Source organism: Cytobacillus sp. NCCP-133 (assembly GCF_026011715.1).
In the GTDB taxonomy this organism is placed as follows: Bacteria; Bacillota; Bacilli; order Bacillales; family Cytobacillaceae; genus Cytobacillus.
On record NZ_BRVM01000004.1, the window covers coordinates 139,056 to 196,726 of the forward strand.

The 57,671-nt window shown below is 41.7% G+C and carries 50 protein-coding genes (1 of these 50 only partly in view); 2 read left to right on the plus strand and 48 right to left on the minus strand.

What is annotated here, in order from left to right; all coding sequences use genetic code 11:
* Window positions 1–264: 264 nt before the first annotated feature.
* From topA to NCCP133_RS07855, 25 genes are all read right to left on the minus strand, one after another.
* On the minus strand, window positions 265–2,340 hold the full coding sequence (topA, locus tag NCCP133_RS07735; RefSeq protein ID WP_264804353.1) for a type I DNA topoisomerase: 2,076 nt from the start codon (window positions 2,338–2,340) through the stop codon (window positions 265–267).
* Window positions 2,341–3,085: 745 nt separating this feature from the next.
* A complete protein-coding gene (gene dprA / locus NCCP133_RS07740; RefSeq protein WP_264804354.1) occupies window positions 3,086–3,961 on the minus strand; it encodes a DNA-processing protein DprA in 876 nt (291 codons plus the stop codon).
* Window positions 3,962–4,093: 132 nt separating this feature from the next.
* The gene (sucD, locus tag NCCP133_RS07745; protein WP_264804355.1) at window positions 4,094–4,996 is read right to left on the minus strand and encodes a succinate--CoA ligase subunit alpha; all 903 of its coding nucleotides are present in this window, start codon (window positions 4,994–4,996) and stop codon (window positions 4,094–4,096) included.
* A gap of 138 nt (window positions 4,997–5,134) precedes the next feature.
* Window positions 5,135–6,295: an ADP-forming succinate--CoA ligase subunit beta gene (gene sucC, locus NCCP133_RS07750; protein WP_264804356.1), complete on the minus strand. Its 1,161-nt coding sequence runs from the start codon at window positions 6,293–6,295 to the stop codon at window positions 5,135–5,137.
* A 310-nt stretch (window positions 6,296–6,605) separates the two neighbouring features.
* Window positions 6,606–6,902 (minus strand): EscU/YscU/HrcU family type III secretion system export apparatus switch protein, encoded by a 297-nt coding sequence (locus NCCP133_RS07755; RefSeq protein ID WP_264804357.1) that lies wholly within the window; start codon window positions 6,900–6,902, stop codon window positions 6,606–6,608.
* A complete protein-coding gene (locus NCCP133_RS07760; RefSeq protein ID WP_264804358.1) occupies window positions 6,899–8,803 on the minus strand; it encodes a hypothetical protein in 1,905 nt (634 codons plus the stop codon). The genes NCCP133_RS07755 and NCCP133_RS07760 overlap by 4 nt, the downstream gene beginning before the upstream one ends.
* Window positions 8,804–8,807: 4 nt before the next feature.
* Window positions 8,808–9,593, minus strand: a complete 786-nt coding sequence (locus NCCP133_RS07765) for a ribonuclease HII (protein ID WP_264804359.1) — start codon at window positions 9,591–9,593, stop codon at window positions 8,808–8,810.
* Window positions 9,594–9,680: 87 nt separating this feature from the next.
* On the minus strand, window positions 9,681–10,553 hold the full coding sequence (gene ylqF / locus NCCP133_RS07770) for a ribosome biogenesis GTPase YlqF (protein ID WP_264804360.1): 873 nt from the start codon (window positions 10,551–10,553) through the stop codon (window positions 9,681–9,683).
* Window positions 10,554–10,617: 64 nt separating this feature from the next.
* Entirely contained in the window at window positions 10,618–11,169 is a 552-nt protein-coding gene (gene lepB, locus NCCP133_RS07775; protein WP_264804361.1) for a signal peptidase I, read from the minus strand.
* A gap of 399 nt (window positions 11,170–11,568) precedes the next feature.
* Window positions 11,569–11,913, minus strand: coding sequence for a 50S ribosomal protein L19 (gene rplS / locus NCCP133_RS07780; protein ID WP_264804362.1), 345 nt, complete (start codon window positions 11,911–11,913; stop codon window positions 11,569–11,571).
* A 136-nt stretch (window positions 11,914–12,049) separates the two neighbouring features.
* Window positions 12,050–12,787: a tRNA (guanosine(37)-N1)-methyltransferase TrmD gene (trmD, locus tag NCCP133_RS07785; protein WP_264804409.1), complete on the minus strand. Its 738-nt coding sequence runs from the start codon at window positions 12,785–12,787 to the stop codon at window positions 12,050–12,052.
* The gene (gene rimM, locus NCCP133_RS07790) at window positions 12,787–13,308 is read right to left on the minus strand and encodes a ribosome maturation factor RimM (protein ID WP_264804363.1); all 522 of its coding nucleotides are present in this window, start codon (window positions 13,306–13,308) and stop codon (window positions 12,787–12,789) included. Before rimM ends, trmD begins: the two co-directional genes overlap by 1 nt.
* 14 nt (window positions 13,309–13,322) lie before the next feature.
* Window positions 13,323–13,709, minus strand: a complete 387-nt coding sequence (locus NCCP133_RS07795; protein ID WP_264804364.1) for a YlqD family protein — start codon at window positions 13,707–13,709, stop codon at window positions 13,323–13,325.
* Between the two features lie 168 nt (window positions 13,710–13,877).
* Window positions 13,878–14,108, minus strand: coding sequence for a KH domain-containing protein (locus NCCP133_RS07800; RefSeq protein ID WP_264804365.1), 231 nt, complete (start codon window positions 14,106–14,108; stop codon window positions 13,878–13,880).
* Window positions 14,109–14,119: 11 nt separating this feature from the next.
* Complete coding sequence (rpsP, locus tag NCCP133_RS07805) at window positions 14,120–14,392, minus strand: 30S ribosomal protein S16 (protein ID WP_009330784.1); 273 nt, start codon at window positions 14,390–14,392, stop codon at window positions 14,120–14,122.
* A gap of 109 nt (window positions 14,393–14,501) precedes the next feature.
* Complete coding sequence (gene ffh, locus NCCP133_RS07810) at window positions 14,502–15,854, minus strand: signal recognition particle protein (protein ID WP_264804366.1); 1,353 nt, start codon at window positions 15,852–15,854, stop codon at window positions 14,502–14,504.
* Window positions 15,855–15,866: 12 nt separating this feature from the next.
* Window positions 15,867–16,199 (minus strand): putative DNA-binding protein, encoded by a 333-nt coding sequence (locus NCCP133_RS07815; protein ID WP_264804367.1) that lies wholly within the window; start codon window positions 16,197–16,199, stop codon window positions 15,867–15,869.
* 252 nt (window positions 16,200–16,451) lie between these two features.
* Entirely contained in the window at window positions 16,452–19,214 is a 2,763-nt protein-coding gene (locus NCCP133_RS07820) for a VWA domain-containing protein (protein WP_264804368.1), read from the minus strand.
* On the minus strand, window positions 19,198–20,970 hold the full coding sequence (locus NCCP133_RS07825) for a vWA domain-containing protein (RefSeq protein ID WP_264804369.1): 1,773 nt from the start codon (window positions 20,968–20,970) through the stop codon (window positions 19,198–19,200). The genes NCCP133_RS07820 and NCCP133_RS07825 overlap by 17 nt, the downstream gene beginning before the upstream one ends.
* Before the next feature lie 7 nt (window positions 20,971–20,977).
* The gene (locus NCCP133_RS07830) at window positions 20,978–21,844 is read right to left on the minus strand and encodes a DUF58 domain-containing protein (RefSeq protein ID WP_264804370.1); all 867 of its coding nucleotides are present in this window, start codon (window positions 21,842–21,844) and stop codon (window positions 20,978–20,980) included.
* Window positions 21,844–22,848: an AAA family ATPase gene (locus NCCP133_RS07835; RefSeq protein WP_264804371.1), complete on the minus strand. Its 1,005-nt coding sequence runs from the start codon at window positions 22,846–22,848 to the stop codon at window positions 21,844–21,846. The genes NCCP133_RS07830 and NCCP133_RS07835 overlap by 1 nt, the downstream gene beginning before the upstream one ends.
* 5 nt (window positions 22,849–22,853) lie before the next feature.
* Window positions 22,854–24,404, minus strand: coding sequence for a hypothetical protein (locus NCCP133_RS07840; RefSeq protein WP_264804372.1), 1,551 nt, complete (start codon window positions 24,402–24,404; stop codon window positions 22,854–22,856).
* An 80-nt stretch (window positions 24,405–24,484) separates the two neighbouring features.
* Window positions 24,485–25,336, minus strand: a complete 852-nt coding sequence (locus NCCP133_RS07845; protein WP_264804373.1) for an ABC transporter permease — start codon at window positions 25,334–25,336, stop codon at window positions 24,485–24,487.
* The gene (locus NCCP133_RS07850) at window positions 25,333–26,268 is read right to left on the minus strand and encodes an ABC transporter ATP-binding protein (protein WP_264804374.1); all 936 of its coding nucleotides are present in this window, start codon (window positions 26,266–26,268) and stop codon (window positions 25,333–25,335) included. Before NCCP133_RS07850 ends, NCCP133_RS07845 begins: the two co-directional genes overlap by 4 nt.
* Window positions 26,265–28,646, minus strand: coding sequence for a hypothetical protein (locus tag NCCP133_RS07855; RefSeq protein WP_264804375.1), 2,382 nt, complete (start codon window positions 28,644–28,646; stop codon window positions 26,265–26,267). Before NCCP133_RS07855 ends, NCCP133_RS07850 begins: the two co-directional genes overlap by 4 nt.
* Window positions 28,647–29,115: 469 nt before the next feature.
* Here NCCP133_RS07855 and NCCP133_RS07860 point away from each other — a divergent pair, with 469 nt between their 5' ends.
* A complete protein-coding gene (locus tag NCCP133_RS07860) occupies window positions 29,116–30,624 on the plus strand; it encodes an NCS2 family permease (protein ID WP_264804376.1) in 1,509 nt (502 codons plus the stop codon).
* Between the two features lie 158 nt (window positions 30,625–30,782).
* Here the strand turns inward: NCCP133_RS07860 and ftsY are convergent, their stop codons facing one another.
* The 11 genes from ftsY to NCCP133_RS07915 all read right to left on the minus strand — a co-directional run bounded on the left by ftsY (window position 30,783) and on the right by NCCP133_RS07915 (window position 45,055).
* Window positions 30,783–31,787 (minus strand): signal recognition particle-docking protein FtsY, encoded by a 1,005-nt coding sequence (ftsY, locus tag NCCP133_RS07865; protein ID WP_264804377.1) that lies wholly within the window; start codon window positions 31,785–31,787, stop codon window positions 30,783–30,785.
* A gap of 76 nt (window positions 31,788–31,863) precedes the next feature.
* Entirely contained in the window at window positions 31,864–35,430 is a 3,567-nt protein-coding gene (gene smc, locus NCCP133_RS07870) for a chromosome segregation protein SMC (protein WP_264804378.1), read from the minus strand.
* Between the two features lie 248 nt (window positions 35,431–35,678).
* Window positions 35,679–36,422: a ribonuclease III gene (gene rnc / locus NCCP133_RS07875; protein ID WP_264804379.1), complete on the minus strand. Its 744-nt coding sequence runs from the start codon at window positions 36,420–36,422 to the stop codon at window positions 35,679–35,681.
* 361 nt (window positions 36,423–36,783) lie between these two features.
* A complete protein-coding gene (locus NCCP133_RS07880) occupies window positions 36,784–37,017 on the minus strand; it encodes an acyl carrier protein (RefSeq protein WP_009330799.1) in 234 nt (77 codons plus the stop codon).
* Between the two features lie 91 nt (window positions 37,018–37,108).
* Window positions 37,109–37,852 carry a 3-oxoacyl-[acyl-carrier-protein] reductase gene (fabG, locus tag NCCP133_RS07885; RefSeq protein ID WP_264804380.1) on the minus strand — a complete coding sequence of 248 codons (744 nt, stop codon included), beginning with the start codon at window positions 37,850–37,852 and terminating at the stop codon, window positions 37,109–37,111.
* On the minus strand, window positions 37,849–38,796 hold the full coding sequence (gene fabD / locus NCCP133_RS07890; protein ID WP_264804381.1) for an ACP S-malonyltransferase: 948 nt from the start codon (window positions 38,794–38,796) through the stop codon (window positions 37,849–37,851). Before fabD ends, fabG begins: the two co-directional genes overlap by 4 nt.
* Window positions 38,797–38,825: 29 nt before the next feature.
* Window positions 38,826–39,830, minus strand: coding sequence for a phosphate acyltransferase PlsX (gene plsX / locus NCCP133_RS07895; protein WP_264804382.1), 1,005 nt, complete (start codon window positions 39,828–39,830; stop codon window positions 38,826–38,828).
* A 20-nt stretch (window positions 39,831–39,850) separates the two neighbouring features.
* On the minus strand, window positions 39,851–40,411 hold the full coding sequence (gene fapR, locus NCCP133_RS07900) for a transcription factor FapR (RefSeq protein ID WP_264804383.1): 561 nt from the start codon (window positions 40,409–40,411) through the stop codon (window positions 39,851–39,853).
* Window positions 40,412–40,737: 326 nt separating this feature from the next.
* Window positions 40,738–42,786: an ATP-dependent DNA helicase RecG gene (gene recG, locus NCCP133_RS07905; RefSeq protein WP_264804384.1), complete on the minus strand. Its 2,049-nt coding sequence runs from the start codon at window positions 42,784–42,786 to the stop codon at window positions 40,738–40,740.
* Window positions 42,787–42,999: 213 nt separating this feature from the next.
* Window positions 43,000–44,676: a DAK2 domain-containing protein gene (locus NCCP133_RS07910; protein ID WP_264804385.1), complete on the minus strand. Its 1,677-nt coding sequence runs from the start codon at window positions 44,674–44,676 to the stop codon at window positions 43,000–43,002.
* A 16-nt stretch (window positions 44,677–44,692) separates the two neighbouring features.
* Window positions 44,693–45,055 (minus strand): Asp23/Gls24 family envelope stress response protein, encoded by a 363-nt coding sequence (locus tag NCCP133_RS07915; protein WP_264804386.1) that lies wholly within the window; start codon window positions 45,053–45,055, stop codon window positions 44,693–44,695.
* Window positions 45,056–45,479: 424 nt separating this feature from the next.
* On the opposite strand from NCCP133_RS07915, the gene rpmB reads away from it, so the two are divergent.
* Window positions 45,480–45,668 (plus strand): 50S ribosomal protein L28, encoded by a 189-nt coding sequence (gene rpmB, locus NCCP133_RS07920; RefSeq protein WP_019381740.1) that lies wholly within the window; start codon window positions 45,480–45,482, stop codon window positions 45,666–45,668.
* A 145-nt stretch (window positions 45,669–45,813) separates the two neighbouring features.
* Here the strand turns inward: rpmB and spoVM are convergent, their stop codons facing one another.
* The 12 genes from spoVM to coaBC form a co-directional block, all read right to left on the minus strand.
* Window positions 45,814–45,894, minus strand: a complete 81-nt coding sequence (spoVM, locus tag NCCP133_RS07925; protein ID WP_019381739.1) for a stage V sporulation protein SpoVM — start codon at window positions 45,892–45,894, stop codon at window positions 45,814–45,816.
* A gap of 158 nt (window positions 45,895–46,052) precedes the next feature.
* Window positions 46,053–46,697 carry a thiamine diphosphokinase gene (locus NCCP133_RS07930; protein ID WP_264804387.1) on the minus strand — a complete coding sequence of 215 codons (645 nt, stop codon included), beginning with the start codon at window positions 46,695–46,697 and terminating at the stop codon, window positions 46,053–46,055.
* 79 nt (window positions 46,698–46,776) lie between these two features.
* Window positions 46,777–47,421 (minus strand): ribulose-phosphate 3-epimerase, encoded by a 645-nt coding sequence (rpe, locus tag NCCP133_RS07935; protein ID WP_264804388.1) that lies wholly within the window; start codon window positions 47,419–47,421, stop codon window positions 46,777–46,779.
* Between the two features lie 3 nt (window positions 47,422–47,424).
* Complete coding sequence (rsgA, locus tag NCCP133_RS07940; protein WP_264804389.1) at window positions 47,425–48,306, minus strand: ribosome small subunit-dependent GTPase A; 882 nt, start codon at window positions 48,304–48,306, stop codon at window positions 47,425–47,427.
* An 18-nt stretch (window positions 48,307–48,324) separates the two neighbouring features.
* On the minus strand, window positions 48,325–50,313 hold the full coding sequence (gene pknB, locus NCCP133_RS07945) for a Stk1 family PASTA domain-containing Ser/Thr kinase (RefSeq protein ID WP_264804390.1): 1,989 nt from the start codon (window positions 50,311–50,313) through the stop codon (window positions 48,325–48,327).
* 6 nt (window positions 50,314–50,319) lie between these two features.
* Window positions 50,320–51,069, minus strand: a complete 750-nt coding sequence (locus NCCP133_RS07950; protein WP_264804391.1) for a Stp1/IreP family PP2C-type Ser/Thr phosphatase — start codon at window positions 51,067–51,069, stop codon at window positions 50,320–50,322.
* Window positions 51,070–51,073: 4 nt separating this feature from the next.
* The gene (rlmN, locus tag NCCP133_RS07955; RefSeq protein WP_264804392.1) at window positions 51,074–52,159 is read right to left on the minus strand and encodes a 23S rRNA (adenine(2503)-C(2))-methyltransferase RlmN; all 1,086 of its coding nucleotides are present in this window, start codon (window positions 52,157–52,159) and stop codon (window positions 51,074–51,076) included.
* Complete coding sequence (gene rsmB, locus NCCP133_RS07960; RefSeq protein WP_264804393.1) at window positions 52,160–53,515, minus strand: 16S rRNA (cytosine(967)-C(5))-methyltransferase RsmB; 1,356 nt, start codon at window positions 53,513–53,515, stop codon at window positions 52,160–52,162.
* Window positions 53,512–54,462: a methionyl-tRNA formyltransferase gene (gene fmt / locus NCCP133_RS07965; RefSeq protein WP_264804394.1), complete on the minus strand. Its 951-nt coding sequence runs from the start codon at window positions 54,460–54,462 to the stop codon at window positions 53,512–53,514. The genes rsmB and fmt overlap by 4 nt, the downstream gene beginning before the upstream one ends.
* Entirely contained in the window at window positions 54,459–54,944 is a 486-nt protein-coding gene (def, locus tag NCCP133_RS07970; protein WP_264804395.1) for a peptide deformylase, read from the minus strand. The genes fmt and def overlap by 4 nt, the downstream gene beginning before the upstream one ends.
* Window positions 54,945–55,021: 77 nt before the next feature.
* Complete coding sequence (gene priA, locus NCCP133_RS07975; protein ID WP_264804396.1) at window positions 55,022–57,436, minus strand: primosomal protein N'; 2,415 nt, start codon at window positions 57,434–57,436, stop codon at window positions 55,022–55,024.
* Window positions 57,433–57,671 carry the 3' end of a bifunctional phosphopantothenoylcysteine decarboxylase/phosphopantothenate--cysteine ligase CoaBC gene (gene coaBC, locus NCCP133_RS07980; RefSeq protein WP_264804397.1) on the minus strand. 970 nt of this gene lie beyond the right edge of the window, so only the last 239 of its 1,209 coding nucleotides appear in the window; the start codon falls outside the window, past its right edge; it ends in the stop codon at window positions 57,433–57,435. The genes priA and coaBC overlap by 4 nt, the downstream gene beginning before the upstream one ends.

Below are 57,671 nucleotides of genomic sequence, written 5' to 3' on the forward strand. Positions count from 1 at the left end.
ACCCTGTTCTTATTCATTCTGCCATTTTACAATACGAATTAAAAATAAAAAAGTTTCATGCATTATAGAAAAGCGGAAGCGCCTTGAATCAATGAACTTAAATTAAATACAGCCACCTCCTGTGGTTTACGTTAACGTCAGCACATCCTGCACCCGAGGGGCTAGGCGCTGAAGCTGGACAATACAGAAAAGCAGAAGATGCTAAATGGAAAGAAACTGGATGCTGCATCAGCAATAGAAAAGAGTGAGCATTTAAGCCCACCCTTAACTTTGCTTTTCTTCTTTGTAATCGCATTCTACGCACTGAACCTGGACACCTTTTTTGAGCTTTTTCTCAACAAGAAGGTTTTCGCATTTCGGACAGCTCCTTGCCAGCGGTTTATCCCATGAAATAAAATCGCATTCAGGAAATCTGTCACAGCCATAAAAGATCCGGCGTTTTTTGCTTTTTCTTTCTATTATATTTCCTTCTTTGCATTTCGGACACTTGACACCAATTTCTTTCACAATCGGCTTTGTATTCCGGCAGTCAGGGAAATTGCTGCAGGCCATAAACTTTCCGTAGCGTCCCATTTTGAAAACCATCGGACTTCCGCATTGTTCGCAATCTTCCCCAGCAGGTTCATCTTTGATTTCAACTTCCTGCATTTCTTTCTCCGCCTTCTCAAGGCGCTTTTCAAAATCGCTGTAGAATTCATCAATGATTTGTACCCAATTCACTTTGCCTTCTTCCACATAATCCAGGTCTTTTTCCATTTTAGCGGTGAATTCTATATCCAGGATTTCCGGAAAAAATTCAATCATCAGCTCATGAACTATCTCACCAAGCTCGGTCGGAACAAAACGTTTGTTGTCTAAAGCAACGTATCCACGTTTTTGGATGGTATCCAAAGTCGGAGCAAAAGTCGACGGACGGCCAATTCCCTGTTCTTCCAGAGTTTTAACAAGTCTTGCCTCTGTATACCTTGGAGGAGGCTGGGTAAAGTGCTGCTTGGGTTCAATATCCTTCTTAAGAACCTCGTCTCCTTCTTTTAGGTCAGGAAGCATATTATCCTTTTCTTCTGACTGATCATCTGTTCCCTCAACATAAACCTTCATAAAACCAGAAAATTTCACTTTGGAGCCTGTAGCCCTGAAAATAACTTCACCGTTTTTAAGGTCAACACTCATTGTATCCATCACTGCAGGCGCCATCTGGCTTGCGACGAAACGCTCCCAAATAAGTCTATAGAGCCTTAGCTGGTCTCGAGATAAATATTCTTTTAAACTCGCTGGTGCTTTTAACGTACTTGTAGGACGAATGGCTTCATGGGCATCCTGGGCATTGCTGTTTTTCTTTTCATTTTTCTTTTCACTCTGCAAAAACTCTTTGCCGTAGGTGTTCTGTATATAATCAGCTGCTTCATTTTGAGCGATTTCCGATATTCGTGTTGAATCAGTTCTCATATAGGTAATCAAACCTACTGTACCTTCTTTGCCAAGATCTATACCTTCATAAAGCTGCTGGGCGAGCATCATTGTTTTCTTAGCACGGAAATTCAGTTTTCTGGCTGCTTCCTGCTGGAGTGATGAAGTCGTAAATGGTGCAGCCGGGTTGCGCTTGCGTTCTTTCTTAATAACTGAAGCAACTTTAAATTTATTGCCCTTCATTTTACTTAATATATCCTGTACATCACTTTCAGATTTCAATTCAATCTTTTCATTATCCAACCCATAGAATATTGCATCGAACGCTGTTTTTCCTTCCAAGAACTCCCCATCGATGGACCAGTATTCCTCGGGTATAAAGCTCTTAATTTCTTTCTCACGGTCAATTATTAATCGGACTGCAACAGACTGCACACGTCCTGCACTTAAGCCTTTTTTTACTTTCTTCCATAATAAAGGACTAATATTATAGCCTACCAGCCGATCAAGAAGCCTCCTTGCCTGCTGTGCATCTACCAGATCCATATTAATTGGCCTCGGATGTTTAAAAGATTCCTTTATCGCATCCTTTGTTATTTCATTAAACACTACTCGGCAATCAGATTTAATATCCATATCCAAGCTATGTGCCAAATGCCAGGCAATCGCCTCTCCTTCTCGATCAGGGTCAGCCGCGAGGTAAATTTTCTTGGCTTTTTTGGCTGCCGTTTTGAGCTCTTTTAACACAGGGCCCTTTCCGCGAATGGTTATGTACTTCGGCTCATAGTTATTCTCCACATCTATGCCTGTTTGACTCTTCGGCAAGTCCCGCACATGCCCCATGGAAGCTTTTACTTTATATTTTTTTCCTAGATAACGTTCAATCGTTTTCGCCTTTGCAGGTGACTCAACAATTACAAGAAACTCTGACATCAATAGTCCTCCTTGAGAGGGAATTTTAACATTCAAGCAAAATCAATTTTGAAGGACTGCTGCTCACCTTATTACTAGATTGATCTTTGCATCAATGGACTGAATGCAATGAATATATCCTCATGTTCGGCAGGCATTTTAATACGCGCCGGATTTCATCATCATTATTTTAATTGGTCATTTATATGCCAGCTGCTCTTAAAACAGCTATGCAGCACTTCTTCTTGAAATATTCATTATTATTCTACATTCTAATCAAGTTTGTCAAACATAAACGGCATTTTTTCGAAACTGTCCTCAGCGTTTCGGCAAAATTCCGAACATCTAAAGGTCCGTTACTCATACTGATACCTGTTGCAAAATGTATAACAGTTTTAATAGAATTTCAACCTTTTTGTAAAAAATCCTTTAAATAAGCAAATAAAAAAGATTTTTTATAGCTAGACTTAGACTCCAATATATCAAGTTAAAACGCTGATTATGCGTTGATAATATTGGCTCTTTTCCAAAGATTGTAGTATTGCTAATAAATTTTGCCCATTAATAACCGCTGCAGGCTCTCAGCGAATCCGCGGGGAGGAATGAAAACCTTCTCGGCTTCGCCTGTGGGTACGCTTCCTTGAATAGCAGCACAGCACAAAGAAAATGCGGTAGCATTTTTCGAGGCTCAAGTGCCCTCTGCTACTATCAGCCAGAGGGTAAATTTATTTAGCTTCACGAAAGCAACAAACCTTTCGAAAAGAGCTTAATAATTAAACTCAGCCAGTATGTCTTCAGCTGTTTTCACAAGCTTTGCCCCATGCTGAATCAATTCATTAGTACCTGCTGAATAGGCACTGAAAATATTTCCTGGAACAGCGAAAACATCCCTGCCTTCTTGCACTGCATAGTTAGCTGTTATAAGAGATCCGCTTTTGCTTTTTGCCTGTATGATTAAGGTCCCTCTGCTAATACCGCTTATTATGCGGTTCCTCATGGGGAACTGCCATCTGGAAGGCCGTGTATTAGGAGGGTATTCAGAGATGACGAGGTGATTTTTCATCATTTCATAAGCGAGTTTTTGATTAGCCTGAGGATAGATGTGAAATAGACCTCCTGCAATGACTCCAATTGTTTTTCCGCCATTTTTAATTGCTTCTCTATGCGCAATGGCATCTATTCCTGCTGCCAGCCCGCTAACGATGATTAATCCGCTTTCAATCAGTTTAGGAAAAAGGAATTCAATGACTTTCTCTCCATATTCTGTCGCCTGCCTTGAACCGACAACGGCAAGATGGGGTTCTATTTTTAACAGGCTAACATCTCCCTTTGCATAAATTATCCAAGGCGGCTGATATGTCTCTTTAAGCAAGGCTGGATAATCATCGTCAAATATAGTGATCATTCTAATGCCATTAGGGGAGTATTGGCGGATTTGTTCATGTATTTGTTCTGAATGAAGGTCTCGGAGAGCATCTGAAAGGGACACTTGATTATTAAACATTGGGGAGCCGGAATGATAAAACGTAGTATTGTAAAGGGATTTCAATTGAGGATCTTTTTTAAGGATATATAATATCATTTTCCAGCTCACGCCCCTGCAATGGTGCAAATGAGCAAGCTTCATATTGAATTCTTCCATGGGGAACCTCCTAGGTTAATTGTGGATGAAAGGTAAACAGAAGGGGTGTTTTGGGGAATTAAAAATGTAGAAATAGCCCCCCATAACAGGGGGACTATTCCTCTAGCTGCGATTAGCTTATTTTCTATAAGATTAATGAGTTTTACACTTATCGTAAAGGCCTTTTTCTTTTAAAACTTTGATTAAAGTTTCACCCATAACGGATGGAGTATCTGCTACTTGAATTCCGCACTCATTCATTACACGGATCTTTTCATCAGCAGTTCCTTTTCCTCCTGAGATGATTGCGCCAGCATGGCCCATGCGCTTTCCTGGAGGTGCAGTGCGTCCTCCAATAAACCCTACAACAGGCTTAGTCATGTTAGCTTTAACCCACTCTGCAGCTTCTTCCTCAGCTGTTCCGCCGATTTCTCCGATCATGATTACAGCATATGTTTCAGGATCTTCGTTAAACGCTTTTAGTACATCGATGAAGTTTGTTCCGTTAACTGGGTCTCCACCAATTCCAACTGCAGTAGTCTGGCCGATTCCAGCATGTGATAACTGGTGTACCGCTTCATAAGTTAAAGTTCCGGAGCGGGAAACAACCCCAACATGCCCTTTAGTATGGATGTATCCAGGCATAATGCCGATTTTGCATTCTTCAGGAGTAATTACACCTGGGCAGTTCGGACCTATAAGGCGAGTTTTCTTGCCTTCCATATATCGCTTAACTTTCACCATATCCAATACCGGAATATGTTCTGTGATACAGATTGCAAGATCTAGCTCAGCATCTACTGCTTCAAGAATCGCATCTGCAGCAAATGGAGCCGGAACGTAGATAACAGAAGCGTTAGCACCTGTTGCTTTAACTGCTTCCTCCACAGTATTGAAAACCGGAACACCTTCTACTTCCGTACCGCCTTTTCCTGGAGTTACACCGCCGACAATTTGCGTTCCGTATTCAAGCATTTGCTTTGTATGAAAAAGGGCAGTCGAACCTGTAATCCCTTGAACAATAACTTTTGTATCTTTATTAATAAATACGCTCACGTTAATTCTCCTTTCTGGTCTAAAGAGTGCCATTCCAAGGGTCGCCAAGAGGTAAGCCCGTCAAATAGCAGGATAATTTTAACCTGCTGGAATCCTGCTTAATATTGGCGCACCTGAACGGCCGCTCAATTTTTAGTTTTAGCCTACTAATGAAACGATCTTTTGCGCGCCGTCAGCCATTGATTCAGCAGCGATGATGTCAATATCAGATTCAGCAAGGATTTTCTTGCCCAGCTCTACATTTGTACCTTCCAATCGTACAACTAAAGGCACACTTAAGCCTACTTGCTTCGCTGCTTCAACTACACCAGTAGCAATGACGTCACATTTCATGATTCCGCCAAAGATATTAACAAAAATACCTTTTACGTTTTTATCAGAAAGGATGATTTTGAAAGCCTCTGTTACTTTCTCAGCTGTAGCCCCGCCCCCAACATCAAGGAAGTTAGCCGGATCTCCGCCATAATGCTTAACGATATCCATCGTAGCCATCGCCAAACCTGCTCCATTAACCATGCAGCCGATATTTCCATCAAGGGAGATGTAGCTTAAGTCGTATTTTGAGGCTTCGATTTCTTTTGCATCTTCCTCTTCAAGATCACGAAGAGCAAGGATATCCTTTTGGCGATATAGTGAGTTTGAATCGAAGTTCAATTTCGCGTCCAATGCCATAACCTTCCCGTCTCCAGTTACAACTAGCGGATTGATTTCTGCAATGGAGCAATCCTTGTCGATGTATGCTCTGTATAATCCCATCATAAATTTGACAGCCTGGCCGACAAGCTCACTTGGAATATTGATATTGAAAGCAATTCGGCGGGCCTGGAATGCAGTCAAACCAAGAACTGGGTCAATTTCTTCTTTAAAGATTTTTTCAGGCGTTTGTTCTGCCACTTCTTCAATTTCTGTTCCGCCCTCTTCAGAAGCCATTAAAACAACACGTGATGATGCACGGTCCAATACTAAACCAATATAGTATTCTTTTTTAATGTCACAGCCTTCTTCAATAAGCAAGCGTTTTACTTCTTTACCTTCCGGGCCAGTTTGGTGCGTCACAAGTGTTTTTCCTAAGATCTCACTTGCATATGTACGTACTTCTTCTGGATTTTTGGCAACTTTTACACCGCCAGCCTTTCCTCGCCCTCCAGCATGGATTTGAGCTTTAACAACACAAACCTCTGTGCCTAGTTCCTTGGCTGCTTCAACAGCTTCCTCAACTGTAAATGCCACTTTTCCGTTTGGAACGGCTACCCCGTATTTTCTGAGGACTTCTTTACCTTGATACTCATGTATATTCATTTCCCATCCTCCTATCTAACTGTTCAAAAAATATACTGCGCTTTCATTTTATTAAATGACACTACCCTTGTCCACCATTTACTCTAAAATATAATATTTCTTTAAAAATTTTAAATATTAAAATGGCTGAAAAACCCCTGAAATTACAGTTGTTTTACTCGTTTAATCCCACAAAATTATTTTATTAAAATAAAAAGATCGCCTGAAAGAACAGATTTTATTTACCAGTATTAGACATAAACCGACACGCCTGCAGTGAATGCATTATCAAGGTGTTTCTGTTTTTTCGTTAAAGGCATAGGAGAATAAATCATTTCTCCCTATGTTTATTTCCCGCTTCTTGATCGGCCCTATAGATAAATGCAAACACCTCAGCAACCGCCTGAAACAGTTCTTCAGGTATTCTCTCATTTATTTCAAGTTTTCCCAGCAGTTCCACCAGCGTCCGGTCCTCTTGAACTGGGATATTGTGTTCCCTGGCTTTTGTGAGAATGTTTTCGGCAACCAAACCTTTCCCCTTTGCCGAAACTCTTGGGGAAGATTCTGATTCGAAATCATATGTTAGTGCTACCGCTTCTTTGCTTAAGCGAGTATTCTCTCTTTTCATACTTTTAAATCCACTCCGGTAGTTTGGCTTGACTGCACAAAAGCAGGAAGTTGCTTTCCGATCCCCGCAGGACTGTTATTTGAATCGGGCTTTTGAAAGGATATCGATGACATTTTATAGCTCAGTTTATCTAAATTTTCTTTTAAACTCGCTATATAAGGAGCACTTTGAACTTTTAGAGTCTCAGATTCATTAATAATGGTTATATTTATAACCCTGTTTTGCACATGTAAATCAACTACTGTTTCATTTAAATGCTCTAAGTTTAGATAAAAAAGCACACGGCAATAGCTTGGATCAATCTGCCCCTTATCTGTTTTCCTTCCGCTCCACTGCATTGTCAAATCAGTTACTTTCCCCCATAATGCAATAGGCAGCTGGAAGACAAGGTGCTGCTGCGGTCCTGATTCCTGTGAGAGAGCCTGGAAGCCTGTTATTTTATGCAGAAGCTTTTCGGCAGCATCTATTGATGACTGCGGTATTTCTTCGTTTAAAAGACCTATCAGCAGCGGCTTAAGTGTGTTTAATCTTCCTAATACATCACCCTCTGGCTGTTTAAGCAACATAGTCAGTTCATGTTCATATGATAATCCCAATGCATGAATAAGACTTTTCAATTGGCTTTTTATGCTTTGCTGATCATTCAGGTAGCGGCTATCAGCTCGCCCGCTGTTTTTTACATCATCCAATAAAGCTCTTTCTTGCGATTGGAGCTCCTCATCCCAGGAAGTGTTTTCACCTGCCATAAAGGTGCCTAGCATTCTTGAGGACTGCTTGAGTGCAGTTTCGCCGAAAATCAATGAATGTCGCAGCCCTTGTTCACCTTCAATAGAAATTCTATTCAAAAGCAATGTTCTTTTTATGATAGACTGGATTCTTTTCTCTTCTGCCGGAAATGAGTTTTGACCTATTCGGGTTTCAAGCATCATTCTTTGAATCTCGTTAATCAGTCGCATTCCGCTGGCTGGTGCTTGATTCCTTCCAATCAAGCTGCTCAGTTTCGCCATATTTAAAATAAAATCTTTCCTGTTCCCGGTAGAATTTGATTGTAGAAGTTCCTTTACCGTTTCAATTACCGGTGGTTTGTTCAGGCTACCGTTATTTGACAAAAGGCCATTCATTGCCTTCAGCAAAGCTGCTGATTCACTTGCATCACCTGGCACTAATTTAAGTGCTTTCAGGATATTGAAAGCTGCATGCGAATGGGCATCACTTTTTGGAAACAGCCATTCTGCGACCAGTTTTACTGCTGCTGATTCACCGGATTTTTCTTGGGCTGGCTTTGTTAATTCACATAATAAGTTGCTTACTTTTTGGCCTCTTGGCGAAAGGTCAATTTGTTTTAGCTGCTGCAGCAGTTTTTCCATCAGAACTGAAAGCGAATCGCCCTTAATAGCGGAAGATACAGATGAAAAAATCTCTTTTGTTAAAGGCAATTGCCTGACGATTAACTCTTTCACTGAATCAAGCCCTTCCTCATACGATTCACTATCCTTAAGCCAGCTGGAAACAAGCTGCAGGATTTCGCCTGTAATAGGCAGCTGCTCCTTAAGAAAAAATAAAACAAGCCCTTTATTTTCTTTCGATTGAGGGAGTGAAAGCTGGCTAAGAAGGTTATCGATAGACGAAGGAATATCCGTTTTGGCTTCTGACCCTATTACCTTAAGGCGCAGCATTCCTTCACCGGGCTGTACTTTAAACCAGTACCTGCTATTGGCTGATAGAGGAGTTTCAAGCTGCGCAATCACTTTGTGAGAGCCCAATTGGACCTCTGCCGTCTGATTAGGAAATAGCTTTGTTATTTTTCCGTGAACAATTTGGCCAGGCCTAAGGGATATCGACTTACCTGAATGGTTCAGGCCTTTCGTTATTAATGTTTGGATCATTTCAGACGGCTTCATGCTTTCACCTTCTATTCGCTTTCTGCATGTAATCTTTGACCGGAGCAAAACTTTTCCGGTGATGCGGAGTTATGCCATGTGTTTTAATGGCTTTCAGATGCTCTTTTGTCCCATAACCCATATTTTGTGCAAACCCATATTGCGGGCAGCTTGAGGCAATTTCAGCCATCATGCGGTCCCTAGTGACTTTTGCTATAATGGATGCTGCCGCAATCGATATACTTTTGGCATCTCCCTTTATTATCGCTTCCAACGGGAAAGGCGTCACAAGTTTAATCGCGTCCACCATTAGAAAGTCGGGCTTGAGATTCAACCCGCTAATGGCTGACAGCATCGCTTTTTTTGTCGCCTCATAAATATTGATGCGGTCAATTTCCTCCGGATCAATTACGCCAATGCCAATCGCTTCAGCTTTAGCCTGAATTTCTTCGTAAAATTTATTTCTTTTTTGTTCCGAGATCTTTTTTGAATCATCAAGGCCCGGCAAAAAAAAAGATTTCGGCAAAATGACTGCTGCGGCAACGACCGGCCCCGCAAGCGGGCCTCTGCCCACTTCATCAATACCTGCAATAAACCGAAAACCTTGAGACCTGTATCTGTTTTCATATTGTGTCATCTCAATATGCTTCTCGTAAACCTTTTTCTGCAGCAGCTGCCGGGAATGCCACTTATTTAAAAGCTTCTGCACCCCTTTTCTGTCATCTTTTTGTATAGAAAGAACAAAAGGATCGTCCTGTATGTCGATCGTATTAAGTTTTTCATCAATCTGGCGAATCGTTAACCTTTCCATTTCTTGCTCCTTCTTCTATTTAATGTATGTATCGGCATTTCTTCAAAAAAATAAAGGCCTTCCACTTTTAGAAGACCCCATTCAAGCTTATTCGGCTTCACTTTTCTCAGCCATTTCCTGAGGATGCTCTAATGTGATTGGCCCCAGTTTCTCTGAACGGAACTCTCTGATTACCAATTCCGTTACTTTATCATAATTTATCTCTCCGCCGCCCATCAGACAGCCGCGAAGCTTTCCTATTTTATCAAACAGTTCTACAATATCTTCCGGGATTTCTTCAAGCTGATACCGCTCTTTCATCTTTTCTGGATACCTTTTTTCAAGAAAACGCAAAGCATATACGGCAACATCCTGAAGATTCAAAATGGTATCTTTGATTGCACCAGTCAATGCAAGTTTTAGCCCAACTTCCTGGTCCTCAAATTTAGGCCAGAGAATGCCTGGGGTGTCCAGCAGTTCCAAATCCTTGCCTACTTTTATCCACTGCTGAGCTTTGGTAACACCGGGAGTATTCCCTGTCTTGGCGATATTCTTTTTGGCAAGCCGATTAATTAAGGTCGATTTGCCGGCATTAGGAATACCAACAATCATGGCACGAATAGCCCGCGGTTTGACACCCTTTGCTTTCATGCGGTCAAATTTCTCCTGGAGGATTTCCTGTGAGGCAGAAACAATTTCCTTCATGCCGTGTCCCGCCTGCGAATTAATCGCAAGCGCTTTGATGCCCTGTTCTTCAAAGTGTCTAATCCACTGCTTTGTAGCTTCCCGATCAGCCATATCGGCTTTATTCAGCAGAACAAGCCGCGGCTTATGCTGGACAATTTCATCAATCATCGGATTTCTGGAAGAATATGGAATTCTCGCATCGACTAATTCAAAGATAATATCTATCAGCTTCAGCTTTTCTGTAACCTGCCTGCGGGCTTTTGCCATATGGCCTGGAAACCATTGGATGGTCAAGGCTGGCACCTCCCTGTTAAATGTTCTGTTTTAAAAACCAGGGTGCCCCCTGGTTTTTTACTTGTTAATTAACAATGCGAATATCTTCTATTGGCCAATATATAACGCCAGCATCTCCTAGCACTTCTTCAATGGCAACCGGCCCAATATGGCGGCTGTCCTTACTGAATCGGCGGTTATCGCCCATAACAAACAGATGGCCCTCAGGAACTGTCTCCTGCCCAATCTTCTCTTTAAGGCTAAACGGTTCGGTTAACGGTCCATCTATAACCTGTTTCTTATACTCATCTAAATAAGGCTCTTCATATGCCTTGCCGTTCACATAAAGCGTATCATTCTTGTATTCAATCTTATCCCCGGGGAGTCCTATTATCCTTTTAATATAATCCTTGTTTTCAGGCGCATGAAAAACAATTATATCAAATCGTTCAGGTTCTCCAACTTTATAGCTGAATTTGTTCACAATCATTCTGTCCTGATCATGCAAAGTAGGCATCATGGACAAGCCGTCAACCACAATCGGCGCAAATAAAAAATATCTTATAACTGCCGCTAGCAGGACTGCGATCACAAGCGCCTTTGTCCATTCCCACAATTCATTCTTCTTTTTTGCCATCCAATTCCCCACCATTCTTCAGTCAAAAATTATCCTTATAGGCTGCCTGTCCCACAGGAAGTGTTTTCTATTTTTTATTTTACAAAAATTTATCTTAATAAACACGATGGGAATCTTATTTATATATTATTTAACATTTATGTAATATTATTAGCCAGATTTATAAGAAAAGCGCAAGGCGCCTTGACCACGAAGGAACGCAGACTAAAAGCGTCACGTCCTGTGGCAACGTCTGCATGACCCGCATTCTCCCAAAAGCTGCCGCTTTTAGGAGGAGCGATGATGAAACTGTCGAAGCGTTCCTTGTGGAGCTAGTCAGTTATCTTAGTTCCAAATATATACTCTAATCTTTTCAAAGAAAAAGGAGCTTGAAAATCAAGCTCCTTCTTTTGTCTCTTATTAGCGGATTTCTTTGATACGAGCTTTTTTACCGCGTAGGTTACGCAGGTAGTAAAGTTTCGCACGGCGTACTTTACCGCGGCGGATCACTTCAAGCTTCGCAATCTTTGGTGTATGGACAGGGAATGTACGCTCAACGCCTACACCGTATGAAATCTTACGAACTGTGAAAGTTTCGCTGATTCCACCACCACGACGCTTAATCACAACTCCTTCGTATACCTGGACACGCTCACGAGTTCCCTCAACAATACTTACGTGTACACGTACAGTATCACCAGGACGGAAAGACGGTAGATCCGTACGAAGCTGTTCTTGTGTGATTTCTTGAATTAATTTTTGCATCGTTTTCAACTCCTCTCAACAGACGCTCTTGCACAACCTTTTGTTTGCAGCGGAACATCTTTATCAGACGCAAACTGAACAAAGTCAGCCTTAGTCACAAAAAGTATCATACCATACCCGAACGGCAACTTCAATGTTATTTATATTCTTTTTTTATTTCTTCAAGCCATTTTTTCTGTTCTTTTGTTAGTTCCGCTTCTTCAAGAAGATCCGGCCGCCTCAAATAGGTTCTTCTTAACGATTCCTTGGCTCTCCATTCTTCAATTAAGCGATGGTTCCCTGACATGAGAACATTCGGCACTTCAATACCCCTAAAGTCAGCAGGTCGGGTATAATGAGGGTGCTCAAGGAAGCCAGTGCTGAACGAGTCCTTCATATGGGATTCTTTATTGCCCAGGACGCCTGGAAGCAAACGCACAATGCTATCAATTACGACCATCGCTCCCAGCTCGCCGCCTGTAAGAACGAAATCCCCAATCGATATCTCGTCAGTTGCCACATGCTCCCGAATTCTTTCATCGTACCCTTCATAATGTCCGCAAACAAAAATAAGGTGGTCCAGTTTTGCCAGTTCTTCCGCTTTCTTTTGGGAATAACGCTCACCCTGAGGGCAAAGCAAAATTACTCTCGGCTTGGTTTCTCCCTCGCCACGAAGATGATCAACCGCATCAAAAATAGGCTGGGGCTTTAAAACCATACCCGCTCCCCCGCCATAGGGGTAATCATCCACCGTTTTGTGCTTGTTGTCGGCGTAGTCCCTGAAGTTTAAAACATTATATTCCACTGCTTTGTACTCAGCTGCTTTTTTTAAAATGGAATGGCCAAAAACCCCATCAAACATTTCCGGAAAAAGAGTAAGAACATCGATTTTCATCATGAAAGCAACCCTTCGATCGCATTGATTACTACTTTTTTTTCTTTCACATCTACTTCTTTAACAACATCTTCAATATAAGGAATCAGAATTTCTTTGCCGCCTTTTCCTTTAATGACCCATACATCATTGGCTCCAGGTGAAAGAATTTCTTTGATTTCGCCCACTTCTTCGCCTTCAAGCGTTTCCACTATACATCCGATGATTTCATGGTAATAGAACTCATCTTCCTTAAGTGTTCCCAGCTGTTCTTCGGATACTTTTAAAATACCGCCCTTCATCTTTTCGATCTGGTTTATATTTTCGTACCCTTCAAAGGTCAGCAAATCAAATGACTTATGAGTCCGATGGGTCTTCACCGTCAGTTCCAGCGGTTCACCTTTTGAGTCTGGCATAATTAAATACAGCTTGCTTCCAGGCTTATATCTCTCCTCAGCAAAGTCTGTTTTCGAGATTACTCTTGCCTCACCTTTAATGCCATGGGTGTTTACAATCTTCCCTACGTTGAACCATTTCTGCATGTTTTCGATCACCTCTAGCGGATTTCATCAACAATACCATCTCTTATGATAATTGTTTTCCCTTTTTCTATGTCTTCCCAGCAATCACCTTTTTCAACCTCGATAATCGCCTGCAATTCTTTTTCTTTCAATTCGCTTCCTAGTGGTAGCATATGTAATTGTTCTATTTGAAAATCGAGCAGTTTGACTTTTTCCTGCCTCATTTGAATTTCTTTTTCAAAATGCTTTAGTAAACTGGCTGGATGAATTTTCTTTGTTTTTTCCTGCTTTTTCAATTCAAACCTTAGCTGGTCGCTTTCTTTTTGCAGCTGCTGTTTTTTGGCCCCGTATCCCGCCAGCAAATCTTTTTTGCTTTTCTCTGTCAACACCTGTTTGACTGTTACGGATTGAATAATTTTCATATACAGCGCCTCCTAAACGCATTAGCCGAAGGAAACCCGGCCTCTTTGACAATCATGTCGATTCTAGTTGGCGGTATGTTTATATTCTAGAATTGTAAAAAAAGGAGGGGAAACCCCTCCTTTTCTTGGCAATATACAGAGTTGGCATTGAAGGCCAATCCTGTAAAGCTATTCAATGATCTCTAAAAAGATCTTCTTTTGCTCTGATGACCCAGCTGCATACACAACGGTCCGTATTGCTTTCGCAACGCGACCTTGCTTCCCAATTACTTTCCCCATGTCATTCTTGTTGACAGAAAGCTGATAGGTTACTCGGCTATCCTCTTCTTGGACATTCACTTGAACATCTTCCGGAAAATCAACAAGGGGCTTAACAATCGTTTCGATAAGCTCTTTCATCTTATAATGAATTACTTACCGTTTTTAGCGTTATGGAATTTCTCCATAATGCCTTGCTTAGAGAAAAGGTTGCGTACTGTATCAGATGGCTTAGCACCAGTCTGTAGCCATTTAAGAGCCAGCTCTTCATTGATTTCAACGATCGCTGGTTGAGCAACCGGATTGTAAGTTCCTACTGTTTCAATGAAACGTCCGTCACGAGGAGAACGAGAATCAGCTACAACGATACGATAGAAAGGGTTTTTGTGAGCACCCATACGTTTTAAACGAATTTTTACTGCCATTTTATAATGCACCTCCGAATAGTTTCACACAAGATAGTATAATATCAGATAGTTAATTAGTTTGTAAAGGTTTTTTTCTTTACATCTTAAGAAAAAGCTTATTGACGGCTTAAAAAGGATTAAAAGGAAGCTTGAATCCGCCTTTTTTCTTGCCCTTTTGCTGCATGCCAGTCATCTGCTTCATCATCTTTTTCATATCTTCAAATTGCTTCAGCAGACGGTTTACTTCAGGAACGGTTCTCCCGCTACCCTTGGCAATCCGTTTGCGGCGGCTTGAATTGATGATTTCCGGATGAGTTTTCTCTTCCTTGGTCATCGCTTTAATAATCGCTTCAACATGCGTGATTTGCTTTTCGTCGATTTGAATATTGTTCAATCCTTTAATTTTGTTCGCACCAGGCATCATTTTCAGAAGCTCATCCAGCGGCCCCATATTGCGAACCTGTCCAAGCTGATCCAAAAAGTCATCAAAAGTGAAGGAAGCAGTGCGCATCTTTTGCTCAAGCTCTTTCGCTTTTTCTTCATCCACATTGGCCTGTGCTTTTTCGATTAAGGATAAAACGTCTCCCATGCCTAAAATACGCGACGCCATCCGTTCTGGATGGAACGCTTCAAGCGCATCCAGTTTTTCACCAAGACCGACGAATTTAATTGGCATGTTTGTTACGGATCTAATGGATAGAGCCGCACCGCCTCGGGTATCGCCATCCAGCTTTGTCAGTACAACCCCTGTCAGACCAAGCAGATCATTGAAGCTTTGCGCTACATTGACTGCATCTTGACCCGTCATGGCATCCACAACAAGGAAGATTTCATCTGGATTTGAAAGCTCTTTGATTTGCTTAAGCTCATCCATAAGAGCCTCATCCACATGCAGTCTTCCCGCTGTATCAATCAGAACATAATCATTATGTTCTTCCTTGGCCTTTGCGATGGCCTGCTTTGCAATTTCAACAGGGCTGACCTGATCGCCAAGGGAAAAGACCGGCATATTCAGTTGTTTGCCCAATGTTTCAAGCTGCTTAATTGCAGCAGGGCGGTAAATATCTGCCGCTACCAGCATCGGATTGCGGTTGTACTTCTTGCGAAGCAGGTTCGCAAGTTTCCCGGTTGTTGTTGTTTTACCGGCACCCTGAAGACCAACCATCATAATGACAGTCGGAGGACGATTGGAAACAGCAATCTTGCTCTGCTCTCCGCCCATCAGTTCCGTTAATTCCTCTTTAACAACCTTAATAACCTGCTGGCCCGGCGTCAGGCTCTTCAGAACTTCCTGGCCGACAGCGCGTTCGCTTACTTTTTTGACAAACTCTTTGACGACTTTGAAATTAACGTCCGCTTCCAAAAGGGCGAGACGGACTTCGCGCATCATTTCTTTTACATCCGCTTCATTGATTTTGCCTTTTCCGCGGATCTTCTGAATTGTATTTTGCAGTCGGTCGGCTAATCCTTCAAATGCCATATATGCCGCCTCCTAATCTAATTTCTCAAGCTCTGCCACTGCTTCTTTCAATGCCTCAGCTGAAGGGGAGCCTTCTTTCAGCATTTCTTTCATGTTTGCAATCAGCTTGATGCGCTCTTGAAATTTATGAAATAATAACAGCTTTTCTTCGTACTCTTCAAGCATTACTTCTGTACGTTTTATGTTGTCGTAAACCGCTTGTCGGCTAACTTCATATTCCTCGGCAATCTCTCCAAGCGAAAAATCATCCAGGTAGTACAGGGACATATAGCTTCTTTGCTTAGGAGTTAACAACGATTGATAAAAATCATAGAGGTAATTCATCCTCGTTGTCTTTTCGAGCATCCCTATTCCCCCTTGTTAAGTGAAAAGCCTTTACAAAGTAAGTTTACATAGAAGTGTTTGGCATGTCAAGAAAATATCTTTACATAATGGGAATAGGTCCAAATTCATTGTTTGGTTGATCGATTTGAAATTTCGTTGATATATTCCATTTTCTCGCTGATCAATGCCCGTTAAAGGGACTAAAAACCATTTCACAACACATTATTTTGTCCAACGGCATACAAAGGCAGCGCGTTCCCGCCCTGCCTTTGCTTATTTTTTTCTGTTTTTTGCCTCCAGCAGCCTTCTCATGCGCTCTTCCCGCTCTGTGGGTGTAAGTGATTCCTGTTGTTTTGAAGGCTTTTTCTTTTCTCGTCTTACTCTTGGTGTTTCTTTTACAGGGTCAATTTCCTGTACTTGAAGCGGAGTTTGCTTCGGCTTAACCTGCTTAGATCTGGCAGAGTTTAGATTTTCAATTTCCCTTTGAGATTGAACTTTTTTCTTTTTCTTAAGTGCTTCATCTATAATTCCAATCAACCCAAACCGCCTAACAGCTATTTCCATAAAAAAGAGCAGAAATGCAGCAAGGATTAGCCATTCACTGATCGACTGTTTTGTATTGGCAGAATTTCTAAGCGGACGAAAGCTTTCCTTTTCACCTTTAAGTCCTTTCCCTCCTGTAAGCTTAGACAGTTTCTCCAAATGTTCCTTATTGGCACCCTTTTGCAGATACTCCTCTGAGTAAGGAATCGTGAAACCAGTCTGATGGATTTGCACACCCCCATTGTGGTCAGTCTGTTTAATATTGAGAAAGTACATTCCGGCATCTTCAGGCATGACCGCTTCATATTTCCCTGGGGCGATCAGCCTTGTATTTGCCTCTATCTGTTCACCGGTTTCCGAGACAATGGATGTTCCTATAGGCAGCGACTTGCTATTTGCTGATTCTAGTCTAAGGACCGTATTTCCAGCTCTCTTCTCAACTGAAACTCTATATGGTTCACTTTCATACTGAGGCAAGGTTTTCGTGACAAGCTGATTAATAAAAAACGGCCATTTTTCCCAGAGGGCCCAGTCCCCTGACCATTTACCAGCGGAATCTGATGTGAAAGCAATCGTTCTTCCCATGCCGTATTGCCATTCAGCAAGGACAGGGTCATCTTTTTCACTCATTACCGGTACCTGGGATCGCGCCTTTGCCGTTGTAGAAATATAGGCATTCATTTGCGGGACACCTTTATCAAATAATGCCGACCAGTCAGGATATGGCTGTATGCTTGGATAGAATGGTTTATCTTCAATATAAGTTCTTGTAGCCATCACAGTTTCCCGTGATAATATGCTCGGAATAATGGATGAGTCAGTTACATCGTAAAATCGTCCTGCTCCCATGTCCGCAAGGTCTTCAAGAAGCCCTCTGTCAGCATCCTGCCCAAGTGCAACAGTTGAAAGTGTAATATTCTTCTCTTTTCCGCTTTCAATTAACAGCTCATAGTCTCCATCTGCAGCTGACTGTCCATCTGTCAGCAAAATAATATGCTTCCTCTGAAGCTTCAAATCTTCCAGTTCCCTATAGGCCTGCTCAAGAGATGTAAAGATTTCAGTACCTCCCCCGGGGGTTATGGACTTAATTTTATCAATCGCCTTCTCTTTATCTTTCAAAGGTTTGGTCTCAAGAATTTCCCAAGGTCTGTCATCAAATGCGATGAATCCAAGCGTGTCTTCTTCACGAAGCAGCTCCACTGAACGTGCAGCGGCCTCTTTTGCCAGTTCAATTTTGTTTCCTGCCATGCTTCCGGATCGGTCCATAACTAGCACAAGGCCTAATGAAGGCATTTCTTTCTTTCCCTTAATATCCATGTCCACCGGAAGCAATTTTTCGATAGGTGTTTTAAAATATCCCCCTAATCCGAAGCTTTCTTCGCCGCCTAACATGATAAAGCCTGTTCCGAATTCCTTTACTGCTTTCTCCAATAGATTCATCTGATTCTCGGAGATAACGGTAGCTGGGACATTATTAAAAATGATCGATTGATAGTGCAAATACCCCGATAGCGCGGTCGGAAGCTTTTCAGGAGGTACAGCATCTGCCTCTATGCCCGATTCTGCCAAAAGGGTCTCAATATTCCCGGATTCCTTTCCCTGTACAATCAGCACTTTTGGAGTCCCTTTTACGTTTACAACCGAATTCAGTGTATTGTTTTCGGAAAAAGTATCATGATTTGCTGCGATTTCTGCCTTATATACTGTTAACCCCGCAGTATCTGCCTTATGGGTGAAGGTATAGACATTCTTCCCTTCATTAACTTGTACGGATTTCTTTAGTACTTCTTTATGATTGATTGAAAGCCTGATTTCAGCTTTTTTACTAGTATTGCTTGCCACTTCAATTATAATCGGAGCCTTTTCCCCCAGATAAAGCGAGGCTGGCACCGATAAATCAGAAATAGAAACGTCTTCCCCTGAAGCTGACTTCAATAACACATGGTCAATTTCAATATTTCGGTTTTTCAAAACAGAAGCAGTCTCCATGCTATTGCCTGCAGTTTCATTGCCATCCGACAAAAGGACAATTCTTCCTGCAGAATCCCTGGGTACCAGAGACGCTGCAAACTGCAGGCCTGCTTCCAGGTTGGTTTGAGCAATATCTACCTCCCCATTAAATTGGGAAACAGCATCGGGATTCATCCCAAGACTCTGTTCGAGAATTACATTTTCACCAAATGCTGCAACTGCATATTGATCCTCATTTTTCCTATAACTGACACTATTTTCTATCCAGGCAAGAGATTCCTCATGTTCACCGATGCTCGCAGAACGGTCGGCAAGGAATATCACGGTCTCCCCTTTGACAGACAGAAGGATCTGCGGAACAGTCAGTGCAAAGATCAGCAAGGTGAAACTGGCCAGCCGGAGACCGGCAATCCAATACTTTTCATACCCTTTCGCACGGTGAGTCCGTATATACAAAAATACCAGTATTGCGGCCGGAAGAAACAGCAAAAACAGGAAGGGATATTTAACCTCTATTCCCACGGCGATATACCTCCCATTCAAAAGCAATTAATAGCAAAGCAAATAAAGTCAGCCAAAACCATAAAGTCTCATTTGGCCTTTGGGTCATACTTTCTTTTTCTGAAGACTTTTCATTCATTATAAAAGAGTCTTCAGCATCTGCATTTTTTTCCCGTTCATCGAGAAGGACAGAAAAATAATAGATTTGGTTTTCTGATACAGCCTGGTAGGTCCCCGGTACAGCAGGAACTTTGAAATTTTCATTTTTTAAATCTAGCGTATATAAGTTTTCATCTTTATTATTAAAAACCTCCCATGTGCCATTGCCCTCTCCGATATTAATCCATCTCTCTTCCCCCGAACTAAAGTACCCCAGGAAATCTGTCTGATGAGATAACCATTGGTAAGTATTATATAAAAAGATGGGGAAACTGGGCTGCAGCGGCCAATCTGTATCAGCCAGGTCAAAGTTCACAATAACAATCGGCTGTCCATTCAGCATTCCTTTTTGTATCAAAGGGGTTTTTCCGCTTTTCAAAACGGTTTCCCATTCTCCCTCTGGAGAAACGGCTGCGGACCCTATAAACACTTTGTCAATATCTACATATTGAAGGAGGGCATCATCTGTACCAGTAAGCTTCTCCTCGAGCTTTACTTTTTCTTTGCTGCTATTTAAAAAAAGGAGAGGCTGTTGAGGGAGTTCAGATGTTGCTTTTCCTTCAATCAGAACAACTCCCTTTATATTAAAACCGCTGATGGCATCAGGTGATGTCTGGAGCAGCTCTGCTCCTAAATTTTGAAATCCTTTCACTGCAAAGGGGTTAACGGAGCCCATGGCATAAACCTTAGGTTTTTGGTCTGTAAAGATTGAAGCGGCTGAATTATCAGCACTATAGCCATCTTTAATAGAAATAGCTGCTTCATAATACGGTTTTTCAGGAAGGTTCGGAATGTGAACGGTTGTCTGCTCATTTGCTTGCAATGATAGTTTTTGTTCAAACAAGACTTCATCTCCTTTATGCACTTTGAAGCTTGTATCTATATTTGTGGCAGACTGGTTTTCGATCACTGCAACAGCTGAAATGTTTTCGCCAATTGCCGCAGTTCCAAAGGATTGCAATGATATGTTTCCTTTGTCCTCTCCAACGTTATGTACAACAGTGTATAAATCATCCACTTTCTCTTTTACCTTTTCAGGAGTAACAGCATCTGAAAAAAGATGGATCGCTGTATCTTTGCCCGAAGATAATGAAACAGCCAGGCGCAATGCCTTGTCCATATTTTCATGTTCATAAGTCAGCTCCAAATTTTTAATGGCTTCCCGGATCTCCTTTGGGTCTTCCTCCCTGCTGAGCAGGATCTCATTTTTATCTCCTGCTTTAATGAGCGTGATTTCCTGGCCGCTGAGTTTGCCAGCTAAATCAAGCATTTCCTGCTTGGCTTTTTCAAACCGTGTGCCTTCTCTTTCCTCAGCTGACATAGAGGCAGAAGGATCAGCAATGATGATTAGATGTTCGCCCTTCAGTGCATCTTCAAGCCAAAACGGCTGTACAAGTGCCAGCATTAATAACAGGAGCGCCAAAATTTGCAGCCAGAATAAGAGATTCTGCTGAAGTTTTTTTAGCCATGGAGATGCCTGCCATTCGTTCAGCACCTGCTCCCATAGCATGTTGGATGAAACGGTCATTTCCGAATACTGTTTACGAAAAAAGTAAAATAAAACAACGGCCCCTATAAAAATAGATAAACTAAAATAGATAGGATTTAAGAATTGCATGCGATCGTCACCTAACCAGTCCCTTCGCAAAGAGATCCCTAAAAAGCACTGTCTGAAGACCCCTTGAATCCGGGGCAAAAATATACTGGCCGCCATACCGTTTGCATAGAGCCTCAAGCTGCTTGTTATGATCCCTCAGCCTCTTTTCATAATCAGCTAGAATAGAAGGACTCATCGTGACGTTTACAGCCGTACCAGATTCACTGTCTATTAACTTCATGTCCCCTGAGTAAGATGGTGCCAGTTCCTCTTTTGCTTGCACCTGGAACAGCCAAAACTCCTGTTTTAGCCCTTTCAGTTTCCTGAAGAGGCTTTCCCATTCCTTAAGCGGCTCAAATCCATCAGCTATTAGTATTGCAAGCTGCTGTTTTTTGGATAAAGCATCACGCAAAAAGCCAAGAAAGTTTTGGGAAAGCATACCAGACTCAAGGTTTTGGATTTCCAAATATGTACGCCTGCTATAAATGGAGCCCTTTCTCTTAACCGGGTGGACAACAGCAGAAGATACCGCTGTAAACAAAAGCCGGTCTTCGGAAGAAAGCACCATAAAACTGAGTGCAGCAGCAAGCCCTTTGGCGTACTCCCACTTCGATTGGATCTTTCTCATTGAAGAAGTCGCATCAAGATAAACAGCAATGGAAAGTTCCTGCTCATCCAAAAACCGTTTAATATAATGCTTTTGAGTTCTTCCATAAACATTCCAATCAATTTGGCGAATGTCATCACCTGGCTGATATGCCCTAAAATCGGAGAATTCCATGGAAGAACCAAATTTATTGGACTGGCGTGAACCAGCATAAAAACCCCTTTTCTTTGTTTTTACAACTAACCTTCTTTTCTGAAGCCTTCCAAGGAGAATTTGTTGACTGTTCATCACCCTTTTGCTCCCCGTCCCAAATCACTTAATAATTCTTCAATGATCGAGTCTGCTGTAATATCAGCGGCCTCCCCTTCAAAGTTTAGGATTAGGCGGTGCCGCAATACTGGTTTTGCAACGTTTTTAATATCTCCGATTGATGCATGAAACCGTCCGGAGCACAATGCCCTTGCTTTAGCCATATTAATTAGGCTTTGAAGGCCGCGCGGGCCGCTTCCATGCTGGACAAATTCCCTTACTAATTCAGGTGCTTCCTCTGAGTCTGGATGGGTTGCCGTAATCAGCCAAACTGCATAATCAAGAACTTCATTTGAGATAAGGATCTCCCTAGCCAGTACCTGAAGGGAAATCACATCATCCAGCCCCGCAGTTTTTTTCAGATGTGTGACCTGTGCACCTGTTGTTCTTAAAGCAATTTGCTTCAGCTCTTCCTTCGTAGGATATTTAACATTTACCTTGCAAAGGAATCGGTCCGTTTGAGCTTCTGGCAAAGGATAAGTGCCTTCCATATCAATCGGATTTTGAGTGGCTAAAACGAAAAACGGCTGTTCCATTTTCTTTGTTTCACCCATAATGGTTACCGTTTTTTCACCCATTGCTTCCAACAGTGCACTCTGTGTCTTGGGTGTCGCCCTGTTAATTTCATCTGCAAGTATAATGTTTGCAAATAATGGACCACGGTGAAAACTAAACGTTTGCCTTCCTGCGTCGTCGGGCTGCAGCAGCATGGTTCCGGTGATATCAGATGGCATAATATCAGGTGTGAACTGAATGCGGGAAAATTTAAGATCCAGAACTTCTGAGATTGTTTTTATCAGCATGGTTTTTCCAAGTCCTGGAAAGCCCTCCAGCAGTACATGGCCTCCTGCAAATATACTCCACAATACCTGTTCAACCACTTCTTCCTGGCCGACTATAAATGATTGGATTTCGTCTTTCACCTTTGCGATGATGTCAGCAGCTTGTGCAAATTCCTGTTCTTTTTCCTCTATTACAGACATTGAAGTCACTCCTTGTCAGGATCTATACTTGTAAAATAATTTTTAACGATTTCTTCTAAATCAGCTGGAAGTTTATATCGATCCGTACTTTGCCTGTATGCTTCTTCATAATTTCCAAAAACTTCACTGTATGGCCTGATATTCCCTTTTAGAATAGGACCTTCTCCATCAAACTGCTGGCCTGATTGACCTTCACCAAGTATGCCATTATCATTTTCAATATTTTGCTGTCCTTCCATATTGGTTGGAATAGTCAAAAAGTCTCTTGATCCCTGTCCAAGACCTGCCCCGCCTCCCTGTCCGCTGCCCGAGCCACTTCCTGTTCCTGTTCCAGCTCCGGCAGCTGAGCCTGATCCGCTGCCTGTACCCGATCCTGATCCGCTGCCTGTACCATTTGCGGAATTATTGCCAGTCTGATTTTGATTTTTTTGCTGTCCGGAATTACTTCGCTGCTGTGTATTTGAACTGGCCCCCTGACTCCCGGGCTGGCCAGGCGGAGCAAATGCCAGCTGACCGGGAGGCATCCCATTTGCAGCCATCTGCTTTTGGAGGGACAGCCCTGAACTCTGAAGCGCCTGCTGGGCTGCAGCAAGCTGTTTTAAAAGTTCTTCTGATTGCAATGCATCTTCTAGCTCAGCCAGCAGCTTTGAAAGCTCTTCTTCTGTTAAAGGTTCATCACTGCCTGTAAGCTTACTCAATGCTTTTCTTTGTTCTTCACTTAATTTTTCTTTCTGTTTTTCAAGCTTTGACAATTCTTTTTCAAAGGAAGCCAGATCCTTTTGATCAAGAAGACGGCTTAATTGATCCAGACCATTTTTATCCAAGTTGGATTTCAAATTTTCCAGCGCAATTGATTTTTCTTTTTCTTTAAGTGCGTTAAATTCCAGGCTCTTCTTTTGTTTTGCCAGCTCTTTTAATGCTTCTTCGGCCGATTTTTTTTCGGCAATTTTTTCTTGTGCTTCTTTTAAAGCCTTTTTCACCTCAGGATTTTTTTCCTTCTTTTCTTTTTTCTCTAGTTCCTTTTTTGCTCCTTCTACCAGCTCAATTTCCTTCTCTTGTCTTTGCGCCAATTCCATTTTCTCGCTTGGAATCATATATAACAGCACTGACAAAGCAAGAAAAGTAAAAAATGCTGTAAGGGGCTTAGGATATATGAAAACTTTCTTCCTGCCTAAAACGTGATGATGGACTTTTTTCATATGCTTTAGTGCATCAGCAAGCTGCAATTTAGCTACTATTCCATCATCCGTTAGAAAAGAATGCGCTGTTAGTACCCTGTCTTCTGCTACAAACCTGTTATACACCGCTGCAGCATCAAGCATGTCTGGCCATTGATTCCAAATCCGGTAAGCAGCTGAGGCCGCAGATAAACATACAATTAGAAAAAAATAGTAACCAAGAAAGGGGATTGCTACAAATCGGGCAACAGCAATCAACAGAAATGACAAGAATGCCGCTGACAAAAGGAATACCTGGAACTCCATAACAATCAGCTGAAATAGCATCTGTCTCTTAATCGGTTTTATTAATCTTAAAAATTGAATGCGGTCTTCCATCCATTTCATTCCCTTATTAAAAATTGCGGGCAATCCCGAGTCTCAAAGAGGCATATTCGAGATTTGCCCGAACAAGTCCGCTATTTAACCTTTTTCATATTGGGACGAAGCTTCTTGATGCTAAGCAGCACAGCTCCAATGAAAATCACTGTATACGAAATTAAATATGAAACCCATAAAGGAAACTCAATGCCTGTTGACCTTGAAATTTCATTTGTGATCTCCGGCTCAAACGTGCTGATCAAAATAATAACTGGGTTAAGCATGGCCGGAAAATAAGCCAAAGGATTTGTAGGCTGTGTAGCTGTATATCCATATGCATTAGTTAGCTGCATAAAAATTAAAGCCAGAAATGCCGTTCCCCCTGCTAAAAAAAGAGTAACACCATAGGTGGTAACCATTGATACAATTGTTTTCCGAATGAGCGTTGAAAATAGGACCCCGAGACTCCCGAAGGCAAGGATTGTGAATAAATAAAAGCCCATTGTCGTAAGCAATTGCCCAGGCGATATTCCGCCAAATAAAAATACAAAGCTATAAAGCGGCAGACTAGCCGCAATTAGCAGAATCAAATATGAAATAGAAGAAATAAGCTTGCTCAATATAATGCTTGCAGAGCTTTGGGTTGTAGTCAGCATAATATTCAGCGTTTGCCTCTCCCTTTCACTGCTGATCACCCCTGCAGTTAAACCAGGAGTAATAAAAAGAATTAAGGCAAGCTGCAAAACAGAAAGGACCATAAACATTGTCCGGCTCTGATCCGGCTTAAAGAAGCCCTGCATATTATTTGACAATGATTCAATAAAGATAAAACCAACTATGATCAGGCCAAGTGCCAAGAGGTAAAAAAGAACCCCCAAGTAGCTTTTAAAATTTCGGAAGCGGAGCTTAAATTCCTTGTTCAGCACTGGATTTACGACTAAATTCTTCATGTCAGCTCAACTCCCTTTGTAATTTCCATAAAGACATCCTCAAGATCAGTTTCCACTTCAGCGAAGCTGGTGATGGCTAAATTATTCAATATGGCTTTTTTTAGCATTTCTGTTTGTTCTTCAGGAGTTCCCTTATAGATAAATTGGAAGGAAAAACCATCCTCCAGTATAGCCATTTTGGATACATGAGGATCATCTTCAAAATAGGAGGCCGCTTTTTCTGCCCCTGCATGGACTTTTACAATGATCAGCCTTTCCCCTCTTAGCTGAGCCAGAATATCTGCCACTGCCCCTTGTGCCACTAACTTCCCTTCATCAATAATGCCGATTGTATCACACATTTCTGCCAGCTCCGGCAAAATATGGGATGAAATTAATATCGTTTTCCCCATGCTTTTCAATTCTTTTAATATTTCCCTCATTTCCACCCTTGCACGCGGATCAAGTCCTGAAGCAGGTTCATCGAGGATCAGCACTTCCGGATCGTGAATCAGGCATCTTGCCAGACAAAGACGCTGTTTCATCCCCCTTGATAAAAGATCAACATAGGAATCTCTTTTATGGAACAAATTGACAAGGTCGAGGAGCTGCGGAATTAGCTTCTCCCTTTCAGCAAATGGAATACCATAGCTCGCACCGTAGAAATGAAGATATTCATCTGCCTTTAATTGATCGTAAACCCCAAAGAAGTCTGGCATATAACCAATCTGCTTTCTTACAAGCTTAGGCTCCTTTTGCACATCGTAGCCATTTACATAAGCAGACCCTGAAGTTGGAGCCAGTAAGGTTGCCAAAATCGAAAAGGTGGTGGTTTTTCCTGCACCGTTCTGCCCCACAAAACCAAACACACTTCCTTTTTCGATATTTAAATTTAATGATTCAAGTGCTGTAATCTTCCCGTATCTTTTTGTTAAATCAATAATCTCGATCATTTTGCCACCTCCCCTTTAATCGTAATAGCGGGCAATTGCACATAAGGATCGCCCTGTGACGATTTGTTAAGCTTTAACATTAATTTCCCTTCTTTTGAAATATACTGGCTAATGTCATCTTTACTGGTCAGCTTGAACCTGCGCTGATCCGGTTCGATCGTCAGCCACTCGTCTTTTTTATGATTTTTTACTGCATATTGAACTCCCTGGCTATTGATTCTAATAGAAATTTCTTCAAGTTTATATGATTTCTCTGCAAGCTGTTTTGGCAGATTTAGCCTATATTCATATTCTCCGTCTTCCAGCATGATTTCTGAATGGGAGCCGCCCATTCCCTTTTCATATATCTGGCCTTGTATCACATTCCAATCTGCAGCCATCATTCCTTCTTTCAGAGTAAATGAACCAGAAAACACATTTATAGCCTCAAATGGCTGGAGAATAAGATTTGTATTATTTTGCTTTTCTTTTTTTCCTTTGATTGTCACATCGATCACAGCTTCTTTTGTGGTTCCGGCAAGAACCGGCTGTGTAACATCCCCAAGCATAAATGTTGAAGAAGCAAATTCGAGTCTTTCTTTTCTTAATTGATCAATATCATTTTGCCTATTAACAGGGTATGCTCCATTAAAAGTTCCTAAATAGGGCCTTGTAAGCAGGAATTGCTTTGTTGCTTTATCCACTTGTATGGTTTCGCTTTTCTTTAGCGGCCCCAAGTTTATTGCTTCATTACCTGACCATATCGTTACTTCTTCAAAATCATAATCAAATCCATTTGTAACGGTCCCTGTTAGCCGTTTGTCTTTAAGAGTCAGTTCGGCTGTAAATTTATCTGTTATTTCTGTCTGAGCCTTTCCGTAAATTGTTTTGGATGACCAATACTCAACGACAGGAAAAATAACTTCCTTGTTTTTTACTTTCTCAGCCATAACCCCGCCTCTTAGTGGGTCAAACGTGGAAGAATTATTTGAATGCACTACCGCGTTAAATTTACCTTTTGGCATTGAGAGAGTATACTCCCCGCTCTTATTGGATAATAGGGTTGAAGCCTGATAACCGGTCAATAAACCATTATTCACTTTGAAAATCCCCATCTGATTATGCTGCGGCTGTGATAACCGATCTTTTGCTCCCATTCCAAAGACAGCAGCTGCCATTAAGAATGCAAGCGAAGGGATGATCCACCAGGAATGCTCCCTTTTATCAAGCTTTCTTAGTACAAAATATAGTACAGGTACGATCAAAATAATATAACCCGCAAACAGCCCAATTAACTGCCCCATCGAGAAATTGGATGCAGGAAAGAATTCATTTGCTTCTGCAAATTCCCAATAAAGCTGGTCCAGGTAATCATCTGCATAGGGATTGGATCCTGTATTTGCACTGGATGCATGCTTTAAAAAACTTGAAAACCAGGTGCTGTAACCTTTCCAAGAAGATAACGGCTCATCCCCTAAGGAAAAAGCAGTCTGGAGAATCGTACCGCTTCCAAATTCCTTTTTTAATGCCGCGGGAAGATCTCCGCTTTTCATAATAATAATAGATTCATTTTCCAGCGGACCTGTAAAAAAGTTCAGCTCTTTAAATCCGGGTTCATCACTTTTAGTACCTTGCAGAAAATCAGCTGCTGCGGTTGTTTCTTTTTCATATTTCATAGGAAGCAGTGAATATAGCTCCCCATACGATTGACTTGCATTAGGCGCTGCCCCGGCAATTAAAACTCCGCCGTTGTATACCCAATCTCCAATTGCTTTTTGTTGCTGCTTTGTCAGCTGAGATAGTTGATATTCATCTATCAGAATATAATCCAGTGTTTCCAGTCCTGTTGACTCATTCGGCAAACCTTCTTTTGCCAGCTCAATCATCTGAATAGACATGGAAGGAAGCGTTCTGAGTTCTTTTAAACGGTCATATTTATCGCTCAAGACACCAATAACGTTGGAACCCATATCTATAAATTTTGGCTTTAAAGTATCTTCCCCTTTGAAGCCAACTTTTTTCCCGTTTTTCCAATTTCCTTCATATAGAGTGAGTGAAGGAATGTTTTGATACATAGATGGATGATCCTCAGTTATACCAGGTATGGAAACCAGGTATTCTTTGGTGGTCCCTGCAGGAAGCTCGACATCCACTGTCAGAGCACCACCGGTATTATATGAAGGATGGTAGCTTACCAACAAATCGCCGCTAAATGATTCACCGGCGTTTTCCAGCTTAATCAGCAGAGGAAAGCCTTCTCCCCTTTTGACTTTCCCATCAAAACCTTCATCAAGAGTAACTTTGATTTCTGTGCTGGCAGCTCCTGCTGATTGAAAAGGAATAACCAATAGCCCAAAACATAACAAAGCCGCAAACACCAACTTTAATTTTGTATACAACCCAATCTCCCCCATATAAAAATATAAAACATCTGCTTTAACCCTGGAAAAAATTTATCTTTTTATTCTCCAAGGGGGATGAAACACCTTTTGCACCTAACAGTTATTTAATAAGCGTAAATAAAAACGATGTTTCTTTCATAAATAAAGACGGAGAGAAAAACCAAAAAGTTCCTGCAAACGCTAAAAGTTTTAATTTTTCGCGAAAATAACGGGACAATGCAATTACAGAAAAATTATTTAACATAAACTTACCAACATGTAATAATTAGTGTAATTTTACACTTAAAATTTTATTTGTCAATAATAAGAGCATTTGATAATTATAAATAATAAAGTATTCAGAATATTCATCCAATATCTAAAATAAAATTTATTGTACAACCACTAATAATAACAAGAGGAGGTTAAGTTGATGTTCCAGTCGATTTGCCTGAGTAACTAAACAACTTAGAAAGGGGGAATAAAATTGAAGAATAATAGAGTACATTATCCATGGTATAAAAAAGAGGATACTGACGCTTTCTTTGCTTTGTTCCAAAATAACCTTGCCAATTTTGTCGTCATTGCTGTCAGTATGCTGGGAATGGGGTTCCCTGCAGAGATTGTTTTTGGAAAAGTTATACCTGGTGCAGCGATCGCTGTTCTTGTTGGAAATCTATATTATGCTTATTCAGCCAATCGATTAGCGCAAAAAGAAGGCAGGACGGATGTAACTGCGCTTTCATATGGAATTAGTACACCTGTCATGTTTATTTTTCTCTTCGGAGTTTTGCTGCCTGCAAAAGAATTAACGAATGATCCAGAATTAGCATGGAAAATCGGGTTGGCAGCTTGCTTAATCAGCGGACTTATTGAAGTTCTAGTGAGCGTTTCAGGTAATTGGATAAGAAACAACCTTCCACGAGCATCCATGCTCGGTGCCCTTGCCGGAGTGGCTCTTACTTTCATTGCAGGGGAAATGTTATTTAAAACTTTTGAGCTTCCTGTGGTTGGATTGCTTGTACTTGCTATAATTATTGTTGGCATTATTGGGAAAATCAGCATGCCTTTTAAAATTCCTTCTTCCTTATTCGCAATAATTCTTGGAACTGTATTAGCCTATATTCTTGGCCAGGCGGACACAACCAAAATTACAGAAGGCCTATCTCATGTAGGCTTTTATCCTATTCTCCCTACTTTGGCCTCCTTTGAAGGAATGTCCTATCTTTTCGGTCCACTTATAGCCCTTTTCGCAGTAGTACTTCCAATTACCATTTACAATGCAATCGAAACCATGAATAACGTTGAAGCGATGTCTGCCGCAGGTGATAGCTATGATGTTCGTGAATGCCAGGCTGTCGATGGCGTAGGCACAATGATTGGTGCCTTTTTTGGAGGAGCTTTCCCTACTACGGTCTATATCGCTTCTGTCGGTTCCAAATGGATGAATGCTGGACGGGGCTACAGTATCCTTAATTCAATTGTTTATATAGGGGCAGCGATGTTTGGACTAATAGCTGCTATGTCCGCTATAATTCCTGTAGCCGTTATTGCGCCTATTCTAGTATTTGTTGGAATCTCCATGGTTGCAACTGCTTTCCAGTCAAATGAAGTAAAATATTTTCCTGCTATTGCGCTTGCTATGCTTCCTTATTTTGCTAACTATACAATGACACGTTTTAATGGGAAGGCTGCAGAGGTTGTAGAAGGTATATCTTCCGGAATTGTGCCTCTCGGGCAAGGAGCAATGTTTACCGGTATTATCCTTGGAGCAATCGCTGTTTCGATCATTGATCGAAATTATCAAAAGGCTTGTATCTTTTCATTCATCGGCGCATTATTTTCCTTCTTCGGACTGATGCACGCACCATCGCTCGCATTTGGAGCAGCAAATGATTTTGCCTTGGGCTATATCATCATGGGACTGTTCTTTGTCTATTATGTCTTTGCAAATGTTAAAGAGGAGAAAAAACAAAACAGCTTTCTTTCAGACTGAGCTGCCAATAATTCTTCAGTATTGAAGTGTGAAGTGTAAGGTACTGGGTTTATTAAGTTTTAGGATGTTCTTTGTAAACCATCACCAGCAATGCATCCAGCCGAAAGGAAAAAACAGCCGGAAAGAAGTCCTCCGGCTGTTTTAAATGTCTTATTTTCTTACTCTTCTTCCTCTTCTTCTGCTTCTTTTTCAACCACGTCAGCAAATAATCCGTAAACGTATTGCTCAGCATTGAATTCCTGCAGATCATCCATTTTTTCGCCAAGACCTACGTATTTAACCGGGATTTCCAGTTCATTTCTGATTGCAAGAACAATACCGCCCTTTGCAGTTCCGTCAAGCTTGGTAAGAACTATGCCGGAAACATCTGTTGCTTCTTTGAAGGTTTTTGCCTGGATCATCGCATTCTGTCCGGTTGTAGCATCCAGCACAAGCAAGACCTCGTGCGGTGCGCCTGGCACTTCCCTTTCAATGACGCGCTTAACTTTTTCCAATTCTTTCATCAGGTTGACTTTGTTTTGAAGACGCCCTGCTGTATCGCAGATCAAGATATCTGCTTTACGTGATTTTGCAGATTGGACAGCATCAAACATGACAGCAGCCGGATCAGAACCTGCTCCCTGTTTAATTACATCAACACCGACACGTTCACCCCATACTTCTAGCTGTTCAATCGCTCCGGCTCGGAACGTATCGCCTGCAGCAAGCAACACGCTTTTTCCTTCCCTTTTGAACTTATGGGCAAGCTTTCCAATAGTAGTGGTTTTCCCAACACCATTCACACCGACAAAAAGAATCACCGTCAGGCCATCTGGCTGAATATTTAATTCGGCAGAAACTTCTCCAGCATTTTCATAAATTTCCACAAGTTTTTCGGAGATAACCGCTTGTACCTCACGCGGATCCTGGATGTTTTTGCGCTTTACTTCCCGTTTTAGTTCTTCCACCAATTCCATAACAGTATCAAAACCAACATCCGCTTGAATTAGGATCTCTTCCAATTCCTCGAAAAACTCTTCATCTACTTTTCGGTATCTGGAAACAAGGTCATTCACTTTATTTGAAAAGTTATCGCGTGTTTTCGTTAATCCATCTTTAAACTTTTCAGTAACGGTATCGGTTTGTTTGGTGATTTTTTCTTTAAATTTTTTAAAGAAACTCATCTTCTCACTTCCTTACTATGAACTTTAGTATGGATCGTTGTGGAACAGCTTTAAAATGCTGCTCCACTTAAAAATGCTATTGCGGAATCAATTCCTTCGTTTCTTCAAGCCTGACTGAAACAAGCTTGGATACTCCGGATTCCTGCATGGTAACACCATAAAGAACATCTGCTTCTTCCATCGTTCCCTTACGGTGAGTAATAACGATGAATTGGGTTTCTTCACTGTATCTCTTTAAGTACTGGCTGAATCTTTGCACATTCGCTTCATCCAGCGCTGCTTCCACTTCATCAAGGATACAAAATGGAACCGGACGGACCTTCAGGATGGAGAAAAGAAGTGCAATGGCTGTTAGAGCCCTTTCTCCCCCTGATAAAAGGCCAAGGTTCTGCAATTTTTTCCCAGGCGGCTGTGCCACAATTTCCACTCCTGTATTTAACAAATCATCAGGCTGCGTTAATCTTAAATCGGCTCTCCCACCGCCGAACAGGGACTGAAAAACGGACTCGAAATGAAATCGAATTCCCTCGAAGGTATCTTGGAATCTCTTTTTCATTTCTACATCCATTTCATCAATGACCTGGAATAAAGTATCCTTGGCTTCCTGAAGGTCTGTTTTTTGTTCCAGCAGGAATTCATATCGTTCAGAAACTCGCTCATACTCATCGATTGCTCCAAGGTTAACAGCACCTAATTCTTCGATAGCAAGCTTAATGAGCTTAACTTTCTTGCGTGCTCCATCTGCTTCTATTGTTAGCGGGTATTCTTCCTTGGCCGCCTCAAACGAAAGCAGGTATTCTTCCCTTAAATGGTTTAGCCTGTTTTCGAGTTCGACATCAAGGCGGTTTTTCTTAACTTCCTCATCTTTTAGCACCTCTACGATCCCTTTATGCTGGCGTTTCAATTCTTTCGTTTCCAGCTCAAGATCTTCTAAAGCAGTTTGAAGCTTTAAGCGTTCATCACGCCTTGAAGCGATTAATTCCAGAGTTTCGGTTTTTTCTTTTAGTTTTTGCTGTGCAGCTTTCTCCAAATGCTGTTCACCTGATGAACTATTCGTCATTTCAGAAGATAAGAGCTCCCAGTCCTCTTTCACAGTTGTAAGCTTTTCTTCATTGAAGATAAGTTCCCTTGTTATCGCTAAAAGCCTATCCTCTGCATGATTCAGCTGTTCACTTTTTGAAGCAAAGCTGATCTTGAAATCATTTATTACAGATACGAGCGTTTCCTTCGAAGTTTGCTGGGTGTTTTTTCTAAGTGTTAATTCTTTAATTTCCTGGTCCAGATTAGCAATTTGTTTTTGCTGTTCTTCCAATAAAGATGAGAGCTCACTCTTTCTTTTTAGAAGCCTTTCTCTGTCTTCAGAAAACTGTGATTTATCCATATCATAAAGAGACAGCCGCTCATTATTGCTTTTCTCTTCAAATTCAACTTCCAGCAGCTCGCCTTTTATAGCTTGCTCTTTTAAACGAAGCTCTTCACCTTTTTTTCTAAGGCTTTCAATTTTGGTTTCTTGTTTAACAATCTCGCTTTTTTGGAGTTTGACCTGCTTCTCCAGAATAGCTGTTTTGGATTCCATGTCGATAATCCGATCTTTAAGCTCTTCAAGCTCGCCTTTACGGGAAAGAATCGAAGAACTTTTTTGCTTCACCGCTCCTCCTGTCATGGATCCGCCCGGGTTGACCACATCTCCATCAACCGTCACAAGCCTTACTCGATACTGAAGCAGCTTTGCCAGCTCATTGGCACCTTTTAAATCGCCGGCAATCACAACATTGCCCAGCAAATTTTCAATGGCAGGCTGATGCTTGTCTTCAAACTGAATAAGTGAAGCCGCTTTTCCAATAAAAGCTGGGTGTCCTTTTACAGACTGCAATTGAACAGGATTTAATTTTTTCCCTTTCATGACGCTTAATGGGAGGAATGTTGCCCGGCCAAATGAGTTTTTTTTCAAATATTGTATGGCATTTCGTCCATCCTGTTCAGCCTGGACGATGATATGCTGCATGGCTCCGCCAAGCGCTGTTTCAATCGCAGTTTCATACTCTTTAGGGACCTGAATCAATTCGGCTACTGCTCCTTGAATTCCCTGCAGCTTATTGCCCCGTGCCTTCAGGATTTCCTTTACACCCTGGAAAAAACCGGAATAGTCTTCTTCCATTTCCTCCAGTATTTCCTGGCGGGATTTTGCCTGCTGCAAATACTGGTAAGCCTGATACAAGGTTTTTTCCTGCTTTTGGTAATTGTTTTTTAGCGATTCAAGCTTACGGTCCTCATTCCGAATAAAATGCACCTGATCTTCTATTTGCTTCTGCAGGTTTTCAAGGGTGAATTGAATCGAATGTTTTTTCTCTTCAATTATCTTTCGTTCGGCAATGAACTTTTCATTGTCCAATTCTAGCTTAGAGTTGCGCAGTCCTTGCTGGCTCAGCTGCTGATCGATATTTTGCAATTCGTTTCGGGAAGCAGCCTGGCTGTTCAGCACTTCAATATAGTCACTCTTAAGAGATTCAATCTTTTCTTCTGTATTTTCACTGAAGAGCTTTAGTTGTTCCTGCTTCTCTTTTAAGGTCTTCTGAAGCTTCACCGCTTCGGCCTTAATCTCTTCCTTATGAGCTGCCTGCTTTTCCTTTTGCCCTTTTAGATCGGCTATTTTTAAGGAAAGCTCTTCCATATTTCTTTGGAGCTGGTCTTTATTTTGATTCGCGTTTTTCTTTCGTTCTTTCAGTACTTCTTTTCTGCCTTCCAGCTTTTCAAGCTCTTCACTGGCATGAAGAAGTACCTCCTGCAAGTCATTTACAGACTCATCGATGGCAGCGAGATGGTCTTTTAATTCCTCTGTTTTCGCTTCTTTATTCTGAATGATTGACGAAAGTTTCATTTCATCTTCAGAATGCTGTTCAAGTTGCCGAGAAAGCTGCTCCCATTTCGAATAAAGGTCTTCTATCTCATAGACAGTTAGTGAAACCTCTATTTTTTCCAGCTCTTCCTTCTGCTGCAAATAATCCTTTGCCATCGATGCCTGAATTTTCAGAGGTTCAACCTGGCTTTCAAGTTCGTATAGGATATCATTAACACGGTTTAAATTGTCCTGCGTTTCGGAAAGCTTGCTTTCCGCTTTCTTCTTTCTCGTTTTATATTTTAATACGCCTGCTGCTTCTTCGAAAATGGTTCGGCGTTCTTCCGCTTTGCTGTTTAGAATTTCTTCCACTCTGCCCTGGCTAATGATTGAAAAGGCTTCTCTCCCAAGTCCCGAATCCATAAATAAATCTACAATGTCTTTAAGTCTGCAAGTTTGCTTGTTGATTAGATATTCGCTGTCGCCTGATCGGTAAACCCTTCTTGTTACACTCACTTCGCTGTAATCAATCGGCAACCCCTGATCGCCGTTATCAAGTGTCAGTGTAACCTCAGCAAAATTCTGCGCCTTGCGAGAATCGCTGCCGGCAAAAATGACATCCTCCATTTTAGCGCCGCGAAGGGATTTCGCCGATTGCTCACCCAGCACCCAGCGGATGGCGTCTATTATATTGCTTTTGCCGCTTCCATTGGGACCTACGACAGCTGTCACTCCAGGAACAAAATCAACTGTTATTCTTTCAGCAAATGACTTAAATCCTACTACATCAAGCCGTTTTAAAAACAACCTTGCTCCCCCTCTGTCTCCTCCGAGTTTAGATTCTTAGCTGTCAGAGTATTTGATTGTTGTCTAACGGACAGTAGAAACCCGATAAGTTCAACTAACTTTTCGAAGGAAGGACACCTTCGAAAAGAAGTTTCACTTTGCCGCGTTTCAACTGTCCGTAATGCTCAATATCATGAAGCTTGACGGACAGTAGAAACCCGATAAGTTCAACTAACTTTTCGAAGGAAGGACACCTTCGAAAAGAAGTTTCACTTTATATGATTCTTCAATACTTCCAGAGCCATTTGGGCAGCATGCTGTTCCGCTTCTTTCTTTGAACGACCAGTGCCTGTCCCAAGCTCCAAGGCATTCAAGGAAACTGTGGAAACAAATTCACGATTATGAGCGGGTCCTTTTTCCTGAAGTATTTTATATTCAATAGAACCTGCACCATCACGCTGCACCAGCTCCTGCAGCTGGCTCTTAAAATCCATCACATGCGAAAAAGCACCTGAGTCAATCTTAGGGAAAACGACTTTTTCCAAAAAGCCAACAACCCGATCCAGTCCTTTATCCAAATATAAGGCTCCGATAAAAGCTTCAAAAACATCCGCAAGCAATGCCGGCCTGGACCTTCCTCCTGTCAATTCTTCCCCTTTTCCTAGAAGAATAAGCTCACCAAAGGATAGTGCATTTGCAAATGTGACCAGTGATGGCTCACAAACAACAGCAGCCCTCAATTTAGTTAATTCACCTTCACTCATCATTGGATATTTGAGATAAAGGAATTTCGACACCGTCAGTTCAAGGACAGCATCACCCAAAAATTCGAGCCTTTCATTATCCTCGTAGGGCTTTCTCCGATGCTCATTCACATAAGATGAATGGGTAAAAGCTTGTTTTAAGAGTTTTTCATTTTCGAATTGAATTCCAATTTTAGCTTGAAATTCTTGAAATTGCTTTTCAATTGCGCGAAATGATTTTCTTTCTTTGTCTTTATTGTTGCTGCGCATAATGCATCCACCTTGCTAACATAATATATTCTTGTTTTTGTACATTTGTTTAGATCACACTTTAACATTGCCTTCCCTAAGTTTACGTAATAAACCTTAAAAACGCAAAGAAACTCAGGTACTTTTGACCCTTAATTAGAATGAAACGATGTGATGGGTTCATATCCACAGAAGAAAGCCCCGTTATCATAACGGAGCTTTTGCTGAAACATATTTACTGTCCGCAGCCACCCGGCTGCTATCATTAACCTATTGGTACTTTGCAGCTTTTGTGACAGGTAGCAACGGACAATAAACATCCACTGATAAAGTTATTGCAGGAGGGGGATTCCCCTCACTGCAGAGTTGGTTTGCCTAACGATTACTGGCTAGCTTTTATGTAATTTACAGCGTCACCGACTGTTGCGATTTTTTCAGCGTCATCGTCAGAAATTTCCATGTCGAACTCATCTTCTAATTCCATAACTAATTCTACTACATCAAGGGAATCAGCACCAAGGTCATCTTTGAAAGAAGCTTCCAATTTCACTTCAGACTCTTCAACTCCAAGACGGTCTACGATGATCTTTGTTACACGTTCTAATACTTCTGCCATGCTTGTTCACCTCCCCTCAAGTATTATAGATTATTTTAGGGCCTTATTGAAAGGTTTTATTAAACTTTTTGCATTACAAGCCTGTTACAAATTACATAACCATGCCGCCATCTACATGCAGGGTTTGCCCTGTCATATAGCGGCTGTCTTCTGATGCAAGAAAAACGGCAACATTGGCAATATCAGCCGGATCGCCGAAACGTGCCAATGGAATTTGCTTCAGCATTTGATCTCTTACTTCTTCATTGAGCTTATCCGTCATATCTGTTGTGATAAAGCCTGGGGCAATGGCATTAACCGTAATGCCTCGGGATGCAAGCTCCTTCGCTGATGTTTTTGTTAGTCCAATTACACCGGATTTAGCAGCAACATAGTTAGCCTGACCCGGATTTCCACTGACACCAACGATAGAAGAAATATTGATGATTCGGCCGCTGCGCTGTTTCATCATTTGCCTTGTAACTGCTTTTGTACAAAGGAAAACGCCTTTAAGATTTATGTTAATAACATCATCCCATTCTTCTTCCTTCATTCTCATAAGCAAATTATCTTTTGTAATGCCTGCATTATTGACAAGAATATCAAGCTTGCCAAACTTTTCAATTGTTTCCTTAACCATATTAGCCACAGATTCACTGCTGGAAACATCACACTGGACAGCGAATGCATTTCTGCCTAATGCTTTGATTTCGTCAACTACTTCATTTGCTCTGGATTCACTGCCGGAATAATTAACTGCAATGTCTGCACCCTGTTTGGCGAGGCCAAGAGCGATTTCCCTGCCAATGCCCCGGGAAGCACCAGTAACTAATGCCGATTTTCCCTCTAGCTTCATCTCAATTCCTCCTTCAAGGACTCTGTTACTGCCGCGCATGTTTCCTCATCTGAAACCGCATAAGTCTTTAGTGAACGGTCAACTTTTTTAACTAAGCCTGTCAGAACTTTTCCAGGTCCAATTTCAATAAATGTATCCACTCCAAGGTCAGCCATTTTGCGGATAGAATCCTCCCACAGGACAGGAGAATATAATTGCTCGATCAATCTGCTGTTAATTTCCGAAGCAGCTGTCATTTCAGAAGCAGTTACGTTAGCAATAACAGGGATTGCCGCATCCTTAATTTCAATCTCGTCAAGGATTTGTTTAAACTTCGCAGCAGCGGGCTTCATTAGCTCGGAATGGAAAGGTCCGCTGACATCTAAAGGCAGCACGCGCTTTGCCCCAGCTTCTTTTGCCTTTACCGAAGCTTGTTCAACACCTGCTCTTGAACCCGAAATGACGATCTGTCCAGGGCAATTCAAGTTTGCGAGCTGAACCGGATTGCCGCCTGCCGTAATTTCTTCAGTAACCGCTGTAAGCTTGTCCCTATCAAGACCTAAGACTGCTGCCATCGTTCCTTCGCCATTAGGTACAGCTTCTTCCATGAACTCTCCTCGTTTTCGAACAGCATACACACCGTCTTCAAAAGAGATCGCTCCCGCTGCAACAAGCGCTGTATATTCACCAAGACTGTGGCCCGCCACATAGTCAGGTTTAACGCCAGATCTTTTAAAGTAATCCAAAATGGCAATGCTAGCAGTCAGAAGTGCAGGCTGAGCATTTGTTGTTAATGTCAATTTTTCCTGAGGCCCCTCAAAAATAAGTGAAGATAGTGAAAAACCCAGTTTTTGATCAGCATTTTCGAAAAATTGTTTTACTTTTTCATCTTGTTCAGCTAATGCTTTTCCCATCCCTGCTGTCTGCGACCCCTGACCAGGGAACAAAAAGGCTATTTTACCCATCGTATTTCCCTCCACGTTCATTGATTAGATTATTTGATAGCTGTTTTTTCTGCCTCTTTTTCAACCGCTGCCTTAATCGTTTCAGTGACATTATTTTCGATCATATTACGTGTCTGCCTAACTGCACTGAATAACGCTGTTGCATCTGAAGAACCATGCGCCTTAATAACCGGCGCCTTTAATCCGAATAATCCGGCACCGCCGTATTCCGAATAATCCATTTTGGATTTAAGCTGGTATAGATCAGGCTTTAATGCTGCAGCAGCCAGCTTTGTTTTAAAGCTGCTTGTCAAAGCGGTTTTTAGCATTTTAAAAACAGATTGGGCAGTACCCTCAATGGTCTTGAGCACCATATTGCCTGTAAATCCATCTGTAACAACAACATCTGCAGCACCCTCGAGCAAATCGCGCGCTTCCACATTTCCAATGAAGTTGATATCCGCCTGCTTCAGCAGATCAAAGGTGTTTTTAGCCAGTTCATTGCCTTTTTTCTCTTCTGTTCCAATGTTTAAAAGTCCTACTCTCGGATTAGTTACTCCGCGTACCTTTTCGGTATAAATGGATCCCATAATCGCATATTGAAGAAGATGCTCAGGCTTCGCATCTACATTCGCCCCTACATCGAGCAAAAGAAAACCTTCCCCCCCGATCGTTGGAAGCGTAGGTGATAAGGCCGGTCGTTCAATCCCTTCGATCCTTCCTACAACAAAAAGGCCTGCCGCCATAAGGGCACCTGTGTTGCCCGCCGAAATGCATGCATCTGCTTTCCTTTCAGAAACAAGCTGCGCAGCAAGCACCATTGAAGCATTTTTCTTTCTGCGCACAGCCCTTACTGGTTCATCATCCGGCAAAATGACTTCGTCTGTATGTAAAATTCCGATCCGATCATAAGACGTGAGGTATTCGTTTATTTTCAATTCATCCCCTACAAGAGTAATGTGCACATCTTTATACTCTGCAGCAGCTTTCATTGCTCCTCGTACAATTTCCTTTGGCGCATTGTCGCCTCCCATTGCATCTATTGCAATTTTCATGACGATTCATCCTTTAGTGATTATTTTTTTCTGAACATATCGAATTCGCCTTTAAAAACCTGTTCGTTGTTTACAAAGCTATTTACCTCGACAATTGTCCTGCCGCTTTCATTATCGATTGTAAGCACTCTCGCTTTGGCAATTACACGTTCATTTAATTTAACTGGCCTTGTAAACTGAATGCTTGCCTTTGCCGTTAGAGCAAGCTCATCATTTATCACAGCCACTGCAAGTGAATTTGCCTGGGCAAACATGTGGTGTCCGCGGGCAATTTGATTTCTTTTGAAAACATGTTCTCCTTTTACATCAAATATGGAAATAGCCGTTTTATCCAATTCAATATCTATTATTTCACCGATTATTTCTTCTATAGGCAATGATCGGACTTCATTCTCAAATCTTTTCTCAGCCACATGCTTGATCCGTTCACGCAATTCTGGAATAGACAGTTCTAAGCGGTCGAGTCTTATTGTCTGAACACTCACCGAAAATTTCTCAGAAAGCTCTTCATCAGTTACAAAAGGATTTTCTTTTATTGTGTCCGTTAATAATTGCTGGCGTTCTTTTTTATTTCTTTTCATTAAAATTCCACCGTCCGAGATATTAAGACTAGGTACTAATAGTAGTATATAATCAAAAAAAGCAGATTGCAAGACAGAATTTTCCTGGCAATCTGCTTTGGCAAAATTGTTGGTTTAGCTTATGATTGTACTCCGCTGATTTCAGCAGGGGCCACTTGTTTCCTCAGGGAGGAATTGAGATCCTCGGCTTCGACTGTGGGACCTCCCGCAGCCCAATGAATAATCTTTCCCTGAATCAGCACTGCACGAAAAAAATGCGGATGCAATTCGAGGATCAAGTACCCACAGCGAAGATCAACTCAGTGGGTTACTCTATTCCTGTTCCATTAGTCCAGCTTTTCCCCTTCAAGTACTCCTGTTTCTTTTAAGTAATTCCGTAAAGGCATGTACTCATCTGAATGCCAGAATTCATGGGTTTCAACAAGAGCAGCTGCATCGTTTCTTGCCGTTTCGAGAGCACGGTAATCATGGACCATATCAGCGACTTTAAATTCGGGCAGCCCGCTTTGTTTTTTTCCGAAAAAGTCGCCGGGCCCCCTTAGCTCCAAATCCTTTTCACTGAGCGCAAATCCATCATTTGTTTCAGTCATAATTTTCATGCGCTCTTTTCCTACTTCAGATTTAGGATCAGCAAGAAGAATACAATAAGATTGCTTATCTCCTCTTCCCACCCTCCCTCTTAACTGATGGAGCTGTGCGAGACCAAATCTTCCTGCATCATAGATGACCATCATGGTTGCATTTGGGACATTCACACCAACCTCGACAACCGTGGTAGAAACTAGAACTTGTGTTTCGTTTTTACTGAAAGCCTTCATGATCTTATCTTTTTCATCAGGATGAAGCCTGCCATGCATGAGGCCGACGTCATAGCGGCCATGAAAATGATGCATCAGTGTGGCATGGACATCTATGGCGTTTTGGACATCCAGTTTGTCTGACTCCTCAATAAGGGGACAGATCACATATATCTGCTGGCCAGCTGAAAGCTCCTTTTCCATAAAGCCAAGAACCCTATCCAGCATTTCAGGCTTAGCCCAATATGTTTCAATAGATTTTCGTCCAGCAGGCATTTCATCGATGATGGAAACATCCATTTCACCAAAAACAGTGATGGCAAGCGTTCTCGGGATTGGTGTGGCAGTCATAAACAGCACATCTGGATGTTCTCCTTTTTCCCTGAGTATTCGGCGCTGTCCTACACCAAACCGGTGCTGCTCGTCTGTAATGACAAGTCCAAGCTTATTAAATTCAACTTCCTCCTGGATGAGTGCATGAGTTCCTATAAGAATATCAATTTTTCCATCCTTCAGATGCTCAAGGAGTTCTTTCCTCCGTTTTCCTTTTACTGAGCTTGTCAGCAGCTCACAGCGCAAATGAAACGGTTCAAGCATAGCTTTTAAGGATTCCGCATGCTGTTCTGCCAGAATTTCTGTCGGAACCATTAATGCTCCTTGAAAACCTGCTGTTCTGCTGGCAAAAAGCGCTATGGCAGCTACTGCTGTTTTCCCTGATCCCACGTCCCCCTGTAAAAGCCGGTTCATCCGATATGGAGTTTTCATATCAGCCAGGATTTCATTGATTACCCTTTTTTGTGCAGTTGTTAGCGCAAAAGGAAAGGAGTCTATAAATTCCATCAATCTCGGAAGATCATAAGCTTGGATAATTCCTTTTGATTGTTCTCTTTCAATCTTTCGCAGCGCTTGCATTTTTAGTTGAAAATAGAAGAATTCTTCATAAACAAAACGCCGTCTTCCCTGTTTCAATTCATTATCGTCTGCAGGAAAATGAAGGGATCGCATTGCATCTCGTCTATTTAACAGTTTATACTGCATTAAATAATGCTCAGGCAATGTTTCTTCTAGTTCATTGCCGTACTGCGAGAAGGCAAGGTTAATAAAACGCCTAAGCCCTTTGACAGTGATTTTTCCCTTAACGGCATAAACAGGCTCAAAATCTTTTTTATTTGAGGCCGACCCAATCTTCAGTTCATTTGCTGAAATGAGCTGCCTATGCTGATCCCATTTACCTGTAACGGTTACCGTTTCATTCAGTGTCATTTTATTTTTCAAATATGGCTGATTAAACATCACAACTTGAATTAGATATCGATCGACAAGCACCCTGACTGTGAGTCTGGATCGCTTTCTTCCGTAATAGGCCAGAGATGGTTCGCTGTGAACCTTCCCCTCCACAGTTACTCTTTCGTCATGCTTTAATTCAGCGAGATCTTTTAGCCTGTAATCCTCGTACCTATATGGAAAATGCTCAAGTAAATCTTTAACTGTAATAATATTCATTTCGGCCAGTGACTCTGCCGTTTCTTCTCCAATTCCTTTAACAGCCGTAACAGATTGGTTTAAGTTTTGATTCACATTAATTGAGCGGCATGCCAAAATGGGTTGCTTGTTTCAATGGCAAACCGCCACCCCTCCCTGCGCAGTTTCTTAAATAATACAGGCCAAAAACTCATGCTTTCTAACTAGCACATTTTTTAATTGACTTTGCAAATCAGGAATTACCTCTAAGCATTGTTTTCTGCTTGTAAACAGGCAAAAGCGAAGGCAGTGCCCCCGCTTCACATAATGTTATTCGATTGAGAAGATGAAAGAATATAGAGGCTGTTTGCCATCATGGACTTCCACTTCAACATCTTCATGCTTTTCTTCAATATAGCTGATAAGAGCGTCCACTTCACCCTCTGATGCATCTTCACCTTTTAATATGGTCAGGATTTCAGAGTCTTTGTCAATCATCCTATCAAGAAGGTCCTTAGCAGCTTGCACACGATCTTTGTTTTTTACAACAATCTTCCCATTTGCTATGCCCATGAAATCATCTTTTTCAATTTCAAGGCCATCAATGCTTGTATCTCGGACAGCGAATGTAATTTGTCCTGTCTTGACATTTTGAAGAGCATCTGTCATCTCATCCTCATTTTGGACAAGGTCAGCACTTGGGTTAAAAGCAAGGAGAGCAGCCATGCCTTGAGGAACTGTTTTGGAAGGAACAACAACAGCGTCTTCCTCAGACACTTCAGCAGCCTGCTGTGCTGCCATGATAATGTTTTTATTATTTGGCAAAATAATTATTTTTTCTGCGTTCACTTCTTTGATAGCTTTCACGATATCCTCTGTACTTGGATTCATCGTCTGTCCGCCTTCAATCACCGCATGCGCTCCAATGCTGCGAAAAAGATCTGCAATTCCGCTTCCCATTGATACGGTTACAATTCCGTATTCTTGCTTTTCTTTCGGCTTTGTTTCAGCAGCTAATGGCGTCTGTATGTCTTCAATCAAGTTAGTATGCTGCTGGCGCATATTTTCAATTTTCATATTAATTAAACTGCCGTAGCGCTGTCCGTAAGTTAAACAATCCCCTGGCTTCTCGGAGTGAATATGTACTTTTACTAGCTGCTCATCCGCAATAACCAATAGAGAATCCCCATACTGGCTCAGATCCTGGCGGAACTTCTCTTCTGAAAAAGGATTTGAAGACAGCTTTTCACTTTCAAATTTCACCATAAATTCTGTGCAATATCCGAATTCGATATCTTCAGTATTCATGAAACTATGTACATTTTTGTGATGTTCCGCGCTTACCAGGTCATTCATCTTTGGAAGTGTAGCAGGTGTATCTGGAAGTTTCTCACCTTTAAGCACTGCCAGAAATCCCTCATAGACAAATACAAGGCCTTGTCCTCCACTGTCTACTACTCCCACTTCTTTAAGAACAGGAAGTAATTCTGGAGTGCGGTTTAATGAAGCTCTGGCTTCTTTTAACACTTCCTCCATAATAGCAACAATATCATTTTCATTTTTAGCAGCCTGCACAGCCTTCCTGGCAGAATCCTTCGAAACGGTCAGGATTGTTCCCTCAACTGGCTTCATTACTGCTTTGTAAGCAGTTTCGACACCAGCATTCAGTGCATCTGCAAATTCCTTCCCATTAATCGCAGCCTTTTGTTCAATGGATTTGGAAAAGCCGCGGAAAAGCTGAGAAAGGATAACTCCGGAGTTTCCTCGGGCACCCATCAGCAAGCCTTTAGAAAGGGCAGAACCTACCTTTCCGATATGCTCCTGAATATTACTTTTAACCTCCTTTGTACCAGAAGTCATGGACAAATTCATGTTTGTTCCCGTGTCTCCATCCGGAACAGGGAATACATTTAATGCATCTACTAATTTTGCATTAGCAGACAAATGGTTCGCTCCTTGAATAACCATTTCCGCAAAAAGCTTCCCATCTAAAACTTTTATTGACACAAGACTTTCCTCCTCACTACGGGTTCGTTACTCGAACTCCCTGAACATAAATATTAACTGAGTCAGTGCTAAGCCCCACGGTTTTATCAAGGGTATATTTTACTTTCGATTGCACGTTGTGGGCAACCTCTGAAATTTTCGTTCCGTAACTAACAATAATATACATGTCGATATGTACTTCATCTTGTTCCTGGCGGACAATCACGCCGCGGGTGAAATTTTCTTTACGAAGAATATCTGTAAGGCCGTCTTTAATTTGATTTTTTGAGGCCATACCTACAATGCCGTAGCAGTCAACTGCTGCACCGCCTGCGATTGTTGCAATTACGTCATTTGAGATATCAATTTGCCCGAAATTAGTTTTTAGTTCGATGGACATGTTTCGTTCCCCCTTTGGAAATTGCTTTTTAAAAAGCTTCTTCAAACACTCCTGCTTACGGGAGTGCTGGCGTTCCTTTAAACCTGCCGCTAAGGCAAACCTGCTAAGTTCAGCTTGACAGCTATCTTTCTAACTCCAAAGCTTAAAGCATATCTTATGACATTTTACTATATGGTCTGTGAATTTGAAAGTCATACTTCCCCATCTCTATTATAACGCATGTCCCCTGCCCCTATGTCAAGGGAATTTTCTTGAAAGCAAACTATTGCAATCAGAAGGGTTGTGTGATAAATTATTAAAGTATCTTTTAATGTCGAAATCCGAATTGGATTTTTCACATTAATTCAGATGGATGAATCTGATTATTGCAAATGAAAGCATGAAAAATAGTTTCAGCTTTGGTATAGTAAGGAGGGAAACATACATGCCACGCAAATGTGTTGTAACTGGTAAAAAAACAACTTCAGGTAACGCACGTTCTCACGCAATGAACGCTAACAAGCGTACTTGGGGTGCTAACCTTCAAAAGGTACGTATTCTTGTAGACGGCAAGCCTAAACGCGTTTGGGTTTCTGCAAGAGCACTTAAATCAGGTAAAGTAGAACGCGTTTAATCTGCGCAGGGACATCCTTTATTGGATGTCCTTTTTATTTTTTGCAAATTTACTCCCCAAATTCGCAAAAAATAAAAGCACCCCGAGGAGAGGTGCCCAGTTTATCTCTGATAACTGCAGTAATCTGTTTTTAAAATGTATGGGGTTAGCCCTTTTTGAAGGTTCCTAGCATGGCACGCACAATGCCGCCTAAAAATTTCGGAAGTTTAATGGTATAGAATCTCATTACTCGTGTCCCTCCTCACGATCTTACGCATCCATTCTGTTCTTCGATCGTCCTCACTATCTTATTCAATTAATGAAAGATAAGTACTCATGATTACCAAAATGATTAGAAAGCAATTTCAACATAGACAGATGCCCAGCTTCCGCCTTCCGCTTTTGTTAATCCTTGCTTCTTACAACCATTAATATGCCTTCAGTGAAAGAAAAAGTACCATAATCCTCAATAAGTTCATTACTAATACACAGCGTAGACCCGATAGGTACTGTATGATTTTTGAGCGGATACTTGAAATTCTTGAGCGTAAGACCTTTCACTTCCATGGTAACCGGGATAAAAGAAAAATATTTAAAGTCTTTAATTTCCTGTATTGTGTACTCGCCTGACGACTTAACATAAATTATGTTCTTTTTGTCAATAATCTCGATTAATACCGCCATATCCAATAAGACTGGCTTGATCAGAAGCTGAATATTGGCAAATAAATGGTCAAGCCTTCCCCCAGTCGCACCGAACAAACGGATCCTATCTGCATTCTGCTCTAGCGCCCAATTCAATGCAAGCTCCATATCAGTCTCATCTTTTTCCGGCATAAACCTGTTAAGCTCTGTTACTTTTTCTTCAATCAGTGCAAGTTCTTCCGTCGTGACAGAATCAAAGTCACCAAATGCCAAATCCGGCTGGATATCATTTTGAATAAGGGTCAAAACTCCTCTATCTACACCGATCCACATACCATCATTTCGGTAGGGCAAGAGCTCCGGTATAAGATTCGCCGGGCCTCCAGCTAGAATATTAATCTTCATTTATAGTTCACTCCAATTATAAGCCTTTAGCTATAAAATGATGAAAAAGCCAGCTGATGAACAGCTGGCTTTTTCATTATTAACCTTTTAAAGCAGCAATGGCCTCAGTTCTGTCAGATTGATTATAGATTGCTGAACCTGCAACCAATACTGTAGCACCTGCTTCAATACATTGCTTCGAGGTTTCTTTGTTAACGCCGCCGTCCACTTCGATTTCAAGCTCCAGCCCTTTTAATTCGGCCATCTTTTTAACGGCTGCAATTTTTGATAGAACTGAAGGAATAAATTTTTGCCCGCCAAAACCGGGATTAACAGACATCAGCAGAACCATGTCTATATCCTCTATGATATGCACTATTGAACTTACCGGGGTAGCCGGGTTAAGGACCACACCTGCTTTTATTCCAAGAGATTTAATATAATGTACGGTTCTATGCAAATGTCTGCATGCTTCAACATGGACTGTAATATAGTCGGCCCCTGCATTTACAAAGGCCTCGATATAGTCATCCGGATTTTCAATCATCAGGTGGACATCCAAAGGAAGCTTAGTAACTGGGCGAATCGCATCTACAATTAAAGGGCCAATCGTAATATTCGGTACAAAATGGCCATCCATTACATCCACATGGATATAATCGGCTCCTCCGCGCTCTACATCTTTAATCTCTTCTCCCAGTTTAGAAAAGTTCGCTGATAAAATGGAAGGTGCGATTTTAACCATAAATTAATACCTCGGCTTTCTGTCTTTTATTTCCTGTAGAAATGCTTTGTAGTGTTCATATCTATACAAAGGAATTTCACCAGTTTCACTTGCTGCTTTCACAGCGCATTTCGGTTCGGCCATATGCAGGCAGCCTCTGAATTTGCATTCTTCGCTCTTCGCCTGAATTTCGGGAAAACAAAAATTCAGGTCCTCCATTTCAATATCTGTAAATTCAAGGGAACTAAACCCTGGAGTATCGGCAACAAGGCCCTTGCCTACCTCAATAAGCTCAACATGCCTGGTCGTATGCTTTCCCCTGCCCAAATGTGACGAAATATCATTGGTCTTAAGCTCCAAATCCGGCCTTAAAACATTTAGTAGTGAGGATTTTCCAACCCCGGACTGTCCGGCAAATACAGAAATTTCACCTTCCAGATATGGCATTAAATCCTTTACGCCCTCTTCTGTCTCAGAGGAAGCAAGCAGGACATCATATCCCGCTTGCCGGTAATCTGATGCATATTGCTGAATTTTTTTATATTCCTCTTCATTAGTAAGATCGATTTTGGTTATGCAAATGATTGGCTTAATGTGGTTGAATTCAACCAGCACAAGGAACCTGTCCAATAGCGAGCTGCTGAAGCCGGGTTCCACTGCTGAAAACACTAGAATAGCCTGATCTACATTTGCAATCGGAGGACGGATCAATTCGTTTTTCCGGTCCTTCACTTCCAAAATATAGCCTTCAATATTATTTTCAGCTTGGAATACAACCTCATCTCCGACAAGCGGAGTAACCTTATTTTTGCGGAAAACCCCGCGTCCGCGGCATTGGATCGTTTCATCACCGCATAATACATAATAAAACCCGCTTAAGGCTTTTATAATTTTGCCTTCAGGCATAGCAGCCCTCCTTATATATCATTCTTCTGGGTAGGATACATCTTTTTGTTCAATAACCTGGCCATCACGCATGATAGCATAAGCAGCTTTCTGTCCAGGAGCAATCTGTACATCAATCGTTATGACCGTATCTTCATATATGAGCTCAGTATGCACCGGTGATGAATCAGGATTGTTCATATCCTTAATGTATATTTGTACTTCATTTGGTGCCCCTTCTTCAGCAGGTTTATATGGCACACTCAGTTCTAAGTTAACCGTTTTAGGCGGAAGTTCTTCCTTCCCTTTTGAAAGAACCACCGTTACTTTCTGTCCTTTAGCCAGGTTTGTCCCCGGAGCAGGATCCTGGTTGATGACTAGTCCTTCAGGTACTTCATCATGAAACTCTTCATCGCCATATTCTACATTTAGCCCTGACGACTCTTCGTATTCCTGAAGCCCTTTTTCGTTATAGCCGCGCAAATCTTTCAATTGGATTGGAGCCGGCCCTTTGCTGACGGTAAATACAAGCTCGGTTTCCTCTGGCACAACAAGATCTCCTTCTGAAAAATTTTGATCCAGAATCGTTCCTGCCGGCTCACTTTCATTATTTTCTTCTGTTTTTTCTATGTTTTTAAATTTTTTGCCTTCAAGCAACCGGAATACTTCATCATATTGGCGGCCCTCATAATTGGAAAGCTCAAACTTTTCCTTGCCAGAGCTTTCATAAATGTCTATAGTAGTTCCTGCTTTTACGGTTCTTCCCGCTTTCGGGTCCGTTTTAACCACGTGGCCTTCTTCTATTTCAGGATCACTGATTTTGAGGGTCTCATCAACAGGAAAACCTGCAGCAACAAGTTCGGCCACTGCATCTTCTACTTCTTTTCCTGAAACATCAGGAACCTCTACATCCTTCGGTTCAAGCAGGTCTGGAAGGACAGTTATGGTTAGAACAGCTAATGCTATTAATGTTAGGAATACCGAAACCAAAATAATTGGCCATTTCTTTTTTTTCTTTTCCTTCTTCTTTTGTTTTTTCTTCTTTTCTGGATCCGGTTTTGCAATCGGCTGAGTATCAGCTTTTGGGTCTTTTGAATGAACAAGCGTTTCATCCATATTTTGATATGGCTTATCGTTTGTTATGACGGGTATAGCTTTTGTGGCATCATCATCAATCGGAACCATGAATTTTTCTTCATGAAGCCTCTCCGGATCCAGTGCGGTTCTTATATCCTCTTCCATTCCATCCACCGTATCATACCGGTGAAAAGGGTCTTTTGCTGTTGCTTTTAATACAATATTTTCAACACTCTGTGGTATGGATGAGTTCCACCTTTTCAGGGAAGGTGTCTCTGATTGCAGATGTTTAAGCGCAATTGATACGGCGGACTCACCGGAAAACGGCAGCCTGCCAGTCAAAAGCTCAAACATAACGATTCCAAGGGAATAGATATCCGACTTTCTGTTGGCCATTCCTCCACGGGCCTGTTCAGGTGAAAGATAATGAACGGATCCGAGCACAGAATTAGTCTGGGTAATGCTGGTCGCACTAAGAGCCATAGCAATGCCAAAGTCCGTGATTTTAACATTCCCTTGTCTGTCTATTAATATATTATGCGGTTTAATATCCCGGTGGATAATATGGTTCTGATGTGCATGAGAGATAGCCGAAGTCAGCTGTTTCATAATCTCAAGGGCTTCCTCAATTTCCACCGGGCTGTTTTGCTGTATGTATTGCTTTAAAGTTTGGCCATCAACATATTCCATCACAATATAATAAATGGAATCTTCTTCGCCAACGTCATAGATGCTTACAATGTTCGGGTGGGTTAAGCTAGTAGCAGATTGGGCTTCACGATGGAATCGGCGGATAAATTCTTCATCTTCGGCAAAGTCCAGCCGTAGTACTTTAACAGCTACATCGCGGTCCAGGATCATATCATGTGCCAGGTAGACATTAGCCATGCCCCCTCCGCCAATCATATCAAGAATCTTATAGCGCCCGCTTATTCTTCTGCCTTTAATCATATTTTATCACCCGCTCTCACTGCCATCATCAAACTCGACAATTACGAGCGTTATGTTATCTTCGCCGCCATTTTGATTAGCCTTTTCAGTTAGCACCTGGGCTTTCGCTTCCAAGGTTCTGCCGCTCTTTAGAATATCATCCATTTCAGAAACATTGACTTTGTTGGATAGGCCATCAGAGCATAGCAATAACAGGTCGTCTTCTTCGAAGGTGATGGTTTTGATATCCATTTCAACTGATGACTCAGTGCCTAACGCCCTGAGAAGGACATTTTTCCGGGGATGATGCTCGGCATCTTCTTTCGTAATTTGCCCTGAGCGCACAAGTTCGTTCACTAGGGAATGGTCCTCAGTCAGCTGCTGGAAACCTAATTCATTAAGGATATAACAGCGGCTGTCTCCTATATTAGCAACCGTTGAGAATCGGTCCGTACAGATGGCAGCAACTACGGTAGTTCCCATACCTTCACATTCCGCATTTTCTTTTGAATGTTCAAAAAGAATCTTGTTTACCTGTTCAATATGCCGCTTCAGCCATTCTTCGGCTTCTTCTGCAGTCTTGATTTCATCAGTCGTTTCCCAAAATCCTTTTAATCTTGCTATGGTCATTTCACTGGCTACATCACCGGCGCGGTGGCCGCCCATGCCATCTGCGACGATGGCAAGGCGCTGCCCGCTGCTGTTCATGTAGATTCCGCCATTATCTTCATTATGCTGTCTGACTTTTCCACGGTCTGTCATAAAAACAGCTTTCATTCTGTCACCTCGTCTCCTCTTTTCGCTCCTTTGCACGAAGTTGTCCACATGCTGCATCAATATCATGACCGTGCTCGCGGCGAATCGTTACATTAATGCCGTTTTTCTTTAATGTTTTTTCAAATGCGAAGATTTGATCTTTCGGTGTCCTCACATAATCTCTTTCTGGCACATAGTTTACCGGAATCAAGTTTACGTGGCATTTAATATCTTTGATCAGCTCAGCCAGCTCCTCTGCATGCTCAGCCTGGTCATTTACACCGCCGAACAATCCATACTCAAAACTGACGCGCCTTCCTGTATTATTAACATAATACCTGATGGAGTCCATTAAATCAGGCAACTTATAAGCACGGTTGATTGGCATCAGGCGGCTTCTGATTTCTGTATTCGGAGCATGCAGGGAAATGGCAAAATTTATCTGCATGTTTTCATCCGCAAATTTATAAATTTTAGGAATGATTCCGCTTGTTGAGACGGTAATATGGCGCGCACCGATATTTAGGCCCTTGTCATGGTTGATTATTTTTAAGAACGAAAGCATGTGGTCATAGTTGTCAAAAGGCTCGCCAATGCCCATGATGACAACCGAGCTGACTCGTTCATTTGTTTCATCAAGTGCCTGTTGTACTTTTACGACCTGAGCAACGATTTCTCCTGCTTCCAGGTTGCGTTTTAATCCGCCTAAAGTGGAAGCGCAGAAAGTACAGCCAATCCGGCAGCCTACTTGGGTTGTGACACAAACTGAATTACCATATTCATGCCTCATCAACACCGTTTCAATTGAATAGCCGTCGTGAAGCTCAAAAAGGAATTTTATTGTCCCGTCTGCTGATTCCTGCTGAATAATAGTTTTAAGAGTTGTAAGCGAGAAATTCACTGACAATATATCCCTTAAGCTTTTTGACAAATTTGTCATTCCTTCGAAAGAAGTGACTCTTTTCGTATATAGCCAATCAAAAATTTGCTCTGCACGGAAAGCTTTCTCATTATTTTCTTTAAGCCAGTTTTTTAACTCATGCAGCTGTAGAGTATAAATGGATGGTTTTTGTCCGGCTGTTGACTTTTTCTCAGTTGCTGTTTGTTCCATTTATTGCACCTTCTTTCTCAGACAGGAAATGTAAAACCCGTCCGAACCTATATCCTGCGGTAAAATTTGAAGTTCAAACCCGTCTATAAATGGAGCGATTGCCTTTGGCATCCGCTCCCTGACAGAAGTGTCCCCTTCAAAGTCCGCATTTTCCTTTAAAAACGATTGCACAACATGCTCGTTTTCTTCCTTGTCCACTGTACATGTACTATAAACTAGAATACCACCTTTTTTCAGCAAAGGCGAAACGGCAGCCAAAAGATTTCTTTGAACCTTATGGAGGTGGAATAAATCTTCTTCCTTCTTGGTATATTTCATATCCGGCTTTCTTCTCATCACACCGAGGCCGGAACACGGAGCATCCACTAAGATGCGGTCAAAAGATTCTTTTTCATAATGCTCTTGGACTTTTCTGCTGTCAAGTGCATTCGTCTTTATATTAGTCAGTCCCAGTCTCGCAGCATTATCATTAATTAGTTTAACTTTATGCTCGTGAAGATCCAATGAGATTACCTGTCCGGTATTTTGCAGCGTTTCAGCAATGTGTGTTGATTTTCCTCCAGGTGCTGCACAGGCATCCAGCACAGTTTCATTCTGACTTCCGCCAAGTGCATAGGCAACCAGCATGGAACTTTCATCCTGAATGGTAATCAATCCATCTTTAAAAGCCTGGGAATTAGCCAAATTGCCTCTTAAACATTTTATGGCTACCGGGATAAAGGGGCTTGCTTCTACTTCGAAACCTTCTTTTTCGAGAAGAGATAAACATTCCTCCCTGGTTCCTTTTACCACATTAACTCTTGCTGTCTGCAAAGAAGCAGTCAAATTGATTTCACACATTTTCATTGCCTCTTCGAAGCCGAGCTGTCCGACCCATCTTTTTACAAGCCATAATGGATGGCTAGTCTCGATCGAAAGGCGCTCAACCGGATCTCCAATTTGTTCGAGGGAAGGAAGCCCTTGCCTCTGAATATTTCTCAGCACACCGTTAACCATGCCGGAAATCCCCTTATGGCCTCGCCTTTTCGCAATTTCTACTGCCTCAAAAATGGCTGCACGGTCTGGGATCTTATCCAGGTAAACCATCTGATAAAGGGTCAGTCTTAACAGCTGCTTTACCCAGCTTTCAACTTTTTTATTTCCTTTTAAAAAAGGTATCAAATAAAAATCAAGGGTCATCCGCCGTTGAAGCGTGCCATATGTTAATTCTGTAAGCAGGCCTATATCCTTTTGGCTGATTTCATTCTTCTTTATGGCATTATTCAGTAAAAGGTTGCTGTAGGACTGATTTTTCTCAATCGTCTCCAACAAATCTAATGCAGCTTCTCTGACATTTTTATTATCTTGCTTCTTCATTCGCTGTCTCCTAGACGGTCGCCGGCTGTAAGATGGGCGCCTGCCCCTCTTAGAAATTGTTCCGCAGGCATTTTTTTCTTGCCGGAAGGCTGCAGCTCCGTAATTTTAATCGCTGTATCATTTCCGGTTGAAACCACTAAGCCGGTTTCTTGAAGGCTGATGATGGTACCTGGTGCCCCGCTGCCGGATGATTGTACCTTTTCTGAGCTCCAAACCTTCATTACGTTTCCATCAAATGTCGTATATGCAACAGGCCATGGATTTAATCCTCTTATATGGTTGTATATTTCCTCGCCTGTTTTGCCCCAGTCAATCTTTTCCTGTTCACGTTTAATATTATAGGCAAAAGTGGCTTCCTCATCGTTTTGTTTTATAGGGGTCAGTTCCCCATTCAGAAGCTTTGGGAGCGTTTCGGATAGAAGCTCGGAACCTGCAGCGCTAAGCTTATCATGAAGTGTGCCAACAGTATCCTTTTCAGTAATAGAGACTTCTGCCTGTGTTAAAATATCACCGGCATCAAGCTTCTCGGCCATATACATGATTGTAATCCCTGTCTTATCCTTCCCCTGTAAAATGGAATAATGGATCGGTGCCCCGCCGCGAAGCTCTGGAAGAAGCGACGCGTGAACATTGATGCAGCCATATTTTGGGGCTTCCAGAAGTTCTTTTGGCAGAATTTGTCCAAAAGCAGCCGTAACAACCAGGTCAGGCTTGAGCGAAAGAATTTTTTCCAGTTCATCCGGCTGGCGGATTTTCTCAGGTTGAAATACAGGAATACCCTGTTTTTCAGCTTCCACTTTAACAGGTGGAGGGGTAAGAGTTTTCTTTCTCCCCACCGGTCTGTCTGGCTGTGTGACAACTCCAATCACTTCATAGCCGTCCTTTAAAATTTGCTGCAATACTGGTACAGAAAAATCGGGTGTTCCCATAAATACAATCTTTGTCATTCAGCTTCCAGTCCTTCCAACTCATCTTCATTCAAATATTTGGTCACTTTTGATGTAAATAAAACTCCATGCAGATGATCAATTTCATGCAGGATGGCTCTGGCCAAAAAGTCTTCTGCTTCAAGCGTATAGAATTTCCCTTTGCGATCCTGAGCCTTTATTTTTACATAACCAGGCCTTATTACTTCTCCATACAAGCCAGGAAAACTCAAACACCCCTCCGGTCCTGTCTGTTCTCCTTTAGTTTCAAGGACTTCCGGATTTATCAGTTCAATTGTTTCAATTTCATCATCTATATCAACAATGGCGATCTTCTTGGCAAGCCCAATTTGCGGAGCAGCAAGGCCGACACCATCAAATTCAACCATTGTATCATACATATCGTTTAATAATTTGCCCAGCTTCTTATCAAAAACCTGAACGGGTTCGCATTCTTCTTCAAGAATTTCAGCCGGGTAAGTTACTATTTTTTTTACAGCCAAAATATATTTCCTCCATTTTTATCTATTTTCAACCAATTTTCATTTATTCATAACCATGATTAACCCTAAAAAAGCCTTTACATTAATATATACGGATTCAGGTCCATTGAAATGGCAAGGCCACCAGTGGCTATTTCCTGCTGATAATTATCAAGAATTTTCTTAAGTACCTGGCCCAGCTCTGGTTCCCGCTTGTATTTTATCAGACATTGATAGCGATATCTATTATTGATCCGGGGGATTGGTGATGCAACCGGCCCAAGTACAATACTCTCCGCTGACAGCCTTGATTGAATAAACTTTGTTATCTTCTCAGTAACGGAAACAGCCTTCATTAATTCCTCATGGCTGACGGTGACAAGGGAAATGTAATAGAAAGGAGGATATCTATGGATTTTGCGGACCATCATTTCTCTCTCATAAAACTTGTCGTAATTCTGCTCTCCTGCCAGCTCAATACTGTAATGTTCCGGAGTATAGGTCTGTACGATAACCTCACCCTCCAATTCATGTCTCCCTGCGCGACCGCTTACCTGCGTCAAAAGCTGAAAAGTCTTTTCAGAGGAGCGAAAATCCGGAAGGTGGAGCATGGTATCAGCCGAGAGGACCCCTACTAGTGTAATATTAGGAAAATCAAGCCCCTTTGCTATCATTTGAGTGCCTAAAAGAATATCCGCACGGCCTTCCTGAAATTGATCAAGAAGCTTTTCGTGAGCTCCTTTTCTGCTGGTTGTATCAACATCCATCCTAATCACTTTGGCTTCCGGCAATACTTTTGCCACTTCTTCTTCTACCTTTTGTGTCCCAGTTCCGAAATAGCGGATATGCTCACTTTTGCATTCAGGACATATATTTGGAACAAATGATTCATACCCGCAGTAATGGCATTTCATTTGCTGGCTAAACCGATGGTAAGTTAAAGATATATCACAATGCGGGCAAGTAATAACGTAACCGCAATCTCTGCACATAACAAAAGAGGAATGTCCTCTTTTATTAAGGAATAAGACAATTTGCTCATTCTTTTCCAGGCGATCTCTTATCTTATCCAGCAGCAGCCTGGAAAACATCGAACGGTTGCCCTCCCGGAGCTCTTCTCTCATATCAATTATCTCAACGGATGGCAACGCCTGATTGTTCATTCTTTTAGCTAGTGCAAGAAGTTGGTAAACTCCCTTTTGAGCCCTTGCGAATGACTCTAGCGAAGGGGTTGCACTGCCTAGCACCACCTGGCATTTATGTGTTTGTGCTCTTTTGATGGCTACATCCCTTGCATGATATCTTGGGTTTTCCTCCTGCTTATAGCTTGTCTCGTGCTCCTCATCAATAATGATAATTCCAAGATTTTCAAAAGGAGCAAAGACCGCGGACCTGGCACCGACCACCACTTTTACTTCTTTTCTTTGAATCTTTCTCCACTCATCATATTTTTCCCCCGCAGACAGGCCGCTGTGCAAAACAGCTACTTGATCGCCAAATCTTCCTTTAAAGCGTCTGACCATTTGCGGGGTTAAAGAAATTTCAGGAACCAATACGATCGCTTCTTTTCCTTCCTGAAGTACTCTTTGAATGGATTGGAGGTACACCTCTGTTTTCCCGCTTCCTGTCACCCCATAAAGTAAAAAGGTTTCATACCTATGATTTTCGATGGAATGAAGGATAGGAGTAATCGCTTGTCTTTGCTCTTCCGTTAAAGGCAGCGGCTCTGTTCTTTCAAATTCCCGGTTTCCAAAGGGATTTCGGTAAATTTCCACATCTTTTTGGCCAAGCAGCCCTCTTTGGATAAGCCCTTTAATCGTTGAAGTGGTTATTCCAAGCAAAGCAAATAGTTCCTTTTGTTCAATCGGACCATCCTTAATAAGGAAGTATTCAAGAACCTCTTTTTGCTTAGTTGCATTTCCAGGAAGCTTTTCAATATAATCGGCCAGATCATTCCGTTCTGCAGCAAGAAAGACCTGCTTTATTTTTTTCTTTTTCACACGTTCTTTTACTTGATAGACAATCTCAATATTGCCATTGGCTGCCTCTCTCTGCAATTGAGACAGAGCACCATCCTTAACAGCATCATCCCACGTGATTGCATCGGTATTTTGAAAAAGAATGCCAGCTTCTTCTGAAAACATACTGCGGTCTGCTTTATCCGTTAGTACTAACTTCTTTTCATATTTAGCCTTTAAGGCTGCTGGCAGCATTGCCTGATAGGCTGATATTTTATAGCATAATGTTTTTTCTGTCATCCAATCTCCCAGGGTTAAAAGTTCCTGATTGAGCACAGGGTTTAAATCCATCGGTTCAACAATTGATTTTAATTGTTCAAAATCTGAATCTGTTTTTAACCCAATCACAAAACCCTGGATTTTTCTAGGGCCGAACGGAACAACGACACGCATGCCAGGCTGAATAAGGCCAGCCAGACGAGCAGGTATTTTATAATCATATGCACGATCTGTTTGTTTTGCAGGCACATCGACAATGACACTGGCAATATTCATTTTTGTTCATCCTTTAATAATATCGCAGCTTCCTTCAGAATTTTTGCAGCAACGTCTTTTTTTGACATAAGCGGAAGTTCCTCTGAAGTCCCATCCTTTTTAAAAAAGGTAACAATATTTGTGTCGGTCCCAAATCCGGCTCCATCTGAAGTCACATTATTGGCAACGATCATATCGGCATTTTTCTTTTTAAGTTTCCCCTGTGCATATTCATCGACTCGTTCGGTCTCAGCAG

Excerpts from the sequence above, each read along its gene's own strand:
- topA (WP_264804353.1), bottom strand. The coding sequence starts at position 2,340 with ATGTCAGAGTTTCTTGTAATTGTTGAGTCACCTGCAAAGGCGAAAACG.
- dprA (WP_264804354.1), bottom strand. The coding sequence starts at position 3,961 with ATGGAAGAATTCAATATGAAGCTTGCTCATTTGCACCATTGCAGGGGC.
- sucC (WP_264804356.1), bottom strand. The coding sequence starts at position 6,295 with ATGAATATACATGAGTATCAAGGTAAAGAAGTCCTCAGAAAATACGGG.
- NCCP133_RS07755 (WP_264804357.1), bottom strand. The coding sequence starts at position 6,902 with ATGAAAAGAGAGAATACTCGCTTAAGCAAAGAAGCGGTAGCACTAACA.
- NCCP133_RS07760 (WP_264804358.1), bottom strand. The coding sequence starts at position 8,803 with ATGAAGCCGTCTGAAATGATCCAAACATTAATAACGAAAGGCCTGAAC.
- NCCP133_RS07765 (WP_264804359.1), bottom strand. The coding sequence starts at position 9,593 with ATGGAAAGGTTAACGATTCGCCAGATTGATGAAAAACTTAATACGATC.
- lepB (WP_264804361.1), bottom strand. The coding sequence starts at position 11,169 with ATGGCAAAAAAGAAGAATGAATTGTGGGAATGGACAAAGGCGCTTGTG.
- rplS (WP_264804362.1), bottom strand. The coding sequence starts at position 11,913 with ATGCAAAAATTAATTCAAGAAATCACACAAGAACAGCTTCGTACGGAT.
- trmD (WP_264804409.1), bottom strand. The coding sequence starts at position 12,787 with ATGAAAATCGATGTTCTTACTCTTTTTCCGGAAATGTTTGATGGGGTT.
- rimM (WP_264804363.1), bottom strand. The coding sequence starts at position 13,308 with ATGCAGAAATGGTTCAACGTAGGGAAGATTGTAAACACCCATGGCATT.
- NCCP133_RS07795 (WP_264804364.1), bottom strand. The coding sequence starts at position 13,709 with ATGAAAATTATTCAATCCGTAACAGTCAAACAGGTGTTGACAGAGAAA.
- NCCP133_RS07800 (WP_264804365.1), bottom strand. The coding sequence starts at position 14,108 with ATGAAAGAGCTTATCGAAACGATTGTTAAGCCCCTTGTTGATTTTCCG.
- rpsP (WP_009330784.1), bottom strand. The coding sequence starts at position 14,392 with ATGGCAGTAAAAATTCGTTTAAAACGTATGGGTGCTCACAAAAACCCT.
- ffh (WP_264804366.1), bottom strand. The coding sequence starts at position 15,854 with ATGGCATTTGAAGGATTAGCCGACCGACTGCAAAATACAATTCAGAAG.
- NCCP133_RS07815 (WP_264804367.1), bottom strand. The coding sequence starts at position 16,199 with ATGCTCGAAAAGACAACGAGGATGAATTACCTCTATGATTTTTATCAA.
- NCCP133_RS07825 (WP_264804369.1), bottom strand. The coding sequence starts at position 20,970 with ATGCAATTCTTAAATCCTATCTATTTTAGTTTATCTATTTTTATAGGG.
- NCCP133_RS07830 (WP_264804370.1), bottom strand. The coding sequence starts at position 21,844 with ATGAACAGTCAACAAATTCTCCTTGGAAGGCTTCAGAAAAGAAGGTTA.
- NCCP133_RS07835 (WP_264804371.1), bottom strand. The coding sequence starts at position 22,848 with ATGTCTGTAATAGAGGAAAAAGAACAGGAATTTGCACAAGCTGCTGAC.
- NCCP133_RS07840 (WP_264804372.1), bottom strand. The coding sequence starts at position 24,404 with ATGGAAGACCGCATTCAATTTTTAAGATTAATAAAACCGATTAAGAGA.
- NCCP133_RS07845 (WP_264804373.1), bottom strand. The coding sequence starts at position 25,336 with ATGAAGAATTTAGTCGTAAATCCAGTGCTGAACAAGGAATTTAAGCTC.
- NCCP133_RS07850 (WP_264804374.1), bottom strand. The coding sequence starts at position 26,268 with ATGATCGAGATTATTGATTTAACAAAAAGATACGGGAAGATTACAGCA.
- ftsY (WP_264804377.1), bottom strand. The coding sequence starts at position 31,787 with ATGAGTTTCTTTAAAAAATTTAAAGAAAAAATCACCAAACAAACCGAT.
- rnc (WP_264804379.1), bottom strand. The coding sequence starts at position 36,422 with ATGCGCAGCAACAATAAAGACAAAGAAAGAAAATCATTTCGCGCAATT.
- NCCP133_RS07880 (WP_009330799.1), bottom strand. The coding sequence starts at position 37,017 with ATGGCAGAAGTATTAGAACGTGTAACAAAGATCATCGTAGACCGTCTT.
- fabG (WP_264804380.1), bottom strand. The coding sequence starts at position 37,852 with ATGAAGCTAGAGGGAAAATCGGCATTAGTTACTGGTGCTTCCCGGGGC.
- fabD (WP_264804381.1), bottom strand. The coding sequence starts at position 38,796 with ATGGGTAAAATAGCCTTTTTGTTCCCTGGTCAGGGGTCGCAGACAGCA.
- plsX (WP_264804382.1), bottom strand. The coding sequence starts at position 39,830 with ATGAAAATTGCAATAGATGCAATGGGAGGCGACAATGCGCCAAAGGAA.
- fapR (WP_264804383.1), bottom strand. The coding sequence starts at position 40,411 with ATGAAAAGAAATAAAAAAGAACGCCAGCAATTATTAACGGACACAATA.
- NCCP133_RS07915 (WP_264804386.1), bottom strand. The coding sequence starts at position 45,055 with ATGTCCATCGAACTAAAAACTAATTTCGGGCAAATTGATATCTCAAAT.
- rpmB (WP_019381740.1), top strand. The coding sequence starts at position 45,480 with ATGCCACGCAAATGTGTTGTAACTGGTAAAAAAACAACTTCAGGTAAC.
- spoVM (WP_019381739.1), bottom strand. The coding sequence starts at position 45,894 with ATGAGATTCTATACCATTAAACTTCCGAAATTTTTAGGCGGCATTGTG.
- NCCP133_RS07930 (WP_264804387.1), bottom strand. The coding sequence starts at position 46,697 with ATGAAGATTAATATTCTAGCTGGAGGCCCGGCGAATCTTATACCGGAG.
- rpe (WP_264804388.1), bottom strand. The coding sequence starts at position 47,421 with ATGGTTAAAATCGCACCTTCCATTTTATCAGCGAACTTTTCTAAACTG.
- rsgA (WP_264804389.1), bottom strand. The coding sequence starts at position 48,306 with ATGCCTGAAGGCAAAATTATAAAAGCCTTAAGCGGGTTTTATTATGTA.
- pknB (WP_264804390.1), bottom strand. The coding sequence starts at position 50,313 with ATGATTAAAGGCAGAAGAATAAGCGGGCGCTATAAGATTCTTGATATG.
- NCCP133_RS07950 (WP_264804391.1), bottom strand. The coding sequence starts at position 51,069 with ATGAAAGCTGTTTTTATGACAGACCGTGGAAAAGTCAGACAGCATAAT.
- rlmN (WP_264804392.1), bottom strand. The coding sequence starts at position 52,159 with ATGGAACAAACAGCAACTGAGAAAAAGTCAACAGCCGGACAAAAACCA.
- rsmB (WP_264804393.1), bottom strand. The coding sequence starts at position 53,515 with ATGAAGAAGCAAGATAATAAAAATGTCAGAGAAGCTGCATTAGATTTG.
- fmt (WP_264804394.1), bottom strand. The coding sequence starts at position 54,462 with ATGACAAAGATTGTATTTATGGGAACACCCGATTTTTCTGTACCAGTA.
- priA (WP_264804396.1), bottom strand. The coding sequence starts at position 57,436 with ATGAATATTGCCAGTGTCATTGTCGATGTGCCTGCAAAACAAACAGAT.